Annotated in this window: 55 protein-coding genes (1 of these 55 cut by a window edge); 34 read left to right on the top strand and 21 right to left on the bottom strand. The window is 53.9% G+C overall.

The genetic code is table 11. The features are described from left to right. A protein-coding gene (gene pckA, locus ACH0VJ_RS12205; RefSeq protein WP_001265685.1) for a phosphoenolpyruvate carboxykinase (ATP) crosses the window boundary here: on the bottom strand, positions 1–391 show its start. 1229 nt of this gene lie to the left of the window's left edge; only the first 391 of its 1620 coding nucleotides appear in the window; its start codon is at positions 389–391; its stop codon lies off the left edge, out of view. A 379-nt stretch (positions 392–770) separates the two neighbouring features. On the opposite strand from pckA, the gene ACH0VJ_RS12200 reads away from it, so the two are divergent. Next, on the top strand, positions 771–2480 hold the full coding sequence (locus ACH0VJ_RS12200; protein ID WP_000446449.1) for a DUF4153 domain-containing protein: 1710 nt from the start codon (positions 771–773) through the stop codon (positions 2478–2480). A gap of 110 nt (positions 2481–2590) precedes the next feature. Here ACH0VJ_RS12200 and hslO read toward each other — a convergent pair whose 3' ends face one another. From hslO to igaA, 4 genes are all read right to left on the bottom strand, one after another. Further along, a complete protein-coding gene (hslO, locus tag ACH0VJ_RS12195; protein ID WP_001135571.1) occupies positions 2591–3469 on the bottom strand; it encodes an Hsp33 family molecular chaperone HslO in 879 nt (292 codons plus the stop codon). 24 nt (positions 3470–3493) lie between these two features. After that, positions 3494–3895 (bottom strand): ribosome-associated heat shock protein Hsp15, encoded by a 402-nt coding sequence (gene hslR, locus ACH0VJ_RS12190; protein WP_000660721.1) that lies wholly within the window; start codon positions 3893–3895, stop codon positions 3494–3496. Between the two features lie 10 nt (positions 3896–3905). Further along, the gene (gene yrfG / locus ACH0VJ_RS12185; RefSeq protein ID WP_001520508.1) at positions 3906–4574 is read right to left on the bottom strand and encodes a GMP/IMP nucleotidase; all 669 of its coding nucleotides are present in this window, start codon (positions 4572–4574) and stop codon (positions 3906–3908) included. A 64-nt stretch (positions 4575–4638) separates the two neighbouring features. Next, entirely contained in the window at positions 4639–6771 is a 2133-nt protein-coding gene (gene igaA / locus ACH0VJ_RS12180; RefSeq protein ID WP_000104092.1) for an intracellular growth attenuator protein IgaA, read from the bottom strand. A gap of 322 nt (positions 6772–7093) precedes the next feature. On the opposite strand from igaA, the gene nudE reads away from it, so the two are divergent. Beyond that, a complete protein-coding gene (gene nudE / locus ACH0VJ_RS12175) occupies positions 7094–7657 on the top strand; it encodes an ADP compounds hydrolase NudE (protein WP_000045725.1) in 564 nt (187 codons plus the stop codon). Between the two features lie 95 nt (positions 7658–7752). Here nudE and mrcA read toward each other — a convergent pair whose 3' ends face one another. Beyond that, complete coding sequence (gene mrcA / locus ACH0VJ_RS12170) at positions 7753–10305, bottom strand: peptidoglycan glycosyltransferase/peptidoglycan DD-transpeptidase MrcA (protein ID WP_000673819.1); 2553 nt, start codon at positions 10303–10305, stop codon at positions 7753–7755. Positions 10306–10425: 120 nt separating this feature from the next. Between mrcA and ACH0VJ_RS12165 the strand changes: the two genes are divergently transcribed. The 12 genes from ACH0VJ_RS12165 to trpS all read left to right on the top strand — a co-directional run bounded on the left by ACH0VJ_RS12165 (position 10426) and on the right by trpS (position 20711). Further along, positions 10426–11205 (top strand): hypothetical protein, encoded by a 780-nt coding sequence (locus ACH0VJ_RS12165; protein ID WP_000874738.1) that lies wholly within the window; start codon positions 10426–10428, stop codon positions 11203–11205. Further along, on the top strand, positions 11205–11744 hold the full coding sequence (locus tag ACH0VJ_RS12160; RefSeq protein WP_000951389.1) for a PilN domain-containing protein: 540 nt from the start codon (positions 11205–11207) through the stop codon (positions 11742–11744). Before ACH0VJ_RS12165 ends, ACH0VJ_RS12160 begins: the two co-directional genes overlap by 1 nt. Beyond that, the gene (locus ACH0VJ_RS12155) at positions 11728–12201 is read left to right on the top strand and encodes a hypothetical protein (RefSeq protein WP_000992491.1); all 474 of its coding nucleotides are present in this window, start codon (positions 11728–11730) and stop codon (positions 12199–12201) included. The genes ACH0VJ_RS12160 and ACH0VJ_RS12155 overlap by 17 nt, the downstream gene beginning before the upstream one ends. Further along, the gene (locus ACH0VJ_RS12150; RefSeq protein WP_000868832.1) at positions 12191–12592 is read left to right on the top strand and encodes a HofP DNA utilization family protein; all 402 of its coding nucleotides are present in this window, start codon (positions 12191–12193) and stop codon (positions 12590–12592) included. The genes ACH0VJ_RS12155 and ACH0VJ_RS12150 overlap by 11 nt, the downstream gene beginning before the upstream one ends. Next, positions 12507–13745, top strand: a complete 1239-nt coding sequence (hofQ, locus tag ACH0VJ_RS12145; RefSeq protein ID WP_000832804.1) for a DNA uptake porin HofQ — start codon at positions 12507–12509, stop codon at positions 13743–13745. The genes ACH0VJ_RS12150 and hofQ overlap by 86 nt, the downstream gene beginning before the upstream one ends. 464 nt (positions 13746–14209) lie before the next feature. Further along, on the top strand, positions 14210–14731 hold the full coding sequence (gene aroK, locus ACH0VJ_RS12140) for a shikimate kinase AroK (RefSeq protein WP_000818621.1): 522 nt from the start codon (positions 14210–14212) through the stop codon (positions 14729–14731). A 56-nt stretch (positions 14732–14787) separates the two neighbouring features. Then, positions 14788–15876, top strand: a complete 1089-nt coding sequence (gene aroB / locus ACH0VJ_RS12135) for a 3-dehydroquinate synthase (RefSeq protein ID WP_000439820.1) — start codon at positions 14788–14790, stop codon at positions 15874–15876. Positions 15877–15973: 97 nt separating this feature from the next. Further along, complete coding sequence (gene damX, locus ACH0VJ_RS12130; protein WP_000343142.1) at positions 15974–17251, top strand: cell division protein DamX; 1278 nt, start codon at positions 15974–15976, stop codon at positions 17249–17251. A 180-nt stretch (positions 17252–17431) separates the two neighbouring features. Continuing rightward, positions 17432–18268 (top strand): adenine-specific DNA-methyltransferase, encoded by an 837-nt coding sequence (gene dam, locus ACH0VJ_RS12125; RefSeq protein WP_000742132.1) that lies wholly within the window; start codon positions 17432–17434, stop codon positions 18266–18268. Between the two features lie 17 nt (positions 18269–18285). Next, entirely contained in the window at positions 18286–18963 is a 678-nt protein-coding gene (gene rpe / locus ACH0VJ_RS12120; RefSeq protein WP_000816283.1) for a ribulose-phosphate 3-epimerase, read from the top strand. Then, a complete protein-coding gene (gene gph, locus ACH0VJ_RS12115; protein ID WP_000359652.1) occupies positions 18956–19714 on the top strand; it encodes a phosphoglycolate phosphatase in 759 nt (252 codons plus the stop codon). Before rpe ends, gph begins: the two co-directional genes overlap by 8 nt. After that, complete coding sequence (trpS, locus tag ACH0VJ_RS12110) at positions 19707–20711, top strand: tryptophan--tRNA ligase (protein WP_000165562.1); 1005 nt, start codon at positions 19707–19709, stop codon at positions 20709–20711. The genes gph and trpS overlap by 8 nt, the downstream gene beginning before the upstream one ends. A gap of 144 nt (positions 20712–20855) precedes the next feature. Here trpS and ACH0VJ_RS12105 read toward each other — a convergent pair whose 3' ends face one another. From ACH0VJ_RS12105 to tsgA, 7 genes are all read right to left on the bottom strand, one after another. Then, positions 20856–21026, bottom strand: coding sequence for a YhfL family protein (locus tag ACH0VJ_RS12105; RefSeq protein ID WP_000472323.1), 171 nt, complete (start codon positions 21024–21026; stop codon positions 20856–20858). Positions 21027–21218: 192 nt separating this feature from the next. Further along, positions 21219–27179 carry an autotransporter domain-containing protein gene (locus tag ACH0VJ_RS12100; protein ID WP_086048286.1) on the bottom strand — a complete coding sequence of 1987 codons (5961 nt, stop codon included), beginning with the start codon at positions 27177–27179 and terminating at the stop codon, positions 21219–21221. Positions 27180–27507: 328 nt separating this feature from the next. Next, positions 27508–28881 carry a siroheme synthase CysG gene (gene cysG / locus ACH0VJ_RS12095; RefSeq protein WP_000349897.1) on the bottom strand — a complete coding sequence of 458 codons (1374 nt, stop codon included), beginning with the start codon at positions 28879–28881 and terminating at the stop codon, positions 27508–27510. A gap of 11 nt (positions 28882–28892) precedes the next feature. Further along, on the bottom strand, positions 28893–29702 hold the full coding sequence (nirC, locus tag ACH0VJ_RS12090; protein WP_000493576.1) for a nitrite transporter NirC: 810 nt from the start codon (positions 29700–29702) through the stop codon (positions 28893–28895). Positions 29703–29967: 265 nt separating this feature from the next. After that, complete coding sequence (gene nirD, locus ACH0VJ_RS12085; RefSeq protein ID WP_000084814.1) at positions 29968–30294, bottom strand: nitrite reductase small subunit NirD; 327 nt, start codon at positions 30292–30294, stop codon at positions 29968–29970. Beyond that, complete coding sequence (gene nirB / locus ACH0VJ_RS12080) at positions 30291–32834, bottom strand: NADPH-nitrite reductase large subunit (protein ID WP_086048287.1); 2544 nt, start codon at positions 32832–32834, stop codon at positions 30291–30293. The genes nirD and nirB overlap by 4 nt, the downstream gene beginning before the upstream one ends. Before the next feature lie 262 nt (positions 32835–33096). After that, positions 33097–34278 (bottom strand): MFS transporter TsgA, encoded by a 1182-nt coding sequence (gene tsgA / locus ACH0VJ_RS12075; protein WP_000185267.1) that lies wholly within the window; start codon positions 34276–34278, stop codon positions 33097–33099. Between the two features lie 276 nt (positions 34279–34554). Here tsgA and ppiA point away from each other — a divergent pair, with 276 nt between their 5' ends. The 5 genes from ppiA (at position 34555) to ACH0VJ_RS12050 (ending at position 37893) form a co-directional block, all read left to right on the top strand. Continuing rightward, positions 34555–35127, top strand: a complete 573-nt coding sequence (gene ppiA, locus ACH0VJ_RS12070) for a peptidylprolyl isomerase A (RefSeq protein WP_000920478.1) — start codon at positions 34555–34557, stop codon at positions 35125–35127. A gap of 108 nt (positions 35128–35235) precedes the next feature. Beyond that, positions 35236–35403: a YhfG family protein gene (locus tag ACH0VJ_RS12065; protein WP_001521109.1), complete on the top strand. Its 168-nt coding sequence runs from the start codon at positions 35236–35238 to the stop codon at positions 35401–35403. Beyond that, a complete protein-coding gene (locus tag ACH0VJ_RS12060; RefSeq protein ID WP_001280680.1) occupies positions 35393–35995 on the top strand; it encodes a putative adenosine monophosphate-protein transferase Fic in 603 nt (200 codons plus the stop codon). The genes ACH0VJ_RS12065 and ACH0VJ_RS12060 overlap by 11 nt, the downstream gene beginning before the upstream one ends. A 31-nt stretch (positions 35996–36026) precedes the next feature. Beyond that, the gene (gene pabA / locus ACH0VJ_RS12055; RefSeq protein ID WP_000601878.1) at positions 36027–36590 is read left to right on the top strand and encodes an aminodeoxychorismate synthase component 2; all 564 of its coding nucleotides are present in this window, start codon (positions 36027–36029) and stop codon (positions 36588–36590) included. Between the two features lie 85 nt (positions 36591–36675). Next, positions 36676–37893 (top strand): aspartate aminotransferase family protein, encoded by a 1218-nt coding sequence (locus ACH0VJ_RS12050; protein WP_000190023.1) that lies wholly within the window; start codon positions 36676–36678, stop codon positions 37891–37893. Between the two features lie 42 nt (positions 37894–37935). On the opposite strand, the gene ACH0VJ_RS12045 is transcribed toward ACH0VJ_RS12050, so the two are convergent. Next, positions 37936–40023: a YccS/YhfK family putative transporter gene (locus ACH0VJ_RS12045; protein WP_000269311.1), complete on the bottom strand. Its 2088-nt coding sequence runs from the start codon at positions 40021–40023 to the stop codon at positions 37936–37938. 48 nt (positions 40024–40071) lie between these two features. After that, positions 40072–40704: a cAMP-activated global transcriptional regulator CRP gene (gene crp / locus ACH0VJ_RS12040; RefSeq protein WP_000242758.1), complete on the bottom strand. Its 633-nt coding sequence runs from the start codon at positions 40702–40704 to the stop codon at positions 40072–40074. A gap of 307 nt (positions 40705–41011) precedes the next feature. On the opposite strand from crp, the gene ACH0VJ_RS12035 reads away from it, so the two are divergent. Next, on the top strand, positions 41012–41416 hold the full coding sequence (locus ACH0VJ_RS12035; protein ID WP_001148919.1) for an OsmC family protein: 405 nt from the start codon (positions 41012–41014) through the stop codon (positions 41414–41416). 95 nt (positions 41417–41511) lie between these two features. Here the strand turns inward: ACH0VJ_RS12035 and ACH0VJ_RS12030 are convergent, their stop codons facing one another. The 3 genes from ACH0VJ_RS12030 to ACH0VJ_RS12020 are packed head-to-tail and all read right to left on the bottom strand — an operon-like array spanning position 41512 to position 43715. Beyond that, positions 41512–42381: a phosphoribulokinase gene (locus ACH0VJ_RS12030; RefSeq protein ID WP_001274690.1), complete on the bottom strand. Its 870-nt coding sequence runs from the start codon at positions 42379–42381 to the stop codon at positions 41512–41514. 51 nt (positions 42382–42432) lie between these two features. Continuing rightward, positions 42433–42651 (bottom strand): YheU family protein, encoded by a 219-nt coding sequence (locus ACH0VJ_RS12025; RefSeq protein WP_000586568.1) that lies wholly within the window; start codon positions 42649–42651, stop codon positions 42433–42435. Then, entirely contained in the window at positions 42648–43715 is a 1068-nt protein-coding gene (locus ACH0VJ_RS12020; RefSeq protein WP_001214115.1) for a hydrolase, read from the bottom strand. The genes ACH0VJ_RS12025 and ACH0VJ_RS12020 overlap by 4 nt, the downstream gene beginning before the upstream one ends. 197 nt (positions 43716–43912) lie before the next feature. Between ACH0VJ_RS12020 and ACH0VJ_RS12015 the strand changes: the two genes are divergently transcribed. After that, positions 43913–44224 (top strand): monooxygenase, encoded by a 312-nt coding sequence (locus ACH0VJ_RS12015; RefSeq protein WP_000047689.1) that lies wholly within the window; start codon positions 43913–43915, stop codon positions 44222–44224. Between the two features lies 1 nt (position 44225). Here ACH0VJ_RS12015 and ACH0VJ_RS12010 read toward each other — a convergent pair whose 3' ends face one another. Both ACH0VJ_RS12010 and ACH0VJ_RS12005 read right to left on the bottom strand, forming a co-directional pair. Beyond that, positions 44226–44447, bottom strand: a complete 222-nt coding sequence (locus tag ACH0VJ_RS12010) for a LysR family transcriptional regulator (RefSeq protein ID WP_001054034.1) — start codon at positions 44445–44447, stop codon at positions 44226–44228. A 38-nt stretch (positions 44448–44485) separates the two neighbouring features. Then, complete coding sequence (locus ACH0VJ_RS12005; RefSeq protein ID WP_000634764.1) at positions 44486–46393, bottom strand: ABC transporter ATP-binding protein; 1908 nt, start codon at positions 46391–46393, stop codon at positions 44486–44488. Positions 46394–46658: 265 nt separating this feature from the next. Here ACH0VJ_RS12005 and kefG point away from each other — a divergent pair, with 265 nt between their 5' ends. From kefG to slyD, 4 genes are all read left to right on the top strand, one after another. Continuing rightward, the gene (gene kefG / locus ACH0VJ_RS12000) at positions 46659–47210 is read left to right on the top strand and encodes a glutathione-regulated potassium-efflux system ancillary protein KefG (protein ID WP_000081820.1); all 552 of its coding nucleotides are present in this window, start codon (positions 46659–46661) and stop codon (positions 47208–47210) included. Then, the gene (kefB, locus tag ACH0VJ_RS11995) at positions 47210–49015 is read left to right on the top strand and encodes a glutathione-regulated potassium-efflux system protein KefB (RefSeq protein ID WP_000398133.1); all 1806 of its coding nucleotides are present in this window, start codon (positions 47210–47212) and stop codon (positions 49013–49015) included. Before kefG ends, kefB begins: the two co-directional genes overlap by 1 nt. Before the next feature lie 9 nt (positions 49016–49024). Next, positions 49025–49225, top strand: coding sequence for a YheV family putative zinc ribbon protein (locus tag ACH0VJ_RS11990; protein WP_001007735.1), 201 nt, complete (start codon positions 49025–49027; stop codon positions 49223–49225). Positions 49226–49319: 94 nt separating this feature from the next. Next, a complete protein-coding gene (gene slyD, locus ACH0VJ_RS11985; protein ID WP_000861341.1) occupies positions 49320–49910 on the top strand; it encodes a peptidylprolyl isomerase in 591 nt (196 codons plus the stop codon). A gap of 188 nt (positions 49911–50098) precedes the next feature. Here the strand turns inward: slyD and ACH0VJ_RS11980 are convergent, their stop codons facing one another. Beyond that, the gene (locus tag ACH0VJ_RS11980; RefSeq protein WP_001152701.1) at positions 50099–50317 is read right to left on the bottom strand and encodes a protein SlyX; all 219 of its coding nucleotides are present in this window, start codon (positions 50315–50317) and stop codon (positions 50099–50101) included. 219 nt (positions 50318–50536) lie between these two features. On the opposite strand from ACH0VJ_RS11980, the gene fkpA reads away from it, so the two are divergent. The 9 genes from fkpA to ACH0VJ_RS11935 form a co-directional block, all read left to right on the top strand. Next, the gene (gene fkpA, locus ACH0VJ_RS11975; RefSeq protein WP_000838227.1) at positions 50537–51355 is read left to right on the top strand and encodes an FKBP-type peptidyl-prolyl cis-trans isomerase; all 819 of its coding nucleotides are present in this window, start codon (positions 50537–50539) and stop codon (positions 51353–51355) included. A 276-nt stretch (positions 51356–51631) separates the two neighbouring features. Beyond that, entirely contained in the window at positions 51632–52354 is a 723-nt protein-coding gene (locus tag ACH0VJ_RS11970) for a transcriptional regulator (RefSeq protein ID WP_000091471.1), read from the top strand. Beyond that, a complete protein-coding gene (gene tusD, locus ACH0VJ_RS11965) occupies positions 52354–52740 on the top strand; it encodes a sulfurtransferase complex subunit TusD (RefSeq protein ID WP_001268010.1) in 387 nt (128 codons plus the stop codon). The genes ACH0VJ_RS11970 and tusD overlap by 1 nt, the downstream gene beginning before the upstream one ends. Further along, the gene (tusC, locus tag ACH0VJ_RS11960; protein ID WP_000820704.1) at positions 52740–53096 is read left to right on the top strand and encodes a sulfurtransferase complex subunit TusC; all 357 of its coding nucleotides are present in this window, start codon (positions 52740–52742) and stop codon (positions 53094–53096) included. Before tusD ends, tusC begins: the two co-directional genes overlap by 1 nt. 7 nt (positions 53097–53103) lie before the next feature. Continuing rightward, positions 53104–53391 carry a sulfurtransferase complex subunit TusB gene (gene tusB / locus ACH0VJ_RS11955; RefSeq protein ID WP_000903400.1) on the top strand — a complete coding sequence of 96 codons (288 nt, stop codon included), beginning with the start codon at positions 53104–53106 and terminating at the stop codon, positions 53389–53391. 125 nt (positions 53392–53516) lie between these two features. Next, complete coding sequence (rpsL, locus tag ACH0VJ_RS11950; RefSeq protein WP_000246815.1) at positions 53517–53891, top strand: 30S ribosomal protein S12; 375 nt, start codon at positions 53517–53519, stop codon at positions 53889–53891. A 95-nt stretch (positions 53892–53986) separates the two neighbouring features. After that, entirely contained in the window at positions 53987–54457 is a 471-nt protein-coding gene (gene rpsG, locus ACH0VJ_RS11945) for a 30S ribosomal protein S7 (protein WP_001138042.1), read from the top strand. A gap of 96 nt (positions 54458–54553) precedes the next feature. Next, entirely contained in the window at positions 54554–56668 is a 2115-nt protein-coding gene (fusA, locus tag ACH0VJ_RS11940; protein ID WP_000124693.1) for an elongation factor G, read from the top strand. A gap of 71 nt (positions 56669–56739) precedes the next feature. Beyond that, positions 56740–57025: GTP-binding protein (locus ACH0VJ_RS11935; RefSeq protein WP_000031682.1), on the top strand; the 286-nt coding region annotated here is incomplete at its 3' end.

Here is a 57025-nt window from a genome sequence, read left to right as displayed (position 1 = left end):
GCGTATCGGCATTTGCGCCGCAGAACGCATCAACAATGAATAAGCGTTTACCGGAAAGCTGATGCGTCACCAGATCTTTCAGGTGTTGCCAGGTTTCCTGGGAAAGCGGCTTATTATCGTTTTTACCTTTACCCTTATCGGACCACCACAGCGTATCACGCGTGGTGTCGTCGCGAACAATATACTTATCCTTAGGCGAACGACCGGTAAAAATACCGGTATCAACGGCAACAGCGCCCAGGTTAGTTAACACGCCACGCTCATAGCCTTCCAGACCAGGATTAAGTTCTTCCTGATAAAGGGTGTCGTAGCTGGGATTGTAAACGATATCCTGGACGTCGTTGATACCATAAGCCTTGAGATCTTGCGGGGTTAAATTGTTAACGCGCATATCACTGCTCCTTAGCCAATATATATTACCGAAAATAGTAAGGTTTTTTGAGGTTGGTTAACCGCGACAAGGCTCATAGATTTACGTATCTGGACAAAATCACGATTGACGAAAAACACTGTGACTCCTGTCACGCAGCGGCGGTTATTATGGCAGGAAACCTACTTTTGTTGTGGAAAATGTTCTGAAAACGTTAAAAGGAAGTGTTTTTGACCGACATAATGTGACTGTAATCGCATTCATGTAAGAAAGTTACGTAACACCAACATTAACAATATCGATTCACCTCTCTGCGTTTTTTTCTGAATTATGCATGACGACGCCTGGCGGTGAACAGATGATGCAATAATGCGACTTTCTCATCATTCTGGATAACGACATGGAAAGTGTAGCGCTTTCACGTACTACTCGCTGGGGTATGTTGCTCACCGGTTTGCTGCAGGGCGTTTTGTGCTACCTGCTGATGGCCTGGCTGGTACCACAAAATAGCGACTGGCTGTTCTATGGTATGCCTGCGACGATAGCGTTGTCGTCAATGCTATTGCTTACCGTGGTCTCTTTTAAACAGCGCGCGCTGTGGGGCTGGCTGGGGCTGACCTTTGTGGTCGTGCTGGCAATGAGCGGCTGGCTGAAATGGCAGGTTGAGGCGGTGGAGAAATGGCGCCTGGCCGAGCTCCTCTGGCTGTATGGTCTCCGGCTTGTGTTGATGGCGATGCTGGTATTACCCTGGATGCAATATCAGCTACATTCGCAAACCGGTTCGGCGCGTTATCCCCAGTTTTATCTGCGGTTATGGCATAACGTACTGACATTGTTTATCGTCCTGGTCGCTAACGGACTGTTCTGGCTGGTGCTTCTGCTCTGGAGCGCGCTATTCAGGCTGGTGGGCATCCGCTTTTTCAGCATCCTTTTCTTTGAAACTGAAGCCTTTATTTATGTGACCATCGGCCTGATTACGGCGCTGGCGGTCATTCTCGCCCGCACGCAGTCGCGCCTTGTAGCGGCGGTGCAAAAGCTGCTGACGCTGATCGCGACGGGTTTACTGCCAGTGGTGTCGCTGCTGGCATTGCTGTTTATTGTGACGTTACCCTTTACCGGACTGGAGGCGATTTCTGCGCGTGTTTCCGCTGCGGGGCTGCTATCCACGCTGACGCTGATGCTGCTGCTCCTCGTGGCGATTGTCAACGAACCGCAAAAGCGCGTATTACCCTATCCGCGCGTACTACGCGGCATGATTAGCGCCTCGCTGTGCGTTGCCCCGATATATATGCTGCTGGCGGGCTGGGCGTTATGGGTACGTATTCAGCAATACGGCTGGACGCCGGATCGCCTGTATGGCGCGCTGACGGCGTCTGTCTTGCTGGTATGGTCCTTCGGTTATCTGATCGGTCTGTTACGCCGCGGACGCGACCCTGGTGAGTGGCAAGGCAAGGTGATACTGAGCGTCTCTTTGTTGACGCTGGTGATATTGCTGTTGCTGGCCTCGCCTGTACTTGATGTCTGGCGTATTAGCGTCAACAGCCATATGGCGCGTTACCATAGCGGTAAAATTACTGCGGATCAGATCAGCCTGTATATGCTGGATCACAGCGGCAAACCTGGCCAGGAAGCGCTGAAATCGTTGCGGGATGACGAGGCGTTTACGCAGAACAGAAAGCGCAATCGTAAACTGATGACGTTTTTGCAGAGAAATAAGGTCTCTCCGACGGCGGACGATTTAGCGCGGGTGGTGATGATTGCGCCCGGTAGCCAGAAGCCGGATGCCGCATTTTGGGCGTTTGTCAAAGAGCAGAGTTATTCGGACGATTCCTGCCTTGAACCGGATGCCTGCGTGCTGGTGAGTCAGGATCTTAACGGCGACGGTCAGCCTGAGCAGGTGCTGTATAACTTTATTGTTGCCGAGAGCCAGGTCTACGGCTTAAAAGAGGGGAAATGGACGCAGAAAGCGTTCGCCCGATTGCCGGACGGGTTTTCTAAGACGCAACTGTTGCACGCGATTGCCGGGCATCGGTTAGACTCAGCCCCCAAAGCCTGGCGCGATATCATTGTTGATGGTCAGCGGTTGGATGTGGATTACTACAACGAGTAAGCTTTTTGCCGGATGGCGGCATAAATGCCTTATCCGGCCTACGGAGCGGGATGCTGTAGGCCAGATAAGCGCAGCGCCATCAGGCAATGACGTTGCCGACTACGAGGCGATTAGTGAACCTGTGGATCGGCAGGAGAGGCGTTGTTACGGATCTCCGCGATATCCATCGCATTGAACAGGTAATGATTGCCGCAGTAATCGCAGTGCATATCGATTTCGCCTTCTTCCGCCAGAATGCTGTCCACTTCTTCATCCGGCAATGTTTTCAGCGCGCCCGCGCAACGTTCGCGTGAACAGGTGCATTTGAATTCAACATCTTGCGGATCGTAGAGCGTGACTTCTTCTTCGTGATACAAACGCCACAGCACGTCATTTGCCGGTAACGTCAGCAGCTCTTCGCTTTTAATGGTTTCCGTCAACATAGCCAGATGGTCGAAATCCTCCGCCTGCGCGTTCTGTGCCGGCATCACCTGAAGCAACATTCCACCTGCCGCCGGTTTACCGTCGACATCGCCGGTACGGATAAACAGGCGCGTCGGCAACTGCTCGGAGCGCAGGAAGTAATCTTCCAGGCACGCCGCCAGAGTATCGCCTTCCAGACCCACCACGCCCTGATAGCGTTCACCCTCTTCCGGCGTAATGGTGATCACCAGATAGCCGTTGCCAACCAGCGTTTTGAGATCCGCATTGTCAGGGATATCGCCCTGAACGCGAGCCACGCCGCGCATCTGCTGCTGATTATTGCCATTGATCACCGCCAGGCTTAACGGCCCGTCGCCCTGGAGCTGTACCGTAATGTCACCGGCAAACTTCAGCGTCGCGGTCAGCAGGCTAGTGGCGACCAGCAGTTCGGCCAGTACGGTTTTCACCGGCTGCGGGTAGGTATGATTGTCGAGGATCTGTTGCAAGGTTTCCGAAACGGTCACCAGCTCGCCGCGAACGGCAAAGTTTTCAAACAGATAACGATGTAATTGGTCATGTTGCGGCATAATCATCTCTCTTGCGGGTGACAGTTATTCGCTGTCGCCGTGTTTAAATCGTAACAGGTCGCGGCGCTCTTTCTTGTCCGGTCGCCTGTCCGGATGCGGCATGGTCAGGGCGTTAAGCTTGCGCGCCTGCGCCATTTTTTCGCGTTTTTCCACGCTTTCCGCCGTCTCTTCATACAGAGCGACGGCTTCGCTGGCCGGACGGCGCTGTTCGGTGATGGCTTTAACGATCACCGTCCGTTCGTCATTTCCCTGACGCAGGGTAAGGGTTGCGTTCAGCTCGACGATTTTGCTCGGCTTACTGCGCTGGCCGTTGTAATGCACCTTACCGCCTTCAATCATCTCGCGGGCCAGCGCGCGGGTTTTATAAAAACGCGCGGCCCACAGCCATTTATCCAGTCTGACCTCAACGGAGGACTTTTCTTTCATGGCGTCTCCTTCACATCAGCGAGGGGATCAGACGGCGGTAGTCGTTCAGGGACGGATGGCGCGTATAGTGCTTTTCCGCCAGGCCGGAATCGGGATTCGTCACGCCAAGACAGTAGCGAATACCAAACCGGGCGGCGGCGTCGAGAATCGGTTCGCTGTCATCGATAAACAGCGTTTTCTCTGCGCTTATTCCCGTTTCCTCAGTGACAGCGCGCCATAACCGCTGATCCTCTTTGGGATAACCAAATGTGTGGGTGGAAAGTAATAAATCAAGGTGTGAGGCCAGACCGGTATGCTCCAGCTTCACCGCCAGGTTATGTGGATGCGCATTGGTGAGCAGAATCCGACGTTTTCCGCTGGCTTTTAACGCATTCAGAAACGGTACGGTATCGTCGCGCAAAACGGCGCGCGGCCCTTGCGCCGTCGTCATGGCGCAAATATCCAGACCCAGACGCTCGCTCCAGTAATCCAGACAGTACCAGTTTAGCGTATGCTGTACGGCATGATACTGCTGGCGAATATATTCCTGCGCGTCCTGCGGCGAAATACCCTGCTGCGCGCCGTAGGTTTCCGGTACCAGCTTTTGCCAGAAATAGTTATCGAACGCGAGATCGAGCAGCGTGCCGTCCATATCCAGCAAAACGGTATCCACGTTTTGCCAGTCAATATCAATATGCATGGGGAACTCCAGGGTAACGCAATTTGCGCGACAGGGTAGCATACCCTGTCGCACGGCGGCGCTATCAGATGAGATTTTCCGGAGAGACGGTTAACCTGGGATTGAGACAGCTTTCATAGTATTCCTGGATGTCCGCCATACGGGTACGGTGGCGTTGATAACGTCTGAACGCCTGAATGCCGTTGTAGACCGCGCTCACTATCATTGCCAGCATCAGCAGCGTGGTGCCGAGGTAACGCCACCAGCCGGATTTATCGGGGATACGATGCAGGCTGATATGCTGCGTGCCGTTGGCATCGGTATACACGCTGGTGACAATGCCCTCGGCGCTAAATGGCGTCTGCATAAGCGTTTGCGCCAGACGCTGGAAGGCGCTCCACTGTTCCTGCGCGGGATAGTCATACAGCGGCGTTGACGGCCAGGCCTGATCAACCAGTTCGCTGCCTTCATCGCTGGCGATCAGGAATCCGCCGGGAGCGGGGCTATTTAGCGACTGGGCGGCACGCGCGGTCTCGCGAGAAATAAACGGCGCCGTTGAGGTCGTGACCAGATTTTCCAGCGACTCTGCGCTTACGGGGCGTAGCAGCACGTTGACGCCGTCCAGTTTGCCGGCGTTCGCGCGTTTCACCAGCGCGTTCCAGTCCTTACTGTTACCGAGATTAACCAGCGCATTTTTCAGACGCACGCACTCGTCTTCCGCCGCGCACAAATCAGCGGTTTTCAGAACAATATCGCCAAAGTCATCTAATAATACCATGCCCGATTTTTGGATCGCGGAGCGTAAAGATGCGCTGACGCGCGAGTCGTCTTCGGGTTTTGGATGGAGCTGACGATTTACCGCCTGGCTTAGCGCCATCGCTTTATTCACCAGGTCTGATTCCGGCAGCGGTAGCGCAGGCGCGTCATTCCAGATGATTTGCGAGCAATCGAACGGCATAAACGGTGAGTTAGACTGGCCGCTCCAGGTCGCGCCGGAATGAATATTACACATTCCTTTACCGCTCAGGTGCAGCGTATCGCCCACCCGCACGCCAGCTTTTTCAAGTTGTTTTACCGTTGTCGCTTCAATGGTTTGCGCGCCTTTCATCCACGATAGCGTGAACTTGATTGGCATATCCAGCGGGATCCAGAACAGCAGCATAAACAACACCAGCAGCGAACCGATAGCAATAACAGTGCTGCGTAACCAGTGCTGCAACGGGAAGTTTTTCACTTCATCATGCAGGGATAAAAACCGGCCCTGGCGCGCGACATGGCGATCAAGGTAAATATCAATATCCGTTTGTTGCCCAAGATCCTGCGTAATGTAGGGTTGCCAGTGGGCAGGGTAAATAAGGTCGATGATGCCCAGCGAAATATTGTTAATCTGCTCCTGATTATTCTCCCCAAACAGTCCCCAGCGGCGGGGCGTTCCCCGCAGACAGTGAATTTCCCGCAGCGCGCTTTTCGACGGCGGCGCAAAAAGCCCCCAAAGTCCGGCTGCCAGCAGCAGGATCGCGCCGCCTATCATCCACGGTACAAAAACGTCTGGCGTTATCAGGCAGAAAAAGAATAACAAAAAGGAGGCGACGATTAACAACGCTTCGCGCAAGCCAGCCGGGCGGCTGAGCGCATATTCTTCGTGGGTCTCCTGACGGATATTCAACAGCTCAATCTGCTCGCTCTCTTCGCCGCGAATCGACGCCTGCGTAGAGGCCGTATTCTGTAGCGCGTAGCCGCGCGACTCCTGCATATACTCTTGCAGCGTATGGCCGTTTAAAGAGATCACCAGCGGCAGCGTATCCGTGAGGATCAGCTCAACGTTGTTTTCATCATTGATGTACTGTTCCCAGAAAGGCGGCAGATGGACTTCGACGGAGTCGAGGTAGTAGCGCCATTTATTAGGATCGTCAGTGGTAATGCCGTAGCGGGTGATGGAGTGGGTCAGTATCACGACACTGTTGCTTTCCGCGTTCAGCGTCAGCGAGATGGGCGCAGCACTGGCGCCTGTCGGCCCCGGAACTTGCTGGATCTGGCTAAGGTTATCGAGATAATTTTCTACCGCGCTGCGCTCTTCGGGCAACAGTTTACGCGTTTGCGCGTCCTGAAAGGCGCTGATCCACGGTAAGCTTCCTCGTCTGGACTTTACCCGGAACCGCCATATTGCCAGTAGAGAGCAGGCCAGCAAAGCAGCTATAAAAATCAGAATGGTGCTCATGCTTTCCCCATCTTACTAAGTCTGTCAGGCGTGGTCAGTCGCACCCTGTCCAATAAACATTTTTCTGTGGTTGGCTATCGGCAAGCGTGGAGTTGAACTTGAGCATTGTAAAGCGCATCCCAGTGAAGGCAAATCATAGCAATACCACCAAAAACGGAATATCAGCAAATTCCTGGAGTTATTTCAACCTATTGACTTTTAATTTGAAATAAGAATTAATTTTTATTACGTTACATAAATGTAAATAAACGGCAATTCGCATTGCCGAAACCGTGCGGTATGTCGCACAATGACCACAGATTACACTGCAAAGATTCTCACAATGAGCAAATCATTACAAAAACCCACCATTCTGAAAGTGGAAACCGTCGCACAATCCCGACTGTTTAACGTAGAAAGCGTGGATCTGGAGTTCAGCAACGGCGTGCGTCGCGTGTATGAACGTATGCGACCATCAACCCGTGAGGCGGTAATGATTGTGCCGATCGTTGATGAGCATCTGATTCTTATTCGTGAGTATGCGGTGGGAACCGAATCCTATGAGCTGGGCTTCTCGAAAGGATTGATCGACCCGGGCGAGACCGTTTTTGAAGCGGCGAACCGGGAGCTCAAAGAAGAGGTCGGGTTTGGCGCGCATAACCTGACCTTCTTAAAAAAACTCAGCATGGCGCCCTCTTATTTTTCCAGCAAAATGAATATCGTGGTGGCGGAAGATCTCTATCCGGAGTCGCTGGAAGGCGACGAGCCTGAGCCATTGCCGCAGGTACGCTGGCCGCTGGCGCATTTAATGGATCTGCTGGAAGACCCCGATTTTAACGAGGCCCGCAACGTCAGCGCGCTGTTTCTGGTACGCGAGTGGTTGAAAGCGCAGGGCCGAATTGCCTGATGGCGCGGCGTTGATCAAGCCAACGGAAAGTTTGTCTCCCCGTTCGCCGTCATCCGCTAAACACAATAAAAAAGGCGCCGGAGCGCCTTTTTTGATCAGAACAGTTCGTGTGTTTCACCATTATCAATAATGGTGGTTCCCACCTCGTGTACCGCCTGTTGTGTCGGCTGCGTGCCTTCGATGAAATACTCTTCACGGCTGTTACCGCCGCTCGCCAGTTGTCCGGTACTGCGGTCGATATTCACCGTGACGATGCCCGGCGGCGGCGTTAGCGGCTGTTCCGGCACGCCTTCCAGCACGGCTTTCATATAGGCGTCCCATGCAGGTTGCGCGCTCTTCGCGCCGCCCTCATAGCCGGAGATTTGATCTTTGATCGCGCCGGAAGCGGTGGTGCGGCCTAAATCACGGCGGTGATCGTCAAAGCCGATCCATACGGAAGTGACGACGCCAGGACCATAGCCGGAGAACCATGCGTCTTTCGAGCTGTTGGTCGTACCGGTTTTGCCGCCGATATCGCGACGTTTAAGGTCGCGCGCCGCACGCCAGCCGGTACCCATCCAGCCGGGTTCGCCGAAGATATTGGTGTTCAGCGCGCTTTTGATCAGAAACGCCAGCGGCGTATTGATCACATGCGGCGCGTACTCCTGCGTGCCGTTTTGCGCGACCAGCGCCTGGTTTGCCTGTTCCAGCTCAGGCATCGGTACGGCGCTGTTTTGCTGCTCTTGCGAAACCGCGACCTCTTCCACATTGGTGTTTTCCAGCACGTCGGATTTCTGCGTATTGCCGTAAATGACCGGGATATCGCACTCCGGGCAGGCGATTTTCGGTTTCGCTTCGAAGATCACGCCGCCCTGATCGTTCTCAATCTTGCTGATGAAATACGGGTCGATCAGGAAACCGCCGTTCGCCATCACCGCATAACCGCGCGCAACCTGCATCGGCGTGAAGGAGGCGGAGCCCAGCGCCAGCGATTCGGTATGCACGATATTCTGCGCCGGGAAGCCGAAGCGTTGCAGATACTCCGCCGCATAGTCGACGCCCATGGCGCGCATGGCGCGTACCATCACCACGTTTTTCGACTGCCCCAGCCCCTGGCGTAAACGAATCGGTCCGGCGTACTGCGGCGGGGAGTTTTTCGGACGCCAGTCTGAACCTGCCCCGGCGTCCCAGCGGGAAATCGGCACATCGTTGAGCATACTGGCGAGCGTCAGCCCTTTATCCATTGCGGCGGTGTAGAGGAACGGTTTGATGTTCGACCCCACCTGACGCAAAGCTTGCGTCGCGCGGTTAAATTTACTCTGATTAAAATCGAAACCGCCGACCAGCGCCAGTACCGCGCCTGTTTGCGGGTTAAGCGAAACCAGCGCGGAGTTCACTTCCGGTACCTGCGCTAGCCACCAGTCGTTATCCACCTGACGAACCCAGATTTGCTGACCTGTCTGGACGACATCGGTAACTTTACGCGGCGTCGGCCCCTGCTGTGTATCCGAGCGGTAAGGCCGCGCCCAACGCATTCCTTCCATATGTAGCGAAACGGACGTGCCGTCGGCAAGCGCAGCGGTCGCCTCTTGCGGATTAGCGCTGGTGACCACGGCGGGAAGCAGCGGTCCGTAGGTCGGCAACGCTTTCAACGTATCGGTAATTTTTTTACTGTCCCACGCCGTTTCGCCCACTTTCCATAGCACATTCGCCGGGCCGCGATAACCGTGGCGCATGTCATAGTCCAGCACGTTATTACGCACCGCCTGTTGCGCGGCCTGCTGCACTTTGCGGGTGATGGTCGTATAAATACGATAACCATCTTCGTAGGCGCTTTCGCCATAACGGTTATACATTTCCTGGCGCACCATTTCCGACAGATAAGGCGCGGAGAAGGCGATTTCCGGCGCGTGATAATTTGCGTCGATAGGTTCGCTACGTGCCTGATCGTACTGCGCCTGAGTGATATATCCCTCGCTTAACATTCGCGAAAGCACTACGTTACGGCGCGCCACCGCCCGATCCATCGAGTAGAGCGGGTTAAAGGTAGAAGGCGCTTTAGGTAGCCCGGCGATAACCGCCATTTCGCTTAGACTAAGCTGGTCGACCGTCTTACCAAAGTAGACCTGTGCCGCCGCGCCAACGCCATAGGCGCGGTAGCCGAGATAGATCTTGTTCAGATAGAGTTCGAGGATCTCATTTTTATTCAGCAACTGCTCAATACGAATCGCCAGAAACGCTTCCTTGATCTTGCGCATCAGCGTGCGTTCGGGGCTAAGGAAGAAGTTTCGCGCCAGTTGCTGGGTAATGGTACTTGCTCCCTGCGATGCGTGACCGGAGAAGAGCGCGACGCTGGCCGCACGGAAAATACCTACCGGGTCAATGCCGTGATGCTCATAAAAGCGGCTATCTTCGGTGGCGATAAAGGCGTTGATCATTTCCGGCGGAATTTGATCGAGCGTAACGGGAATACGGCGTTTTTCGCCATATTGCGCGATAAGTTCGCCATCCGCGCTGTAAACCTGCATCGGAATTTGCAAACGCACATCTTTCAATGTCGCGACGTCAGGTAGCTGCGGCTCAATATAGCGATAAAGGCCATAAATCGAGCCTGCTCCCAGCAGGATGCAACATACTGCAAGGATCAATAAATACTTTACGAACTTCACTGGAGATTTCCCATTTAGTGTCATTTGGGCAGTTTATAAACAAACGCGCGGTAGTATAAAGGCAAGCCAGACGCATTGATATACCCGTTAACGCGACGGGTGATAAGGAGATCGACCGTTATGGCTTTTAAAACCTGGCAAATAGGATTGCATATTCAGCAGCATGAAGCGCTGGCCATCGCCGTTATTCGCGGCGCATCGGGCTGGTCTCTGCAACGTTGGTGGCGACTGCCGCTGATGAACGCCTCCACGGCAGAGGGTACGATTCCTGACCCGCAATCGCTGGCTCACGTACTGCGACCCTGGAGCCGCGAGCTGCCGCTACGTCACCGTATTTATCTCTCTTTTCCCGCAAATCGGACATTGCAACGCGCTTTTCCACATCCGCCGATGCGTCTGCGGGAACGTGAGCAAGTCGCATGGCTTTCACAAACGATGGCGCGTGAGCTGGATATGGATCCGGACTTATTGCGTTTCGACTTTCAGGACGATGCGCTAAGCCCTGCGTTCAACGTTACCGCCGTGCAAAGCAAAGAAATTTCAGCGCTGTTAACGCTGGCGCAAACGCTCAATGTGCGCATCGCTGCTGTAACGCCCGATGCCTGCGCGCTACAGCGCTTGCTGCCGTTTATACCTTCGGGGCGGCAATGTCTGGTCTGGCGCGATGAGAGCCAGTGGCTGTGGGCGACGCGCTATGCGTGGGGACGTAAATCGGCGCGAGAGGCGATGACGCTGCATGACCTTGCCGCGACGTTATCCGTCGTGCCGGAACATATTTCGTTATGCGCCGAAGGCGAATTCGACCCCTGGCGCGCCGTTACCGTCCGCCAACCGCCGGTTCCGCCGGACGGTTATCGCTTTGCGATTGCGCTGGGTTTAGCCATGGGGGAGATACGCTGATGGCGCATTCTGTCAATTTGCTCCCCTGGCGGCGCCAACATTACGTAGCGCGTCTGCGGCTGTGGTGCGTGGTATGGGGCGCATCCCTGCTGCTGATAGCAAGCCTCGCGACGATCGCCCGGTTGGTTTTTTGGCAGGAGGGGAGGATTAATGAACTGCTACTGACGGCGGAAAACGGACGCACGACGGCGCTTGCGGCGAACATACCGCAGTTGCAGCAGCGTCAGCGACAGCAACAGGCGCGATTACAACGTCAGGCGCAGCGTGAACTGACGCAAGCCTGGCAATCTATCTTGACTGACCTTGCCAATCTGTTGCCAGAGCAGGCATGGCTGACAAGCCTCAATTATCAGCAAGAGACGCTAGAGCTGGAAGGGCTGGCGAGAACGTTTGACGCCCTGCTCACGCTTGAGACATCGCTTCGTCACTATGTCAGTTTTCCGCTAAACCGCACGGGCGCCACGCAGCAGGATGCGCAAGGGCGCTGGCAGTTCCATTATCAGTTAACGAGGAGCGCCGCCCGTGAACGCGCTCTTTGATATCTGGTACGGGATGTCGCGCCGTGGTCGGGTTTTTGGTTGGTGTGCAGGCGTGCTGTGCCTGACGCTGACGGTTGCGTTATCTGTGGGCTATCCCGGCTGGAAAACGCTGGATACGCAACAAATGCGGTTAAGCCAGCAGCGCGAGGCCGCCCGGCAACAGTGGCGTCATCTGCGCCGTCTGAGCGTCGCGGCTGAACCGCTTTTCGGGCGCACCGTGGAAAATCCGCGTCCTTTTTCGCCGTTAGATTTCCAGGCGCCTCCCCTGCGTTTGCTGCACTGGCAGCCATCGGCGCAGGGGGGAGAATTGGCGCTGAAAACGTCCTGGGATGCGGTGCCGTCGCTGTTTGTCCGGTTGGCCGAAAGCGAGATGAGCGTAAGTCGGTTTTCATTGCGTAAAGAGGGGGCGGAATTATTGATGATGCTGCAACTGGAGCGCCTGGCGAATGAAGGTTAGCCGCGGTGTATTGCTCTGTTTTTGTTTGCTGACGTTGACGGGAATGCGCGATCCCTTCCGCCCGCCGGAAGATCGCTGCCGGATAGCCGAACTCTCGCAGTGGCGGTATCAGGGCGCGGTGCGTAAAGGCGAGCGATGGACAGGCATTCTTAAAGACAGCCAGCAAAAATGGCGGCGAGTGGAAGAAGGGCAGACGCTGGAAAACGGTTGGACGATTGTCCGCCTGACGGCGGAAGCCTTAACGTTAACGACCGGTAAAAATTGTGCGCCGCCGCAGTGGCGGTGGCTACGTCAGGGAGCGGACAATGAAGCGATGGATAGCCATAATACTGATAGCCTTGATGCCCGCCGCGCAGGCGGGAAAAGCGGCGAAAGTGACGCTGGTGGTTGATGACGTCCCTGTGGTGCAGGTTTTGCAGACTTTAGCCGAACAGGAGCGGCAGAATCTGGTGGTGTCTCCGGACGTCAGCGGGACATTATCGCTACATCTGACGGATGTGCCGTGGAAACAGGCGCTACAGACGGTGGTCAATAGCGCGGGGCTGGTGCTGCGTCAGGAGGGGAATATTCTCCATGTTCATTCACAGGCCTGGCAGAAAGAGCACAGTGCGCGGCAGGATGCCGAGCGGTTAAGGCTTCAGGCTAATTTACCGCTGGAAAATCGCAGCATTAGCCTGCAATACGCCGATGCCGCCGAACTGGCGAAAGCGGGCGAGAAACTCCTGAGCGCGAAGGGAACCATCATGGTAGATAAGCGCACCAACCGCCTGCTGTTACGCGATAACCGCGCGGCCCTGGCGGAGCTGGAAAAATGGGTATCGCAAATGGATCTGCCGGTGGCGCAGGTGGAGCTGGCGGCGCATATCGTTACCATTAACGAAAAGAGTCTACGGGAACTGGGCGTAAAGTGGACGCTGGCTGACGCGACGCAAGCGGGCTCGGTGGGTGACGTGACGACGCTTTCCAGTGATTTATCTGTCGCCGCCGCCACCTCACGCGTCGGGTTTAACATCGGGCGCATTAACGGACGCTTGCTGGATCTGGAGCTGTCAGCGCTGGAGCAAAAGCAGCAGTTGGATATTATCGCCAGCCCCCGGCTGCTGGCTTCCCATCTGCAGCCAGCCAGTATCAAGCAAGGCAGCGAAATTCCTTATCAGGTTTCCAGCGGCGAAAGCGGCGCGACCTCCGTGGAATTTAAAGAAGCGGTGCTGGGAATGGAGGTGACGCCCACCGTTTTGCAAAAAGGGCGCATCCGCCTGAAGTTACATATCAGCCAGAATGTTCCCGGTCAGGTACTACAACAGGCTGACGGCGAAGTGCTGGCGATAGATAAACAGGAAATTGAAACGCAGGTAGAGGTAAAAAGCGGCGAGACGCTGGCGCTGGGCGGTATTTTTTCGCGAAAAAATAAATCGGGTAGCGATAGCGTGCCGCTGTTGGGGGATATTCCCTGGCTTGGTCAGCTCTTCCGCCATGACGGCAAAGAGGACGAGCGACGCGAATTAGTGGTGTTTATCACCCCCAGACTGGTGGCGACAGAATAATTTATGCATAAAAAAGCGCTGTTTTTGCACTGAACGCATCTGCGGGATTTGACGTGCGGATGTATTTAGCATACAAGGAGTACCGATTTGAGAGTCGTGCTTTTCGTTGCTTACGCATTGATTAATGCGCTTTGCCTTGCCGAAGGTGTGCATAAGACCGATGATAAACGGCTGAATGTCCGCTGATGCAGACGTATTGGTTCTGCGGATTGCGCACAATTGTTTGAAAGTAGAACAATTTGTAGGCCGGATATGTTGTTCTGGCCGCCATCCGGCAACGCTAACTCGGGTTTTGCAACAATCAGGCTTGGTGATTTATTCAGTTGCCAAACCCGCTTGAGTATTGAGATAATTTTCAGTCTGACTCTCGCAATATCTTATGAGGTTTCAGTTCATGTCCTGCTGCGCTGGGTGTCTGTGAAGCGGGTTTACCATTAACGAATAGTCTTAGTAGTACCGAAAAAATGGCAGAGAAACGCAATATCTTTCTGGTTGGGCCTATGGGTGCCGGAAAAAGCACTATTGGGCGCCAGTTAGCTCAACAACTCAATATGGAATTTTACGATTCTGATCAAGAGATTGAGAAACGAACCGGAGCTGATGTGGGCTGGGTCTTCGATGTTGAAGGTGAAGACGGCTTCCGTAATCGTGAAGAAAAAGTTATCAACGAATTGACGGAAAAACAGGGTATTGTGCTGGCAACCGGCGGTGGCTCTGTAAAATCGCGTGAAACGCGTAACCGTCTCTCCGCGCGTGGCGTCGTGGTCTACCTTGAAACGACCATCGAAAAACAACTGGCGCGCACGCAGCGTGATAAAAAACGCCCGCTGTTGCAGGTTGAAGCACCGCCTCGCGAAGTTCTGGAAGCGCTGGCTAACGAACGCAATCCGCTGTACGAAGAGATTGCCGACGTCACCATTCGCACCGACGATCAAAGCGCTAAGGTTGTGGCAAACCAGATTATTCATATGCTGGAAAGCAACTAATTCAAGCAGAATACGCTGGGTAAGCGGGCACAAGTAACTAAGGTGGATGTCGCGTCATGGAGAGGATTACAGTCACTCTCGGGGAACGTAGTTACCCGATCACCATCGCGGCTGGTTTGTTTAACGAACCAGCTTCATTCTTGCCGCTGAAATCAGGCGATCAGGTCATGTTAGTGACCAACGAAACCCTGGCGCCGCTTTATCTGGACAAGGTTCGCGGCGTACTCGAACGGGCGGGCGTTAACGTAGACAGCGTGATTCTTCCTGACGGCGAGCAGTATAAGAGCCTGACGGTGCTGGATACGGTGTTTACGGCGTTACTGAAAAAACCGCATGGTCGTGATACCACGCTGGTCGCGCTTGGCGGCGGCGTGATTGGCGATCTTACCGGTTTTGCGGCGGCCAGCTACCAGCGAGGCGTTCGTTTCATCCAGGTGCCAACTACCTTACTGTCGCAGGTTGATTCTTCCGTGGGCGGGAAGACCGCCGTCAACCATCCCCTTGGCAAAAACATGATTGGCGCGTTTTACCAACCCGCTTCTGTGGTTGTCGATCTTGATTGCCTGAAAACGCTTCCCGCACGCGAACTGGCATCGGGACTGGCAGAGGTGATCAAATACGGCATTATACTCGACGCGGACTTCTTCACCTGGCTTGAGGATAATCTGGATGCGCTGTTGCGTCTGGACGGCCCGGCGATGGCGTACTGTATTCGTCGTTGTTGCGAGCTGAAAGCCGAAGTTGTTGCCGCCGACGAGCGTGAAGCGGGCTTACGTGCTTTACTGAATCTTGGACATACCTTTGGCCACGCCATTGAAGCGGAAATGGGATATGGCAATTGGTTACATGGTGAAGCCGTTGCCGCAGGTATAGTGATGGCTGCGCGCGCATCCGAGCGTTTGGGGCAGTTCAGTTCTGCTGATACGCAGCGCATCATCGCTCTACTCGAGCGGGCCGGGCTGCCAGTCAATGGCCCTTGCGAGATGTCCGCGCAGGACTATTTGCCGCACATGCTGCGAGATAAAAAAGTGTTAGCGGGGGAGCTGCGTTTAGTGCTTCCGCTGGCCATAGGGAAAAGTGAAGTGCGCGGCGGAGTGTCGCACGAAGTCGTTCTTAGCGCGATTGCTGACTGTCAGCAGGCGTAACAACAAGAAAGGTCAGACTGATATTGCGTAGATGTCAGTCTTTTAGCTTCAGGTTATGTGCAATGTCGTAAGCATTAACCTTTGAGTGGGGTGTTAAATGGATGAATTCAAACCAGAAGACGAGCTGAAACCCGATCCCAGCGATCGTCGTACTGGTCGTTCTCGTCAATCTTCAGAACGCGATAATGAGCCGCAGATCAACTTTGATGACGTTGATCTGGACGCCGACGATCGCCGTCCGACGCGTACGCGTAAAGCGCGTAGTGAAGAACCTGAAGTTGAAGAAGAGTACGAATCCGATGAAGACGATACGGTGGACGAAGAGCGTGTTGAACGCCGCCCACGTAAGCGTAAAAAAGCGGCCCATAAGCCAGCCTCTCGTCAGTACATGATGATGGGCGTTGGCGTACTGGTGCTGCTGCTGTTGATTATCGGTATCGGCTCCGCGCTGAAAGCCCCCTCAACGTCTTCCAGCGAGCCGTCGGCCTCTGGCGAAAAGAGTATCGATCTTTCCGGTAACGCCGCCGATCAGGCGAATGCGACCCAGCCTGCGCCGGGCGCCACCTCCGCAGAACAAACCGCGGGCAATACGTCGCAGGATATTTCGTTGCCGCCGATTTCTTCAACGCCGACGCAGGGACAGTCGCCTGTGGTCGCTGACGGTCAGCAGCGCGTGGAAGTGCAGGGCGATCTGAATAATGCGCTGACGCAGAATCCAGAGCAGATGAACAATGTTGCGGTGAACTCTACGTTGCCGACAGAGCCTGCAACCGTCGCGCCAGTTCGCAATGGCAGCACGACGCGTCAGGCGGCGGTTAGCGAACCTGCTGAGCGTCATACCACGCGTCCGGAACGTAAACAGGCCGTCATTGAACCTAAGAAACCGCAGACCACGGCGAAAACCACCACTGCGGAACCGAAGAAACCGGTCGCGCCAGTGAAACGCACGGAACCGGCAGCGCCAGCCGCGACGCCGAAAGCGACCACCACGACGGCTGCGCCGACAGCGACGGCAAGCGCTGCGCCGGTACAAACCGCGAAGCCAGCGCAAGCCTCGACGACGCCTGTCGCAGGCGGCGGGAAAAGCGCCGGCAACGTTGGCGCATTAAAGAGTGCGCCATCCAGCCACTACACATTGCAGCTCAGTAGTTCTTCAAATTACGACAACCTGAACGGTTGGGCGAAGAAAGAGAACCTGAAAAATTATGTGGTATACGAGACGACGCGTAATGGACAACCGTGGTATGTGCTGGTAACGGGGATGTATGCTTCGAAAGAAGATGCTAAACGTGCGGTGTCCACCTTACCTGCCGATGTGCAGGCGAAAAACCCGTGGGCAAAACCGTTGCATCAGGTTCAGGCCGATCTGAAATAATCCAGGCTGTGTCCTGCAATTGCCTGTGAGTGTCGCTGACAGCTATTTTTGTTCAGGACAGGCGCGAGGGGCGCATTTGCTACCGTCAAATGCGCCGTAAAGCAACGCGGCACAGCCTAAAGCGCAGGATGCTGTCGGAGCTTTCTCCACAGCCGGAGAAGGTGTAATTAGTTAGTCAGCATGAAAAAAAATCGCGCTTTTTTGAAGTGGGCAGGGGGAAAATACCCTCTGCTTGATGATATCAAACGACATTTGCCAAAAGGCGAGTGCCTTGTCGAACCTTTTGTGGGTGCCGGATCGGTGTTTCTTAACACCGACTTTTCTCGTTATATCCTCGCCGATATCAACAGCGACCTTATTAGCCTCTATAACATCGTGAAGTTACGTACTGACGAGTATGTACAGGCTTCGCGCGAGCTGTTTATGCCTGAAACTAACCAGGCTGAGGTCTATTACCAACTCCGTGAGGAGTTCAACACCTGCCAGGACCCCTTTCGTCGGGCGGTACTGTTTTTATATCTGAACCGCTACGGTTATAACGGACTCTGTCGCTATAACTTACGCGGGGAATTTAATGTACCGTTTGGTCGTTATAAAAGACCTTACTTCCCGGAAGCGGAGTTGTACCACTTTGCAGAAAAAGCGCAGAATGCGTTCTTTTACTGTGAGTCATACGCAGACAGTATGGCGCGTGCGGACAAGTCGTCGGTGGTCTATTGCGATCCGCCTTATGCGCCGCTATCCGCCACGGCTAACTTCACAGCGTATCACACCAATAGTTTTAGCCTGACGCAACAAGCGCATCTGGCGGAAATCGCTGAGAATCTGGTCAGTAACCGGATACCGGTGCTCATTTCCAACCATGATACGGCGCTCACACGCGAGTGGTATCAACTCGCAAAATTGCATGTCGTCAAAGTTAGACGCAGTATAAGCAGCAACGGCGGCACACGTAAAAAGGTGGACGAACTGCTGGCTCTGTACCAACCAGGAGTCGCAACGCCTGCAAGAAAATAATTCTCAAGGAGAAGCGGATGAAACAGTATTTGATTGCCCCCTCAATTCTGTCGGCTGATTTTGCTCGCCTGGGTGAAGACACCGCCAAAGCGCTGGCTGCCGGTGCTGATGTTGTACACTTTGACGTCATGGATAATCACTATGTGCCGAACCTGACTATCGGCCCGATGGTGCTGAAATCCCTGCGTCAGTACGGTATTACCGCGCCTATTGATGTCCACCTGATGGTCAAGCCAGTCGACCGTATCGTGCCCGACTTTGCCGCCGCTGGCGCGAGCATCATTACCTTTCACCCGGAAGCCTCCGAACATGTTGACCGCACGCTACAGCTGATTAAAGAACACGGCTGTAAAGCGGGGCTGGTATTCAACCCGGCAACGCCGCTCAGTTATCTCGATTACGTCATGGACAAACTGGATGTGATCCTGCTGATGTCCGTGAACCCAGGCTTCGGCGGCCAGTCTTTTATTCCGCAGACGCTGGATAAACTGCGCGAAGTGCGTCGCCGCATTGATGCGTCCGGTTACGACATTCGCCTGGAAGTGGACGGCGGCGTGAAGGTGAACAATATCGGCGAGATCGCCGCAGCTGGTGCGGACATGTTTGTTGCGGGGTCGGCAATTTTCGATAAACCCGACTACAAAAAAGTGATTGATGAAATGCGCAGTGAGCTGGCAAAGGTAAGTCATGGATAAGTTGCAGAATATTCGGGGCGTCGCCTTTGATCTTGACGGTACGCTGGTGGATAGCGCGCCGGGTCTTGCCGCGGCGGTAGATATGGCGCTGTATGCGCTGGAACTGCCGGTTGCGGGCGAGGAGCGCGTGATTACCTGGATTGGTAACGGCGCAGACGTATTGATGGAACGCGCGCTGACCTGGGCTCGCGAGGAGCGCGCCACGCTGCGTAAGACGATGGGGAAACCGCCCGTTGATGAAGATATTCCTGCCGAGGAACAGGTACGCATTCTGCGTAAACTGTTCGACAGGTATTATGGCGAAGTGGCGGAAGAAGGCACCTTTTTATTTCCGCATGTCGCCGACACGCTGGGCGCGCTGCACGCCAGCGGATTGTCATTAGGTCTGGTGACGAATAAGCCGACGCCGTTCGTCGCGCCGTTGCTGGAATCGCTTGATATCGCCAAATACTTTAGTGTGGTTATCGGCGGCGATGATGTGCAAAATAAGAAGCCGCATCCGGAGCCGCTGTTGCTGGTGGCAAGCCGGCTGGGCATGATGCCGGAGCAGATGCTTTTTGTCGGCGATTCGCGTAATGATATTCAGGCTGCAAAAGCGGCGGGCTGCCCTTCGGTTGGCCTGACATACGGCTACAATTATGGCGAAGCGATCGCTCTTAGCGAGCCGGACGTCATTTATGACAGTTTTAACGATCTTTTGCCCGCACTTGGGCTTCCGCATAGCGATAACCAGGAAATAAAAAATGACTAAGCCCATCGTTTTTAGTGGCGCACAGCCCTCAGGTGAATTGACCATTGGCAACTATATGGGGGCATTGCGTCAGTGGGTAAACATGCAGGATGACTATCATTGCATCTACTGCATCGTAGACCAACATGCTATTACCGTGCGTCAGGACGCGCAGCAGCTACGTAAAGCGACGCTGGATACGCTGGCGCTGTACCTGGCATGTGGTATTGATCCTGAAAAGAGCACTATTTTCGTTCAGTCCCATGTGCCGGAACATGCGCAGCTTGGCTGGGCGCTGAACTGCTATACCTATTTCGGCGAGCTGAGCCGTATGACGCAGTTTAAAGATAAATCTGCGCGCTATGCGGAAAACATTAACGCCGGCCTGTTTGATTACCCGGTGCTGATGGCGGCAGACATCCTGTTGTACCAAACCAATCTGGTGCCGGTAGGCGAAGATCAGAAGCAGCATCTGGAACTGAGCCGCGATATCGCCCAGCGTTTCAACGGGCTGTATGGCGATATTTTCAAAGTACCGGAACCGTTTATTCCAAAATCCGGCGCGCGCGTGATGTCGCTGCTGGAGCCGACAAAGAAAATGTCCAAATCGGACGATAACCGTAATAACGTGATCGGCCTGCTGGAAGATCCGAAATCGGTAGTGAAGAAAATCAAACGTGCGGTCACTGACTCCGACGAGCCGCCGGTAGTGCGTTATGATGTGAAAGAGAAAGCGGGTGTCTCTAACCTGCTGGATATTCTTTCCGCCGTGACCGGTCAGAGCATTCCTGAACTGGAAAAACAGTTTGAAGGTAAAATGTATGGCCATTTGAAAGGCGAAGTGGCGGAGGCGGTTTCCGGAATGTTGTCTGAGTTGCAGGAGCGCTATCACCGTTTCCGCAACGACGAAGCGTTCTTGCAGAAGGTGATGAAAGACGGGGCGGAAAAAGCCAGCGCACGTGCGGCCGAAACGCTGAAAGCCGTTTACGAAGCCATTGGCTTTGTGGCGAAACCGTAAGGGTTATTGCTTGCCCGATGGCGCTAGCTTATCGGGCCTACAAACGAGCGTAAGTTGGACAAGGCATCTGCGCCGTACCGTTTATCAGACCTGTAAAAAAACCGGGAAAATCCCGGTTTTTTTGTATCTGCGCAGTCGTTTCTATTATTGATCGGCAGCCGGGCCGCAACCGCCAATAATTTTAGAAATAGAAATTGCAGGGTGCAGCAAATAATCGTAGCTGCAGTTATTTTTTTTGTTTTCGATATGACCAGTACAAGCAGTGAGCGTCGCCAGAACCCCTGCCACAACGGCAATTTTTACAAATTTAAACATTTCAAAATCCTTGTTGATAAAACGAGCACTACTGGTGGAATAAATATAAGATCTATTTAGCGTATAGTACGATAGCAATTAATGAATCATCCAGGTAGTCCAAATAAGGACTTTATCTTTACCAGGGGATATGATTTAAAAAGGCCGCTTAATAATAAGCGGCCTTTATTAGTGTTATATAATGTCGTTTATTTAACGAAATGTTTTCTTAACGTTAAGCATAAAGCCTTTATCGCTGATACCGTCTTCTTTCCACTGGTAGGCATCCAGATGTAGCGCGGTATCATTGCTGCTGTATTTCACGCCGATGGTTGCCAGACCATTAACGCCGCCGCCTTTTTGACCGTCATCCACGCCGAACGATTGACCCGCCGCACCCTGTAATGACGCTGTACGCTGGCTCTTGCTGTAGCTCAGGTTCGGGCCGCCTTCCAGGGTAGCGGTGGCGCTCCAGCCGTCTTTCCCGGCGTAATCCAGCTTCAGGCCGACAATAGAGTCTACCGCCGTTTCGTTGCCAGAGTTCATCGACAGGTTAAAATCTCCGGCGCTGCGCTCTTTGTAGCCATCTTCCATGGTGTGACGGAATTTCACTCCGGCATACGGCGTGACTTTCAGCGTATCACTCATCATGGTGAAAGTTTTCGCCCCTTCACTGCGAAACTCAAGGTACTGCTGACGCATGTCGGAATCGGCAATTTTGTTGACATCGCCATAAGCGACAGAACGGCTGCTGTCGAGGTTGTGCACGTCATAACGCAGGCTGTTGTTCCACGCCAGACCTTCATCAAACGCCATGCTGTGCTTCAGGCCAAAGAACTGGCTGTAGCCGCCGGTCAGGCCGTTATCGCCTGCGGTTTTCGAACCGTCACCATCCAGACGCGCAATACCGTACTCCAGCGTCAGATTCTGGCTGGCGGTGAGATCCAACGTCTGGCGTAATGCCAGCATGTCGTACTGGGTGTCGTTGCCCAGCTCCGCACGTGGGTCGCCTTTCGCCACCACGTTGAACGCCAGACCATCTTTAATTTGCGGCGCGGCGTCGGCCAGCATGGTAAAGCGGTTGCTGAGTACTCGCGCTTCACGGAATACCGTGGTGGCTTGAGCACCGCTCACCTGCTTGAGTGCGCTGTTCAGCTCGGCGGTAGTCCCCACATTAAGGCTGGTGTACAGCTCGTTGTTGGTGTAACCGGCGTCCAGCGCCTGCGCCACGTCGCTTACCGAGCTGTCGGTCGCCACATCGGCATAGGCGTTTTTGGTCATGGTGACGTCAACGTTGCCGTCGGCATCCTGGCTTCCCTGGGCGTTCCAGACGACGGAAGTGGACTGAATCGCGCCCGCGTCAGACAGGTTGCTGCCCTCAACCACGTTGTCAAAGCTGACGGTGGTGTCGGCGGTGCCTGCAGTGAACCCGGTGTTAATTTCCACACCGTTCATGCTGGCATTGCTGACCATCAATTTACCGGCGCTGCCATCAGCGCTGGTGCCGACCACGTAGCCCGACAGGTTGTTGGTGGCAGATGAATCTGCACTGTCGCTGGTGGTAACGGTCGTCGTGCCATCGGTAATGGTGGGTTCCGTGGGGGCAGTGAAGTCAACATAATGCACTTCCGTACCGTCGCCGTTTTCGCCGCTGCCTTCAATGGTTTTACCGTCCTGCTTGATAAAGCCGGAACCGGTCACGCTGTCATCAATGTAGACCGTGCCGTTGTTGACGATATGGCCGTTGCTGCCCAACTGGCTGAAGGCGTAGGAGTTGCTGGCGTAAATATTGATGGTGCCATTGTTCTCGATCACTGCATCGGATTTTGCATCTGATTCCAACTGCATCCCGACCATTCCGGTTTGCGTGGTGCCGACTGTACCCACATTGATAGTGCCGTTATTGACCATCTTCGCGCTGCCATGCGCCGACATCGCCACATTGCCGGTTTTATCAATGTTGATGGTGCCGTCGTTAATCGCCTTGCTGCCGCCGTTATTTTTCGCCGTGGTGATCTGCCCGTTAATAACACCGGTGCTGCCGTTATACAGGGTGTGCCCGCTCCCGCCGGTGGCGATATCGGCATCGCTATTCACCGTTCCCCAGTTATTGAAGGCGCCAGCCCACAGGCCGTCGTTTATTAGCGTTACAACGCCGCCTTCGAGGTTATTAAACGTACCGCCTTTATCAACAGAACCATTGTTGATGATCCCTGCGTTATTAACGGTTGCGGCACCGGTAAAGTTCAGCTTATCGATTTCGCCGCCTGAGTAGTTATTCAGTACCGTACTGCCCGATGCGCCGACCCAGGCCGACACTGTGCCTATGTTATTCATGGTGCTGGCCCACTGCTCAACCGCGTTCATGGAGCCGCTGTTGTTGATAATGGAACCCGCTACCGTGGTCCCCGTTTTCCCGGTCACGGTGCCGGTATTGTTGAACACGCCGCCGTCTACGGAAACGGCAGCCGTTGTTCCCTCGTTGGTATAGACGCCGCCTTTGTCGATGCCGACGCTGCTGATGCTGCCGGTGGACTCGTTGGTGACATCACCGTAATTTCTGACGGTGACCTTGCCGCCGCTGACGATGCCTGCGTTGGTGACGTGTACGGTCTGCGTTGCGATCGGATTGGTGATGATGGTTTCACCGGTCAGCGTTTCACCCTCGGCGGTAATCTCATCACCATCGCTAAAGGAAAGGGATACATTGCTATCGGTTGGGTTGTACTCGTCACTGTTCTGGCAAGCGCTGTCATAGCAAACGGTGCCGTAGTTAACTACGGTGCTACTGCTGTCGGTCAGGAAGGGCTGGCCGTAATCGGCATCAATATTGATGATGCCGCTGGTGTCGTTGATGACGACGCCGCCGCTGAGCGCCGCCATCCCGACCAGCTCGTTTGCCTGGCCGGTAACGCCGTCATCGGCGGTCAGGGTGATCACGCCCTGGTTAATGGCGGTGCCGCCGTTAAGCGCCATCATGCCGAACCCGGCGTTGTTGACGGTAATATTGCCGGTGTTGATAGCGGTGGCGTCGCCATTACCACTGCTGGTGGAACCTGCCACCATCCCCGAACTGGTGAGATAAAGCTGCGACGGTTTCCAGTAATTTGTGCCGGTGATGTTGTTTTCATCATCCAGCGTCGGGACAAAGCCGTCCAGATAGATATCGCCTGCGTTTGACGCTGTTCCTTTGCTGGCAGCGACGCCATATACGCCCGCGCCCTGCAAATGGATAGTGGCGCCCTCATCGTTAACGACATCGCCATAATCCGAAGCCATCATGGCGTAAAAGGTGTGGGTGTACCATTCCAGTGGGTATGTGCCAATACCGCCATTGCCCTGCGGCGTCTGGTTAGAAATGATGGTGATATCGCCGCCGGCTTTGTTATGAACAGCCGCTCCCTCGCCACTAGCCCTTGTGATGGCTGCACGATCCTCACTGCTGTTGCTACTGGTCGCGTAGACAAGAATATCTCCGCTGTTGCTGACTTCCGCGCCGTTATCTGCGCGAATGACGGAATACACGCCATGGCTTGTAATATCGCCTTTATTTTCAATTGATGTGCCTTCGCCATCAGCCATCAGCAACGCGTTGTAGGTGTAATAGCCTGTGGGTATATAACTGACATTAACGTCAACAACTGAGTCATCACCCAGAATCAGGGAGCCGCCGTTGTTGACCCGCGCCAGTACAACGTGACCCCCCACTACCGTGTTGGTATCAATGGTAGAATGACCGTTTAGCGTAACGGTACTGTTACCGCTGACGCTGATGCCGGTAATGTCTGCAGAGGTTCCATCAAATGGATCCTCGCTGTGGGTGATATTAATACCGCCGTCAATCTCAACGTCGTTATCATCACCTGTTACGCTCAGGCCAACAACGTCCAGGTATTGTCCGCCGGTGGCGGACAGATCGTTGTCATCAATATTCAGCGCGCCATTAAGGGTAACGGTATTGCCGTTACCGCCGACGACAACGCCGGTTAACGGGGGAGCCCCGGCAGCCAGATCATCCTGCCCGTAGTCGGCGCTGATATTTACGTTGCCGGTGATATCAACGGTGTTGCTGTCGCCGCTCACGTTCACGCCTGTCGCTGAGCTAAACACGCCTTCGCTGTCCTGGACTGAGACAACGTTAATATCGCCATCCAGCGTAACCTGCGACATATCGCCGCTCACCAGCGCGCCGGTGCCGTTAAGGCTGACGTCAATATCCCCTTTGTTTTTGAAGGTGTTTTTTTCGCCTGCAACCACAAAACCTATGGAGTCTGCATCACGTACGGTGGCGTTGCCGGTATTTTTTGCTTCATTTCCGGTACCGTAGGTGATGATGCCCATCGCGCCGTCGGTGACCAGCAGATCGCCCGCCTGGGTCAGGCTGCCGTTGTCGCCGTTGATAATCACGGCGGCAGAGCCCGCGCCATCCACCGCGATATCACCGGTATTGGTGGTATGGGCGTCGTCGCCGTCAATGCGCGTACCGACGGCGCCGCCGGAGATAGTCTGATTACCTTCGTTGATAACGAGCGCGTTGTCGCCATCGATATACAGCGCCGTGGAGTCCGCGCCGCTGACGGTAGTGCTCCCGGCGTTATCGATCACCACGTTATCGCCGGTAATGTGGCCGCCGGTGCCGCCGTCGGTGATGGTCATATCACCGTCATTGTTGACGCGGGCGTTATTGCCGTCAATGACGGTGCCGGTGGAGCCTGCGCCGCTGATGTCAGAGGTACCGGTATTCTTAATCGTGGCGTTGTCGCCGTCGATGATGATGGCGGTACCGCCGCCGCTCACGGCAATGTCACCAGCGAAATTGGTGGTGGTGCCGTTGCCGGAAATCAGCGCGCCGGTGGCGTTGTCCACCGTTGAGTGGCCCGAAATGGTATTGGTAGTGCCGTCACCGGAGATAACCATGCCGGTGGCACCGTCGGTCACACTGGAGTCTCCGGTGAGCGTGTTGACGGTTCGATCGCCGGAAATAATCACGCCGGTGCGATCCTGGCCGCTGATATCCATGCCGCGATCGGAATTATGCGCCTGGTCATCGCCGCTGATAACGGTGGTGTTATCGTCGGCAATAATCAGATAGCCACGGCTGTCGTACTTCCAGTAGAGACCATTTTCCTGGGTGCCTTCAATCACGGCGGCATTGGCGTCGGTCACGTCCCAGCCGGTGACGTTCAGCGTTTTGCCGTCCGCGGTGGTGAGCTGCCACTGGTTGTCCTGTTCTGAATAATTCCACACGGCACCCTCGAGAACGCTGCCGTTATCCAGTTTGAAGCTATCGAAGGTCAGGGTGTCTTTGCCTTTATCTATGGTGACGCCGTTGCTGAAGGTAATAACAGAGTCATCTGGGGGCGTGTCGTCGTCGTCGCCGCTATCATCGGGCGGGGTCACATCGTCATCGCCGCTGTCATCGGGCGGGGTCACATCGTCATCGCCGCTATCGTCGGGCGGGGTTACATCGTCATCGCCGCTATCGTCAGGCGGGGTTACATCGTCATCGCCGCTATCGTCAGGCGGGGTTACATCGTCATCGCCGCTATCGTCGGGCGGGGTTACATCGTCATCGCCGCTATCATCAGGCGGGGTTACATCGTCATCGCCGCTATCGTCGGGCGGGGTTACATCGTCATCGCCGCTATCGTCGGGTGGGGTTACATCGTCATCGCCGCTATCATCGGGTGGGGTTACATCGTCATCGCCGCTATCGTCGGGTGGGGTCACATCGTCATCGCCGCTATCGTCGGGTGGGGTCACATCGTCATCGCCGCTATCATCGGGTGGGATCACATTGTCATCGCCGCCATCGTCAGGCGGGGTGACGTTGCCGCCATCGTCGGGCGGGGTAACGTCGCCGCCATTATCGGGCGTAGGGGGGGTATAAGAATGATTAGAATCTCCGCCACCGTTATTTTCAACGCCAATAGCCACACCTGCGACCAGTGCAGCAACGCCGCCAGCAACCCAGCCCCAGTGATTATCATTTTCAGGTGTAGCAAGGCAGGTCGGTGAGAGTTTTGCGCGTTTTTCTTTAGGCAGGGAGGAGATATTACTGGGACATTCTTTTTCATCATCGTTATTTTCTGCGGCGATGGCCGGAATGTAATAACTTTGTAGCGTTAAAGCGATAGCGATAGAAATAAGTTTTTTCTTTTGCATAGGGTTCATCCTTAATTAATATTTTCCTTGCGTACTAAACATATGCAGAGAGCGATACAGGCAATGATGAAATGGCCAGAAGAAAAATTATGCTTTAGTGTTTATTTTATCACCCGATAACCAGGTCAGGTCAAATTGAGTGCTTAACGGTGTTATTTATTGTATGAATGAATAATAGGTGAATTTGACGAGTAAAAGGGTTTTTAGGCAAGATTATTACTATTTAAATTTTCCTGGTGTATTTAAGGTTGATTTCTTAATTCACTTTTAAGTAAAAATAATTTGAGATTACGAGTAGTTGTAAAATAAAGCCCTGTTATTCAGGGCTTTATTTTAATTAATAATTAGAGAACCAATTTAATTTATCGCGTAAGCCAACGACCCGGCCAACGATAATCAGCGCCGGGCTTTCAACCTGTTGCGCTAATTCACCGAGCTGCGTCAGCACACCGTGGACGACGCGTTGCTTCACGGAGGTACCGTTTTCTACCAGCGCAACCGGCATATCGGCCTGCATACCGAATGCGATCAGTTTTTCCTGGATAGTCGCTGCCTGATTCAGCCCCATGTAGAACACCAGCGTCTGTTTTTCTGCCGCCAGGTTTTCCCAGTCCAGCTCGCCGCCGGTTTTCAGGTGACCGGTGACCAGACGTACGCTCTGGGCGTAATCGCGATGGGTTAGCGGAATACCGGAGTAGGCGGAACAGCCGGAAGCCGCGGTAATCCCCGGCACTACCGAGAAAGGAATACCGGCATGACACAGCGTTTCCAGCTCTTCGCCGCCGCGACCAAAGATAAAGGGATCGCCGCCTTTCAGGCGTACCACGCGTTTACCTTTTTGCGCTTCACGCAGCAGGATCTGGTTGATTTCCTCCTGTGGGACGCAGTGGTAACCTGCGCGTTTCCCCACAAAGACCCGATCGGCATCGCGGCGTACCAGGTTCATAATGTCGTCGGAGACGAGGCGATCGTAAACCACGATATCCGCCTGTTGGATTTGTTGTAACCCTTTCAGCGTCAGCAGTCCGGCATCGCCCGGCCCGGCGCCGACCAGCACGACTTCGCCACGGTGATCCAGCGGTTCGCTAAACAGGCGTTCGGTTGTCGCGTTAACCGCTTTCTCGTCGGCATTCGCCAGCGACTGCGCCAGCCGGTCATTGACGAAAAATTTTTCCCAGAAGCGACGACGCTCGCCCATCGTGGCAAACTGCTTTTTCACCCGGGCGCGGAGTTGCCCGGCATAGCGCGCGACCTGCCCCAGATGCTGCGGCAGCAGCGATTCCAGTTTCTCGCGCAGCAGACGCGCCAGCACCGGGGAAGTGCCGCCCGAGGAGACGGCGACCATCAGCGGCGAGCGGTCAATAATTGAGGGCATGATAAAGCTGGCGGCTTTCGGCGCATCCACCACGTTGCAGAAGATACGGCGTGACTCCGCCGCGTCGCTGACGCGCTGGTTGACGGTATCGTCGTCAGTGGCCGCGATCGCCAGCCAACACGAGTCGAGAAGCGTTTCGTCGAACGGTCCCTCAACCAGAGTCAACATGCCTTCATTTGCCCATACGGTGAACTGTGGAATAAAGGTTAGCGCATTGACCGTTAAACGTGCGCCTGCTTCCAGCAATAACCGTGCTTTGCGTTCTGCGACATCGCCACCGCCGACGATCAGACAGTCGCGGTCGCGTAATTGACAAAATATAGGCAAATGGTCCACGACATTACCCCTTAATGGTTGGCTGTAACCTTAATTTGGTTGGTTTTTTGCGGAACAGGACGCTCCGATTTCGGCGTAGCATACCAATAACCCAATCCCATGAACACGACGCCGGACAAAGTATTACCCAGAGTGACCCATAACAGGTTGTGTCCGATTCCGGACAGGGTATAGGCGTCGCTGTGATGACCAAACCAGGAGAGGGCGAACAGCGTCATATTCGCGACGGAGTGCTCGTAGCCGGAAGCGATAAACGCCAGCAGACACCACCAGATAGCAAGAAATTTTGCCGTGCCTTCGGTGCGGATTGCCATCCAGATTGCCAGACAAACCAGCCAGTTACACAGCGCGCCTTTGAAGAACAGTACCGTGGCGGGCGCGGTGGTTTTCGCCAGCGCGACTGAGTGAACGATGCTGGTATCGACCGGCAATAAACTGCCGCCGCCCCAGCTGTAAAGCAGGGCGACAAACACGGAACCGACCAGGTTGCCGAGCCAGGTTTGCGGCAGGATAGCCCACATTTGACCGTGGCTGATGGTGCCTGCTTTGACGCCCAGCGTCAGGAACATGGTGTGGCCGGTAAACAGTTCGGAACCGGCGATGATGACCAGCGTTAAGGCGATACCGAAGGTCGCTCCCATCACCAAAGGACGCACGGACGGGTCGAGCAGATTGCCGAGGGTGAAAATAAGAATGATGCCGAGACCGACATAAGCCCCGGCCATTGCCGAACTGACCCAGAAGCCGAGCGGATTATTCGCCGACAGGCGTGCGATGCGCGCAGCGTTAGCCGCACACTTATTGATAGTGTCTGTAAACATTTGATTATCCTTTTCTCACTTCATCCTTTGCACTGCCTCTTTGTTGGCTGCCCTCGCTCACCCCAGTCACATAGTGAACTATGTTCCTGGGGATTAATGAGGGACATCCTTGTCCCTCACCGAAGGCAGCCAGCGGCTGTTCAAATTCGTTCCTGACGAATTTGTTGCTCAGTTGCCGCCGCGATGCAGTACAAATGATTTTGTGATAACAATTAAAATGAAAAAAAATACAAAAAAGGGGAGGCGTTGCGCCTCCCAAAAATAATTAACCGCGCAACTGCACCACGCCGTCTTTCACCCGCGCGTCGTAATGTTTCACAGAAAACTGCTCATCTTCCATGCATAAACCATCGCTCAGGCGGAAGCGCTGCTTTTTCAACGGGCTGGCGACCCACAGTTCGCCCTGGTGTTCCGCAATCAGCCCACGAGACAGCACGCTGGCCTCAAAGAACGGGTCGATGTTGCTGATCGCGAACACCTGATCGCTATGGTAAGGACGGAAAATTGCCACCTGCTCGCCGCCTGACAGCGCGCAGACGCCGGTTCCCGGCAGGATGTCATCGATTTTGCAGATGTTTTGCCACTGGCTCATGCGTTTTCCCCCACCAGAGTGACCGGGATACGTTCATACGGCGTGGCCGGACGATGCTGTTCGCGTTCAGGCACAACCTGGACATTTGGGTCGCGTTTGTCGCTGTTGATGAAGTGTTTGAAACGAACCTGCGCCGCTGGCGTGTTGACGGTCTCCGTCCACTCGCAGACCACCGCTTCACGCAGACGGGCCATCTCTTCTTCCAGATGTTCGTTCAGGCCCAGCTTGTCGTCGATGATGACCGATTTCAGATACTCGATGCCGCCTTCCAGGTTATCCAGCCATGGCGCGGTACGGGTCAGCTTATCGGCGGTACGGATGTAGAACATCATAAAGCGGTCGAGGTACTTGAGCAGCGTGTCGCGATCGAGATCGGCTGCCAGCAGATCCGCATGACGCGGTTTCATCCCGCCGTTACCGCAGACGTACAGGTTCCAGCCTTTCTCAGTGGCGATAATGCCGACATCTTTACCCTGCGCTTCCGCACATTCACGGGTACAGCCGGAGACGCCGAACTTCATTTTGTGCGGGGTGCGAATGCCTTTGTAGCGGTTTTCCAGCTCCACGCCGAAACCGACGCTGTCGCCCACGCCGTAGCGGCACCAGGTGCTGCCGACGCAGGTTTTCGCCATCCGCAGCGCTTTGGCGTACGCGTGACCGGTTTCGAAACCGGCTTCAATCAGTTGACGCCAGATTTCCGGCAGATCGTCTTTTTGCGCGCCAAACAGACCGATACGCTGAGAACCGGTGATTTTGGTATAGAGGTTAAACTCGCGGGCGATACGCCCCACGGCCACCAGACCTTCCGGGGTGATTTCACCGCCCGCCGAGCGCGGGATCACCGAGTAGGTGCCGTCTTTCTGAATATTCGCCAGGAAGTTATCGTTAGTATCCTGTAGCGGCGTGTGCTGCGGTTTGAGGATGTATTCGTTCCAGCACGACGCCAGCAGCGAACCGACGGTCGGCTTACACACTTCGCAGCCGTAGCCTTTACCGTGTTTCGCCAGCAGTTCTTCAAAGGTTTTGATACCTTCCACGCGGATTAAGTGGAACAGTTCCTGACGAGAATAAGCAAAGTGCTCGCACAGGTTGTTGTTGACTTCAATACCCTGTTTCGCCAGTTCGGCGTTCAGTACCTGCGTCACCAGCGGGATGCAGCCGCCGCAGCCGGTTCCGGCTTTGGTTTCCGCTTTCAGCGCCGCCACGGTATGGCAGCCTTTATTGATAGCGGCGATCAGATCGCCTTTAGTCACATCGAAGCAGGAGCAGATCTGCGCGCTGTCCGGCAGTTTATCCACGCCGATAGCGGGTTTACCACTGCCCGCGTGCGACGGCAGGATCAGCGAATCCGGGTTTTCCGGCAGTTCGATGGCGTTCAGTACCAGTTGCAGCAAATTGCCGTAATCGCTGGTGTCGCCGACCAGTACTGCGCCGAGCAGAGTTTTGTTATCTTCGCTGACAATAAGACGTTTGTAGACTTCTTTGCTTTCATCGAGGTAAACGTAGCTACGCGCGCCCGGCGTGCGGCCATGCGCGTCGCCGATGCCGCCGACGTCCACGCCCAGCAGCTTCAGTTTGGCGCTGAGATCCGCGCCTTCAAAGGCGTTTGCACTGCCGAGGATATGGTCAACGGCAACCTGGGCCATTTTATAGCCTGGTGCGACCAGACCGTAAACGCGGTTGTTCCAACTGGCGCACTCGCCGATAGCGTAGATATCCGGGTCAGACGTCTGGCAGGTGTCGTTAATCACGATCCCGCCGCGCTGCGCGACGGCCAGACCGCACTGGGTAGCCAGCTTGTCGCGGGGGCGAATACCGGTAGAGAAGACGATAAAATCGACTTCCAGCTCGCTGCCGTCGGCAAAACGCATAGTCTTACGCGCTTCGTTACCCTGCTGAACAATCTCTTGCGTGTTTTTACTGGTGTGTACACGCACGCCCATGCTTTCGATCTTGCGACGTAGCTGCTCGCCGCCCATCTGATCGAGCTGTTCTGCCATCAGCATTGGCGCAAATTCAATGACGTGCGTTTCCACGCCGAGGTTTTTCAGCGCGCCAGCGGCTTCCAGCCCCAGCAGACCGCCGCCGACCACCGCCCCGCGCTTGCTGCGACGGGCGCAGGCTTCGATAGCGTTGAGGTCTTCAATGGTACGGTAAACGAAGCAATCCTGGGTTTCGGAGCCTTTAATCGGCGGAATCCACGGATATGAACCGGTCGCCATGATCAGCTTGTCATAATAAACGGTACGACCCGCGCTGGAGTGAATCACTTTCTCCTGACGGTTAATGGTAATTGCGCGTTCGCCAACCAGTACCTTTACGCCGTGCTTCTCGTAAAATCCTTCACGCACCAGAGAGAGCTCTTCCGCGGTGTGGTGAGAGAAGTAGGATGACAGGTGGACACGGTCATAGGCTTTACGGGGTTCTTCACAGAACACGGTAATGTCGAACAGGCTAGCGTCGGATTTATCAAGGAGATCCTCAATAAAGCGGTGGCCGACCATACCATTACCGATAATAGCGAGTCTGACTTTGCTCATTTTTGCCTCGATTTCTTTTTTATTACCGCCTACCTTAACGATTCAGCAACCCCGCTTATTGATGTAAATCAAATTCACCTTTATATACCTCTTAATGGGTATATGGCTGATTTGTCAGGATTTTTATAAGTGGCGGAATTGTCAGGCTTTTCAGGTTTGTACAAATAACATACAAAATGAGGGGTTTTTAGGCCAACAGGCCTACCCCGTCAGGAGGGGGGATAGAGTGCCGGAGGGCGACGTCGCCATCCGGCAAGGATTATCAATGCGTAGCCGGCGCGCTATGCTGACGATGACGGGAGACAAAGCCGAGCGCAAAGCACATCACAAAGACCACCGCATACAGACCATTCGCGGTGAGTAACGCCGCCTGTGGGCCGCTGTGCGCTACAATCGGGCCGGTGACGACGAAGGTCAGCATCGTTCCGATAGTGCCGCAGGTCAGAATAAAGTTAACCAGCTTAGGCGAGGCCACTTTCGTTTGCTGCGATCCCAGCGTAATGATGGAGGTATAAATGGCGCTGGAGAAGAAGCCCAGCGTCAGAATAAACCACGGCATATGCGCCTGCGTGCCGGTAATAAACAGATACATCAGTACCGCCGCCATACCCGCCAGTACGGTCAGAATGCGTTGCAGATCGAAAAAGCGCAGGATAAAGCTGAACGCCCACATGCCAAACATATAGGACATCCAGAAATCACTCACCAGCGCCCCGGCGTCATTCAGGCTCATGCCGAGGCCTTTGGCGTATTCCGGCACCCAGGAGATAAAGCCTAATTGACCGAGGATATAGCACAGCGCGGCGACGGCCAGAAACAGTACGCCAATGCCCCATTTTTCTTTGACGACAGGCGCCTGAGAGTGCTGCGCATGTTTACCCAGCGCCGGAAATTCACAGCCGAAGGTCAGGATGAAAATCGCCAGGTAGACCAGGCCGATGCAGGCGTAGACCCAGTACCACTCAATACTACGCGCCAGCAGGAAGGCGGCGACCATAGGAAAAATCATCCCCGCCATGCTGAAGAAGGAGTCGGTAAACAGCAGTCGGGAACCGCGCTGACGCCCTTCATACAGTTGCGTAATCAGGAAGGTGCCAATCGACATGGTGATCCCGCTGACCAGCCCCAGCACAAACATCGCCGCTGAGAACAACGCCAGGCTATGGCTGAACATCAGCCCGGCCACCGCCAGCACCATCAGGATAAAACCAAAGCGTAGCTGTGTTTTCAGCGGGATGATTTCCATCAGCCACGCATTGAGGAAGATCGAGATCAAAATCCCGGCATTCAGGAAAGTAAAGGTGTTACTCATGCTGGAAACGGGCAGCTGAAAATAGTCTGCGATATTTCCCATCACCATCCCGGTGACAATCACCAGCGCCCCGGTCAGGGCGTAGGAAAGAAAGCTGATCCATGTGAGCTTGATGCGGTTGCTGTTAGTCATGTCTGGCCTTGAAGAGAAGTGAAGCGCGTGGAGGGCGCGTTAAGCGGGCAGATTTTAGGCGCTTTTGTGATGCATTTAAATAATTATTAGTGATAGTAATGTTCATTGCATTTTTTAATGTGATGTTTGTCACATCATATTGCAAGAATACGGCGTTGCGTCGTAACGTTACATTTGTTTCATATACGTAAAATTAGGTAAAGGGCTGGCCTGGCCCAGGAAGGCTCTTTAAAATCATTCCACTTGCTTTATTTCTGCTCTCTTTAAGGAAATCTCATGCTCAAATCGACTCTGGCGGCTGTCGCAGCTGTTTTCGCTCTTTCTGCTCTTTCTCCCGCAGCGTTGGCAGCAAAAGGCGATCCTCATGTGCTGTTAACCACCTCCGCCGGGAATATTGAGCTGGAGCTGAACAGCCAGAAAGCGCCGGTTTCTGTGAAAAACTTTGTCGATTACGTCAACAGTGGTTTCTATAACAACACTACGTTTCACCGCGTTATTCCTGGCTTTATGATTCAGGGTGGTGGTTTTAACGAGCAGATGCAGCAGAAGAAACCGAATCCGCCGATTAAGAATGAAGCCGACAACGGTCTGCGTAATACTCGCGGCACGATCGCGATGGCGCGCACCGCAGATAAAGACAGCGCCACCAGCCAGTTCTTTATTAACGTCGCGGATAACGCTTTTCTCGACCACGGCCAGCGCGACTTTGGCTATGCGGTATTTGGTAAAGTGGTAAAAGGTATGGATGTCGCCGATAAAATCTCACAGGTACCGACGCACGATGTCGGGCCTTATCAGAATGTGCCGACAAAACCAGTCGTTATCCTTTCCGCGAAAGTCCTGCCATAAAACATGCCTGCGCGGGTGCGAGCCGCCCGCGTTTTCTCCCTGTCTCAGCGTAACCTGAAATTGCTGCTTATACTTGTGGTCAAGCACAGGCATATTCAGGGAGGCCAGGTGAAGAAACTTACCGATAAACAAAAGTCACGCTTTTGGGAGCAACGGCGCAACGTTAACTTCCAGCAAAGCCGCCGTCTCGAAGGTATTGAGATCCCCTTAGTAACCCTGACTGCCGACGAAGCGCTGGTACGTCTTGACGAGCTTCGGAGGCACTATGAGCGATAAATTTGGCGAAGGACGCGATCCGTACCTCTATCCGGGGCTGAATGTGATGCGTAATCGGCTGGGGATTCATCAGGCCCAGCGACTGGCGCAAGCGGCATACGAAATGACCGCGCTCCGCGCCGCTACGATTGAACTGGGGCCGCTGGTACGCGGCTTGCCTCATCTGTGCGCGATTCATCGCCAGCTCTATCAGGATATTTTCGACTGGGCAGGGCAACTGCGGAAGGTCGATATTTACCAGGGCGATACCCGTTTTTGCCACTTTGCCTATATCGAAAAAGAGGGCAACGCTCTGATGCAGGATCTGGAAGAAGAGGGCTACCTGGTTGGTCTGGCGCACGAGAAGTTTGTCGAGCGGCTGGCGCATTACTACTGTGAAATTAATGTGCTTCATCCGTTTCGTTTGGGGAGCGGGCTGGCGCAGCGCATCTTCTTTGAACAACTGGCGCTACATGCAGGCTACGCGCTGAGTTGGCAAGGTATTGCGGTTGAAACATGGAAGCAGGCGAACCAGAGCGGCGCGATGGGCGATCTCTCCGCTTTGCGGGCGATTTTTCAGAAAGCGATAAGCGAAGCTCGCGAAACTGAGTAAAATAGGGCGGTTCTACTGACCCGGAGCCGCCATGATCCTGCTTATCGATAACTATGATTCCTTTACCTGGAACCTCTACCAGTATTTTTGTGAACTGGGCGCGGAAGTGCAGGTTCGGCGCAATGATGCGCTGACGCTGGCGCACATTGACGCTTTGAACCCGCAAAAAATCGTTATCTCTCCTGGCCCCTGTACGCCAAATGACGCTGGCATTTCACTGGCGGTCATCCGCCATTATGCCGGACGTATTCCGATGCTGGGCGTTTGCCTGGGTCATCAGGCGATGGCGCAGGCCTTTGGCGCGTCGGTGGTGCGGGCAGCGAAAGTGATGCACGGTAAAACGTCACCTGTTACGCATAATGGACAGGGCGTGTTTCGGGGATTGCCCAGCCCGTTAACCGTGACACGTTACCACTCGCTGATTGTCGACCCTGCCACGTTGCCAGAGTGTTTTGAGATCACCGCCTGGAGCGAAACGCAGGAGATTATGGGCATTCGCCACCGCGAGTGGGATCTGGAAGGCGTGCAGTTCCACCCGGAAAGTATTCTTAGCGAACAGGGACACGCGCTACTGGAAAATTTTCTTCAACGTTGATTAATGGTTGTCATTGAGTGATTTTTTATTCATATTTTGTGAGTATAATTTCACTGAATTTTCTGCTTAACCGGGTGGTAATGATATGGCAACTGAACAAACGGCTATTACGCGCGCAACTTTTGATGAGGTGATTCTGCCTGTTTATGCACCGGCGGACTTTATTCCGGTCAAAGGTAAAGGCAGCCGCGTATGGGATCAGCAGGGCAAAGAGTATATCGATTTCGCCGGCGGGATTGCAGTGACTGCGCTGGGCCATTGCCATCCGGCACTGGTCGAGGCGCTGAAATCCCAGGGGGAAACCTTGTGGCATACCAGTAACGTTTTTACCAATGAACCGGCGTTGCGTCTGGGACGTAAACTGATCGACGCCACGTTTGCCGAGCGCGTGCTGTTTATGAATTCCGGCACCGAAGCGAACGAAACCGCTTTTAAACTGGCGCGTCATTATGCCTGCGTGCGCCATAGCCCGTTCAAAACGAAAATCATTGCCTTCCATAACGCCTTTCATGGCCGTTCCTTGTTTACTGTCTCTGTCGGCGGGCAGCCAAAATATTCCGACGGCTTTGGGCCGAAACCCGCCGATATTATTCACGTTCCCTTCAACGATCTTCATGCGGTAAAAGCGGTAATGGATGACCACACCTGCGCGGTGGTGGTCGAGCCGATTCAGGGTGAAGGCGGCGTGCAGGCGGCTACACCGGAATTCCTCAAAGGGTTACGCGACCTGTGTGACGAGCATCAGGCGTTGCTGGTATTTGATGAAGTGCAGTGCGGGATGGGGCGCACCGGAGACCTGTTTGCCTATATGCACTACGGCGTCACGCCGGATATCCTCACCAGCGCCAAAGCGTTAGGCGGCGGTTTTCCGGTGAGCGCCATGCTGACCACGCAGGAGATCGCCTCGGCCTTCCATGTTGGTTCGCATGGTTCAACCTATGGCGGCAATCCGCTGGCCTGTGCGGTGGCTGGCGCGGCATTCGATATTATTAATACGCCAGAAGTACTACAAGGCATTCACACTAAGCGGCAACAGTTTGTGCAACATTTGCAGGCGATTGACGAGCAATTTGACATTTTCAGCGATATTCGCGGCATGGGGCTGCTGATTGGCGCGGAACTGAAGCCGAAGTACAAAGGTCGGGCGCGCGATTTTCTGTACGCAGGCGCGGAGGCCGGCGTGATGGTGCTCAATGCCGGAGCCGACGTGATGCGTTTTGCCCCGTCGCTGGTGGTGGAAGAGGCGGATATCCATGAAGGAATGCAGCGCTTTGCGCAGGCGGTAGGGAAGGTGGTGGCCTGATGGCGGATTGCCGGATAAGCGTAGCGCATCCGGCAGTCGGTCTTAACCTTTTGTATCCCGTAGCCGCTTACTCAGCCAGATACCGTGATGCGGACGCTGACGCCAGGCCATCGACGAAATGGTGTGCATGGTGTTCAGATGGCCAATGATGCGCTGTAAATGTTGTTCCAGAGTGCTCAATAAGCCATGTGACGGCATGTCCGGCGACTCCAGAATATTGACATCGCCGGAGCCGCCTGGCCTGTCGTACTCCAGGCGCTGCTGGCAGCGCTGAATTGCAATCTCGCAAGATTCCAGATAGCGCTGCGCCAGATCCGGCGTCAGCATGGTGTGCTCCCGCGCCAGCGTCGTCATGGCGTTGATATGCTCGACAATAAACTGGCTGTGCGTGACCCATAGTTTCATATCCGACAGATAGTGGGTATTGAATCCGGGTTCCTGCATTGCCTGATTTAACGAGTTGAATAACGTGTTATGCGCCTGGTTGACCCGCATTCTTTGATAAGCGAGCGGGGTGGCCTGCGGATCGTTACTGAGGATCAGTCGGATAGCTTCTTGATCGGCTTCCAGCGCATCATGGGCGTTTTTACGTAATAGCCCGCTTTGCCATTGCGGCCACAGCCAGACCATGCCGCCAAAGGCAATTAAACAGCCAATCAGCGTATCGATCAGCCTCGGCACAATAAACTGCTCTCCGTTTAGCGTCAGTAACTGGATGGTGTATACCGCCGTCACCGTAAAGCCGACCGTCGCCCAGCCGTAGTTTTTACGAATAATCAGATAACTTGCCAGCGTGAGTACCAGCATGACCGCCAGCGTAATGCTTTCGGGAATATGTAAGTGCAGCGTGACGCCGGCAATCACCAGGCCGACCAGCGTTCCGACCGAACGGTGCAGAATACGTACGCGCGTCGCGCCATAGCCGTTTTGGGTGACAAACAGCACCGTCATGAGTATCCAGTACGGTTTAGGCAGGTGCAACGCACTGCCCATCAGACTGGCGATGCTCATCATCACGCTGATGCGTCCGGCGTTGCGTAGCGCCGGCGATTTAAGAGACATATAATTTTTCAGCGCCGGAAGTAGCGGCAAACGACGCTGTTTATCGGCCATCAGGTCGCGGGCGTACAGCGGTCGCTGAGTACGCAGCACACGGGCGATTCGACTGAAGTGCCAATAGCAGAACTGGCCTACCGGATTTTCAGGATGCTGATTGGCGATCTTCTCCAGAGCGCCAATCTGTTTTTCCATGGAGAAGCGCGTCGGCAGACGATGATAAAGAATGTCATCCGCCAGCACGCGCAGACGGGCGGCGACCGTTTGCGCATTCCAGCGAATCACCTCTTCCGCATGGCTGCGTTCTACCAGTTTCTGTACCTCTTCCGGCTGATGCAAGCTGACGGAGATGTGCTCCTGCAAATCCATCGCTTCCTGAAAAGCCCGCAACAGGCGCTTGTAATCATTATTGTTGTGCGCCGAAAGCATATGCATCTGTTGGTAACACTGGGTAATGAGATCGACCGCTTTTTGCTGGCGTATCAGCAGGGGAGGCAGCGCTTTTTCCGGATCGATATGTTGGGTGAGCAGGCTGTATTTCGCTTCACAATAATCGGCCAGTTCACGGTATAACAAACTCAATGACTCGCGCAGCGGCTGTTCGCGCCATAGCCAGAACCAAAACCAGTTAAACACGCCGTACCATAGCGTGCCCAGCGCATAAATGAGCAGCGGCTCCCAGACGGGCATGTATCCCGCAAGACTCAGGGTAAAGATGGCGGCAATCAGCGACGCTGGCAGTAGCCGCGCGTGAAGCGGGCTAATTTCCGCCGTCACGCCAAGCACCAGCGTCAGCCCGGTCAGGATCAACGGCAGGGGGATGGATTCCGCCAGCAGAAGTTGCGTTACCAGACTGCATCCGGCGAACAGCGACGCGCCGATGATCAGGCGTTTAAAAAAGCGTTTGTGCGGGGTATCCAGACCTGCAATGTTGCAGCAGGCGGGAACGAGAGAGAAAAGCAAGCCCAGGTGTAGCTGGCCTATCAATAAACCAACAGCCACAGGCAGGCACAGCACCAGCGTTTGCCGTAGTGCGTAATTAATCTCTGGGTGATAAATCAGTCTTCGCCACATCGATGCAAACAAAAATGGCGCATGATAAAACGCGCCATTCTGACGGGATTAACGGGTGCCGTAGACGACGATGGTCTTGCCATGCGCGGAGATCAGGTTTTGATCTTCCAGCATTTTCAAAATACGACCAACGGTTTCGCGGGAGCAGCCGACGATCTGGCCGATTTCCTGACGGGTGATTTTGATCTGCATCCCATCCGGGTGCGTCATGGCATCGGGCTGTTTCGCCAGATTCAGCAGCGTCTGAGCGATACGCCCGGTGACGTCAAGGAAGGCGAGGTTACCTACTTTTTCAGAGGTGACTTGTAAGCGACGAGCCATCTGGGAAGAGAGGCGCATCAGAATATCCGGGTTGACCTGGATTAATTGGCGAAATTTTTTGTAGGAAATTTCAGCGACCTCACATGCGGTTTTCGCACGTACCCAGGCGCTGCGTTCCTGGCCTTCTTCAAACAGGCCCAGTTCACCAATAAAATCACCCTGATTCAGATAAGAAAGGATCATTTCTTTCCCTTCTTCATCTTTGATCAGCACTGCCACGGAGCCTTTAACGATGTAGTACAGCGTTTCTGCTTTTTCACCCTGGTGAATCAGCGTGCTCTTTGACGGGTACTTATGAATGTGGCAATGAGACAAGAACCATTCAAGAGTCGGGTCTGTTTGCGGTTTGCCAAGCACCATGCGCGGTTATCCTCTGTTATAAGCTGTCTCCAGAGCCAGAAAACGGCACTGTCTCTGGGGTTGCAAAAATATACTTCCCGCTACCTGGGAAGGGGGCTACGAAAATAGATTGTAGCCTGTAATGTGATGTCCTCTGCATACATGCAGTACGTCAATGTATTACTGTAGCATCTTGTCTGTTTTAGCATAGCTTTCGCCGTGTGTCTCCTGGTGTCTCGCTTCAGCATGACCCAGGTCGCCTTCCATTGCGACTTTTGTTGTATGCGCGTAATCTTTCAGGAAAATTGAAACATTGGAGTTACGAAATATGCAAGCGCGTGTAAAGTGGGTTGAAGGGCTCACGTTCCTCGGAGAGTCCTCCTCCGGCCACCAGATTTTAATGGATGGCAACTCCGGTGACAAAGCGCCGAGTCCGATGGAGATGGTATTAATGGCGGCTGGCGGATGTAGCGCTATTGATGTGGTATCAATCCTGCAAAAGGGCCGTCAGAATGTCACCAACTGCGAAGTGAAGCTGACATCCGAGCGCCGGGAAGACGCGCCGCGCCTGTTTACGCACATTAATCTGCATTTTATCGTTACCGGCAGCGATCTGAAAGAGGCTGCCGTCGCGCGCGCTGTCGATCTCTCCGCGGAAAAATATTGCTCGGTAGCGCTAATGCTGGAAAAAGCGGTCAATATTACCCATTCGTATGAAGTGATTGCGGCGTAACATGTGATGCCGGATGGCGGCGTGGCTTTATCCGGCCTACCCGTTTTTATCTCGTAGGCCCGATAAGCGTAGCGCCATCGGGCATTTCACCGCGGTTATTCGATTTTTTTGCCTTCCATTAATCGCTGCACCAGCGGCAACATAATCAGCTCCATCGCCAGCCCCATTTTGCCGCCCGGCACCACTAATGTATTAATGTGAGAAATGAACGAGCCCTGGAGCATCGCCAGGAGCCAGGGAAAATCGATCCCTTCCAGGTTGCGGAAATGGATCACCACAAAACTTTCATCCAGCGAGGGAATACCCTTTGCGGCGAACGGATTGGACGTGTCGACGGTCGGTACGCGCTGGAAGTTGATATGGGTACGCGAGAACTGCGGCGTAATGTAATTGATGTAGTCGTCCATGGAACGCACCACGGAATCCATCACCGCTTCACGGGAGTGTCCGCGCTCGCTGGTGTCGCGGATTAGTTTCTGAATCCACTCGAGGTTGACGATAGGCACCACGCCAACCAACAGATCAACATGACGCGCGACATCATGTTGCGGGGTGACGACGCCGCCGTGCAGTCCTTCATAAAACAGCACATCGGTCGGTTCGGGTAGCGGCTGCCAGGGCGTAAACGTGCCGGGAACCTGATTCCACGGTACGGCTTCATCATAGGTATGCAGATATTTACGCGACTGGCCTTTACCCGTCTGCCCGTACTCAATAAAGGTATGTTCCAGTAGGCTGAAGTCATTGGCTTCAGGCCCGAAATAGCTGATATGCCGCCCGGCGTCACGCGCTTTGCGGATCGCCATGTCCATTTCCGGGCGGGTGTAACGATGAAAACTGTCGCCTTCCACCTCGGCGGCGTGCAGATTTAACTGCGCGAAAATTTTACGAAACGCGAGGCTGGTGGTGGTGGTCCCCGCGCCGCTTGACCCTGTTACTGCTATCACCGGATGTTTGGCTGACATGGCAACTCCATGATTGAGCTTTAGTAATAATGTATTGTCGGCAAAGGCGTTTTATTCGCGAAACTGCTTTTTCGGCATAATATTGACCGTTTCATGTAATTCAGACCATACCAGCACGGCCTCGCCGGATTGCAGTTGGCGTTTTACGTCAGCGACTTTTTGTTCAAGCGAACGTTCATGTTCACCATAATCGGTGCCTTCGCGCAACACAAAGCTTTCGATCAGGTTGTCCAGCGTGTCGGGGGCGAGCCCCTGCCAGGGAATGATCATGATGACGCCTCCAGGTACGTTGTCAGCCAGTCAGGAATTCGGCGTTCCAGCCACATTTCAGGGCGCAGCGGCGTACCGCCGATAAATCCTACGTGTCCGCCATGCTCAGTCAGCTGATACTCCACCTGCGGGGGCAGATCTTCCGCTTTAGGGATCACGTGATGATCCATAAACGGATCGTCTTTAGCGTGAATAATCAGCGTCGGTTTAGCAATCTGGTTAAGCAACGGCATGGCGCTACACTGACGATAGTAGTCGATGGCGTCGGCAAAGCCGTGAATTTTCGCGGTGATCAGGTCGTCAAACTCGCGAATTCGGCGCATTGATTTCAGTTGCGCCAGATTCACCGGCAGCGACCCGGGATACGCCGCCAGCTTGCGTGACGCATTCGCTTTTAACAGATTAAGCAAATAACGCTGATAGACGCGGGAAAACCCTTTGTCCATGTGGTAGCTACAGGCTTCGAGAACAAAGGGCGCAGAAACAATCACCGCCGCCTCGATGGGAATATCGCGGCCTTCTTTCGCCAGCAGGCACGCCAGCATATTACCGCCGAGCGAATAGCCCACGGCGGCTGTCGGAACGGCGCCGAACTCCCGCTGTAGCCAGCGTAAAAACCAGGCTCCGTCCTCCGTTTCACCGGAGTGGTAAATACGATTCAGACGGTTGGGTTCGCCGCTACAGCCGCGAAAGTGCATCACCACGCCCAGCCAGCCGCGCTTTTGCGCCGCCTCAATCAGCCCGTGGGCATAGGGGCTGTTCAGGCTGCCTTCCAGACCGTGAAAGACCACCAGCCGCGGTTTATGCTTTGCCTGTTGCGGTTCTTCGCTCCATGCCAGATCGACAAAATCGCCGTCCGGTAGCTCCAGCCGCTGCCAGTGGGCGTTGAACTTCACTTTGCGGCGGATTAAGCGCGGCAGCATAGTTTGTAAATGGCGATTACGAATGCCACGCATGGGAATAAATTCATGCGAGTCATTGACAGGCGGGGTCATTTCTGTGGACGTGATCTCAACCATAGCACCAGAACAATTGATAATTGGAAACAATACTATACCGCGCATAAGGTTCACAGATTAGTCAATATGTGATTTTACGTTCAATTGGTCGTCTGGCGAAATAAAATTGCGCCTCATTTCACCAGAGGGGGCGGTATGCAAGGCGCGCGCAATACCCCACAGAAATCGCGTGAACCCCTGCATCAGCCGAATTAATCGTGGTAGTGTGGCAACACGATAGTTATGTGACTCAAGGAGAAGGCATGTCGAAGACACTTTTACAGATCCATTTTAACTTTAGCGGCCCTTTTGGCGAGGAGATGACTCAGCAACTGGTCGGGCTGGCGGAGTCTATCAATGAGGAGCCGGGCTTCATCTGGAAAATCTGGACAGAAAGCGAGAAAAACCAGCAAGCTGGCGGCATTTACTTGTTTGAATCCGAAGAAACGGCGCAGGCTTATATTAAAAAACACACTGCGCGTCTGAAAAATCTTGGCGTTGATGAGGTGACGTTTAAATTATTTGGCGTGAACGACGCGCTGACGAAAATAAATCACGGCAACCTTTGCCGCTAAATCACATAACGCAGGCTTCTGTTCCGGTGCTGCCGACCGCAACGGTAATCTTTATACCGGGGCGAGTACCTAAGAGGCCTTTATGGACGAACAGCGGACCACGAACGTTCTCTTCCAGCGTGTGCAGCGCCTCGGCGGTGCGGGCGATGTTACCCTTCTCCACAAGCATCATGAAGATGGTGAGCTTGCGGAAGGTAATGTCATCGGTGATAGACAGGTTCATCGTCCGCCCCGTGCGTTAGAGCCTAATGGGATAGGCTCTTAGTCGTTCTGCATCATCTGCTCAAGCTGCTCCTGCGCCTCAAGCCATGCCATTTCACACGCTTCCAGCCCGGATTTGGCGCTGGCCTGCAGCTGCAGACACTCGGTCATCTCCGCTTTACGGCTGGGGTCATACAGGCTGCTGTCGCCGAGCTTCTCTTCCGCCTGCGCTAACTGGGCGTTGAGCTTTTCCATCTCTTTTTCCAGACGGGTAATCTCTTTACGCAGCGGCTGCGTCAGAGTGCGTAGCTCGGCTTCGCGACGCTTCTGATCTTTGCGTGACTGGGCGCTGTTGGCGTTGTTTTCCTTCGGCGCGTCGTCGGCCTGGTTTTCCTGCTTCTGCACGTCGCTCAGCCACTGCTGATAATCTTCCAGGTCGCCGTCGAACGGTTCGACCTTTTTGTCGTGAACCAGATAGAGGTCGTCAGTGGTGGAGCGAATCAGGTGGCGGTCGTGCGACACGACGACCAATGCACCTTCGAAATCAATCAGCGCTTCGGTGAGCGCCTGACGCATGTCGAGATCCAGGTGGTTGGTCGGTTCATCGAGCAACAGCAGATTTGGACGCTGCCAGACGATCAGCGCCAGTACCAGGCGCGCTTTCTCGCCGCCGGAGAAACGTTGCGTCTCTTCCGTTACTTTGTCGCCCTGGAAACCGAAGCCGCCGAGATAGTCGCGCAGCTTCTGCTCCAGTTCCTGCGGCGCCAGACGCGCCATATGTTGCAGCGGGGATTCATCGGCGCGCAGGAACTCCAGTTGGTGCTGGGCGAAGTAGCCGAGCTTAATGCCTTTGGCGAGGCCGATTTCACCGTGCAACGGTTCCAGTTCGCCCGCCAGCAGCTTGATCAGCGTCGATTTCCCCGCGCCGTTGCGGCCCAGCAGGCCGATACGCGAGCCGGGCACCAGGTTCAGCTTGATGGATTCCAGAATGATGCGATCGCCATAACCTGCGCTGACTTTTTCCATCTTCAGCAGCGGGTTCGGCAGGCTTTCCGGCGCGCGGAAGCTGAAATGGAACGGGTTGTCGACATGAGCCGGCGCAATCAACTCCATACGCTCCAGCATCTTGATACGGCTTTGCGCCTGCTTGGCCTTGGTGGCCTTGGCGCGGAAACGGTCGATGTAGCTTTGCAGATGCGCCACACGCTCCTGCTGACTCTCATACATCGCCTGCTGCTGCGCCAGGCGCGTGGCGCGCTGAACTTCAAACGCGCTGTAGTTGCCGGTGTACTCGAACAGAGTCTGCTGTTCGATATGGATAATTTTATCCACTATCGGGTCAAGAAAATCGCGATCGTGGGAGATCAGAATCAGGGTGCCCGGATAGCTCTTCAGCCATTTTTCCAGCCAGATGACGGCATCCAGATCGAGGTGGTTGGTCGGTTCGTCGAGCAGCAGTAAATCGGAGCGGCAAATCAGCGCCTGGGCCAGGTTAAGGCGCATCCGCCAGCCGCCGGAAAAGTCGCTGACCGGACGTTCCAGCTGATCGTTAGAGAAGCCGAGACCGTGTAGCAGGCTGGCGGCGCGCGAACGAACGGTCCATGCGTCGATGGCGTCCAGCTTGCCATGTATGGAGGCGATAGCATGTCCGTCGTTACGTTCGTTGGCGTCGTTAAGCTGCGCCTCCAGCTGCCGGTATTCACGGTCGCCGTCAATGACATACTCAATCGCTGGCTGAGGCAACGCAGGTGTTTCCTGATTCACCCACGCTAATTGCCAGGTTCCGGGCAGGGTAAAACTCCCGGCATCGGCGCTGATTTCATTTTTTAGCAATGCCAGCAGGGTAGATTTACCGCAGCCGTTTTTACCCACCAGGCCGACTTTCTGGCCTGGATTAATGGTAGCCGAGGCATTGTCCAGTAGGACGCGCACGCCGCGACGAATTTGTAACGAGGAGAAAACAATCATAAGGCGCCGTATGTTCAGACTATGTTAATTTATCATTATGATAATGTAATATTCGGGCGTACCGCCGCGCTGGAGCGCAATGGTAGCTCAAAACAACAACGATACACAAAATCATTCAGGCCGCCTTTGGTGAGGGACAAGAATATCTCTCATTAATCCCCAGCGGCGGACATGGAGTACGTTTCTGAGTTGAACAAACTCTGTCAACGTAGAAGCGGCCTGAAGAATGGCATGTATCGACCCAAAACAACCGGGAGGGGGATTGATGTCTCAGCCAGCGAAAGTCTTGCTGTTGTATGCCCATCCGGAATCTCAGGACTCGGTTGCTAACCGGGTACTGCTTAAACCGGCCATACAGCACAATAACGTAACCGTGCACGATCTTTATGCGCGCTATCCTGATTTTTTTATCGACACGCCCTATGAACAAGCCCTGTTACGTGAGCACGACGTCATTGTTTTTCAGCATCCCCTTTACACCTATAGCTGTCCGGCTTTACTGAAAGAATGGCTTGATCGCGTTTTGAGTCGGGGGTTCGCCAGCGGACCAGGGGGAAACCAACTGGTGGGAAAGTACTGGCGTAGCGTGATTACGACCGGCGAGCCGGAGAGCGCTTACCGGTATGACGCGCTAAACCGCTATCCAATGAGCGATGTACTCCGCCCTTTTGAACTGACCGCGGCCATGTGCCGGATGCACTGGATGCCGCCCATTATTGTGTACTGGGCGCGCCGCCAGTCGCCGCAGACGCTGGCCAGTCATGCGAAAGCCTATGGCGAGTGGCTGGCGAATCCTGTGAGCGCGGGAGGCTATTGATGGAAGGTGCTGATTTATTGACCGCGGGAGTGTTGTTCCTCTTCGCGGCGGTAGCGGCGGTGCCGCTGGCCGCGAGGCTGGGCATCGGCGCGGTGCTAGGGTATTTGCTGGCGGGAATCGCCATCGGTCCGTGGGGGCTGGGATTTATCAGCGATGTTGACGAGATCCTGCACTTTTCCGAACTGGGCGTCGTGTTTCTGATGTTTATCATTGGTCTCGAACTCAATCCGTCACGGCTTTGGCAACTGCGGCGCTCTATCTTCGGCGTCGGCGCTGCTCAGGTGCTGTTAAGCGCGGCGGTGCTGGCGGGATTATTGATGCTTGCTGATTTCTTATGGCAGGCGGCGGTCGTCGGCGGGATTGGCCTGGCGATGTCTTCGACGGCGATGGCGCTACAACTGATGCGCGAGAAAGGCATGAATCGTAGCGAGTCCGGGCAGTTAGGGTTTTCCGTCTTACTGTTTCAGGATTTAGCGGTGATCCCCGCGCTGGCGTTGGTGCCTTTATTGGCGGGATCGGCCGACGAGCATTTCGACTGGTTTAAAGTGGCAATGAAGGTACTGGCTTTCGCGGTAATGCTGATTGGCGGTCGTTACCTGCTGCGCCCGGTATTTCGTTTTATTGCTGCGTCCGGCGTGCGGGAGGTTTTCACTGCCGCGACGCTGTTGCTGGTGTTGAGCGCCGCCTTATTTATGGACGCGCTGGGACTGTCGATGGCCCTGGGAACCTTCATTGCCGGCGTTTTACTGGCAGAGAGCGAATACCGGCATGAGCTGGAAAACGCTATCGATCCCTTTAAAGGTTTACTGCTTGGGCTGTTCTTTATCTCCGTCGGTATGTCGCTAAATCTCGGCGTACTTTATACCCATTTACTGTGGGTGGCGGCGAGCGTTGTTATTCTGGTCGTCATAAAAATGCTGACGCTGTATCTGCTGGCGCGGTTATATGGAATAAGAAGTTCTGAACGGATGCAGTTTGCCAGCGTGCTGAGTCAGGGGGGCGAGTTCGCTTTTGTGCTCTTTTCTACCGCCTCTTCTCAGCGCCTGTTTCAGGGCGATCAGATGGCGTTATTATTGGTGACTGTCACGTTATCAATGATGACCACGCCGCTACTGATGAAAGGGATTGATAAGTGGTTATCGCGCCGCCTTAATGGCCCGGAAGAGAATGATGAAAAGCCGTGGGTTGAGGATGATAAGCCCCAGGTAATTGTCGTCGGCTTTGGCCGTTTTGGTCAGGTGATCGCTCGCTTATTGATGGCGAATAAGATGCGTATCACCGTGCTGGAACGCGATATCGGCGCCGTTAATCTGATGCGCAAATATGGTTATAAAGTGTATTACGGCGACGCTACACAAGTCGAGCTGCTGCGTTCTGCGGGCGCGGAAGCGGCGGAGTCGATAGTCATCACGTGTAATGAACCGGAAGACACGATGAAGCTGGTGGCGCTGTGTCAGCAGCATTTTCCTCATCTGCATATTCTTGCGCGAGCGCGTGGACGTGTGGAGGCCCATGAGTTATTACAGGCTGGCGTCACGCAGTTTTCCCGTGAAACGTTTTCCAGCGCGCTGGAATTGGGACGTAAAACTCTGGTGTCGTTAGGTATGCATCCGCATCAGGCGCAACGCGCGCAGTTGCATTTTCGCCGGCTGGATATGCGAATGTTGCGGGAGCTGATCCCGGAGCATAGCGACATGGTACAGATTTCGCGCGCCAGAGAGGCCCGACGCGAACTGGAGGAGATTTTTCAGCGCGAAATGCAACAGGAACGGCGCCAGTTGGATGGCTGGGATGAATTTGAGTAGAGGTGAACAATGGCAATCCGTAAACGTTTTATTGCAGGCGCGAAATGTCCGGCCTGTCAGGCGCAGGATACAATGGCGATGTGGCGTGAAAATAATGTCGATATTGTTGAATGCGTTAAGTGCGGGCATCAAATGCGGGAAGCGGATAAAGACGTTCGCGAGCATGTTCGCAAAGAAGAGCAAGTGATCGGGATTTTTCATCCGGACTAGCGATATGCCGCAGGTTTTTTTAAGCTAAGGGGTACACGGCTGCAGAATTCCGCTACAATCTGCGCCACTATTCTTCCCATGCTCAGGAGATATCATGAAAGTAGCAAAAGACCTGGTGGTCAGCCTGGCCTATCAGGTACGTACAGAAGACGGTGTGTTGGTTGATGAGTCTCCGGTGAGTGCGCCGCTGGATTACCTGCACGGTCACGGCTCCCTGATCTCTGGTCTGGAAACAGCGCTGGAAGGCCATGAAGTTGGCGACAAATTTGATGTCGCTGTTGGCGCGAACGACGCTTACGGCCAGTATGACGAAAATCTGGTGCAGCGTGTGCCTAAAGACGTCTTTATGGGCGTTGATGAACTGCAGGTAGGGATGCGTTTCCTGGCGGAAACCGACCAGGGCCCGGTACCGGTAGAGATTACCGAAGTGGAAGACGATCACGTTGTGGTTGATGGTAACCACATGCTGGCGGGCCAGAATCTGAAATTTAACGTAGAAGTTGTTGCGATTCGTGAAGCGACTGAAGAAGAACTGGCTCACGGTCATGTTCACGGCGCGCACGATCACCACCACGATCACGGTGAAGATGGCTGCTGTGGCGGTCATGGTCATGACCATGGTCACGAGCACGGCGGCGAAGGCTGCTGCGGCGGCGGTGGTAAAGGCGGCTGCGGTTGCCATTAATCCCCGTCGTCTTTCAAGCCACCGCGGTGTTGGCTACGCTTTCAAACCCCGGTCACATAGTTATCTATGCTCCCGGGGAATTTTCAAGCTTGCCGCCTTGCTGTGACTCGAAATCCTTAGGGTATTATCATTGGTTCGATAAATCATCGGGCACAAAAAAAGCGGGTTATCCCCGCTTTTTTTTCGTCTCAATAATGCGGCGGCGGCGTTTCTTCTGCCTGAGAGGCGATATTTGACGGCTGACTGGCTTTTAACTTTTCCGTGAGCAAACGCAGATGATCGCGCAGCTTCGCCATCTCCATTTCATGTGCGGTTACCGTCAGGTTTAGTTCTTCTATGGTAATCTCCTGGAACGCCAGACGGCTTTCCAGTTCAGCCAGACGAGCTTCCATCGTGATATCCTGCATGATGTACCTCTTTATGTTGTCTCCGTCGGCGGATTCTACTTAACTTTACCGGCTTTCACAGCAACCATTACGCGCCCTACGAAACTAATTTAAACAAAAAGAGTCTGAAAAGAAGTGATAATAGGGCGTGTTCGTATGTTGATTTGTTCTGCAACGATTTATAGTACGCTTCTTACGTAAGTTAACATGGGGCGAGATGCCCCGGCCCTGGAGATATGGATGAAATCACTGTTTAAAGCCACGCTGCTGGCAACTACGATGGCCGTTGCTATGCACGCACCGATCACTTTTGCTGCTGATGCGGCGAAACCGGCAGCTACCGCTGATAGCAAAGCAGCATTTAAAAACGACGATCAAAAAGCGGCTTATGCGCTGGGCGCCTCGCTGGGTCGTTACATGGAAAATTCGCTTAAAGAGCAGGAAAAGTTAGGCATCAAACTGGATAAAGATCAGTTGATTGCCGGCGTTCAGGATGCCTTTGCCGATAAGAGCAAACTGTCCGATCAGGAAATTGAGCAAACGCTGCAGACGTTTGAAGCACGCGTGAAGAGCGCTGCTCAGGCGAAGATGGAAAAAGACGCTGCCGATAACGAAGCAAAAGGTAAAACGTTCCGCGACGCTTTTGCTAAAGAGAAAGGTGTGAAAACCTCCTCTACCGGCCTGCTTTACAAAGTAGAGAAAGAAGGCACAGGCGAGGCGCCGAAAGATAGCGATACCGTTGTGGTGAACTACAAAGGTACTCTGATCGACGGTAAAGAGTTTGATAACTCTTACACGCGCGGCGAACCGCTCTCCTTCCGTCTGGACGGCGTTATCCCTGGCTGGACTGAAGGTCTGAAAAATATTAAGAAAGGCGGCAAGATCAAGCTGGTTATCCCACCTGAGCTGGCCTACGGTAAAACGGGCGTTCCGGGGATCCCGGCAAACTCAACCCTGGTATTCGACGTAGAGCTGCTGGATATCAAACCAGCGCCGAAAGCGGATGCTAAACCTGCCGATGCGGCTGACGCTAAAGCCGCAGATGCTGCTAAAAAATAAAAACTGAGAGCCGCCGCTTGTAATAGCGGCGGTTTTTTTTATTCAGGCCGGATATATTACTCACCATAATTTGATTTGCGGATAACGGCGCTTGCGCTGGTCGTTAAGGGCGAGACCGTAGGCTGAATGACCGCCAACGCACACGTAGTCTGAAATAGACGAGCAAATTAGTACTGGAAAGATGAACCCTCACTGTATTAATTTAATCATCCGCGTAAATAATGAGCCTGCCCTGAAAACATAACGACAGGCTCCTGAAAAGGAGTGTTTTTTTTCATGTCCAGGTCGCTTTTAACCAACGAAACCAGTGAACTTGATTTGCTGGATCAGCGTCCCTTCGAGCAAACCGACTTCGATATTCTGAAATCCTACGAAGCGGTAGTGGACGGGTTAGCGATGCTTATAGGTTCCCATTGTGAAATCGTATTGCACTCTTTGCAGGATCTAAAATGTTCAGCCATTCGTATTGCCAATGGCGAACATACGGGCCGTAAAATTGGCTCGCCGATTACCGACCTGGCGTTGCGTATGTTGCACGACATGACAGGGGCGGACAGTAGCGTGTCGAAATGCTATTTCACGCGCGCGAAAAGCGGTGTCTTGATGAAGTCGTTGACGATTGCCATTCGCAACCGCGAGCAGCGCGTCATTGGTCTACTGTGCATCAACATGAATCTCGATGTGCCATTTTCACAGATTATGAATACCTTTATTCCGCCGGAAACGCCGGAAGTCGGCTCAGCGGTTAATTTTGCCTCCTCAGTCGAAGATTTAGTCACCCAGACGCTGGAGTTCACGATCGAAGAAGTGAATGCCGATCGTAATGTTTCTAACAATGCGAAAAATCGTCAGATCGTCCTTAACCTGTACGAAAAAGGCATTTTCGATATTAAAGACGCCATTAACCAGGTAGCCGATCGTCTGAATATCTCAAAACACACGGTTTACCTCTATATTCGCCAGTTCAAAAGCGGCGATTTTCAGGGGCAGGATAAATAATGCGTTATGCCATTATGGTCACCGGGCCGGCATATGGCACCCAGCAGGCCAGCAGCGCACTGCAGTTCGCCCACGCGCTGCTCAATGAGGGGCATGAGTTAGCCAGCGTCTTTTTCTATCGGGAAGGTGTCTATAACGCCAATCTCCTGACCTCGCCGGCGAGCGATGAATATGATCTGGTACGCGCCTGGCAGAAATTGAATACGCAGCATGGCGTAGCGCTGAACATCTGTGTCGCGGCGGCGCTTCGTCGCGGTATTATTGATGAAACTGAAGCCGGCAGACTGGCGTTGCCGTCCGCCAATCTTCAGCCGGGCTTTACGCTAAGCGGCCTGGGCGCGCTGGCGGAGGCTTCTCTCACCTGCGATCGGGTGGTGCAGTTTTAATGAAACGTATTGCATTTGTCTTTTCCACCGCGCCGCACGGTAGCGCCTCAGGTCGTGAAGGGCTGGATGCGCTGCTGGCGACGTCAGCGCTAACGGAAGCGCTGGGCGTCTTTTTTATCAGCGACGGCGTCTTTCAGTTATTACCAGGACAAAAACCAGACGCTGTGCTGGCGCGTGACTATATTGCTACTTTCAAGCTCTTTGATTTGTACGATATTGATCAATGCTGGATCTGCGCGGCATCGCTGCGCGAGCGTGGTCTGGAGAACATTAATTTTGTGGTAGACGCCACGCCGCTGGAACCCGTGGCGTTACGCCGCGAGCTTGGCAACTATGATGTCATCCTGAGATTCTGAGGCGTTTATGCTGCATACCTTACCTCATTGCGCTTCGAGCGTTGATTTTCCCGCTTTGCTGCGCCTGCTAAAAGAGGGCGATGCGCTTTTGCTGCTCCAGGATGGCGTTACCGTCGCGATTGAAGGTAACCGCTTCCTTGAAAGTCTGCGCGATGCCCCCATAACGGTCTATGCCTTGAAAGAAGACATTGACGCCCGCGGCCTGGGGGGTCAAATTTCAGACAGTGTCGTCAGGGTTGACTATACTGAGTTTGTCAGACTCACGGTTAAGTATGCCAACCAGATGGCCTGGTGATGGCGGGATCGTTGTATATTTCTTGACACCTTTTCGACACCGCCCTAAAATTCGGCGTCCTCATATTGTGTGAGGGCGTTTTATTACGTGTTTACGAAGCAAAAGCTAAAACCAGGAGCTATTTAATGGCAACAGTTAACCAGCTGGTACGCAAACCACGTGCTCGCAAAGTTGCGAAAAGCAACGTGCCTGCGCTGGAAGCATGCCCGCAAAAACGTGGCGTATGTACTCGTGTATATACTACCACTCCTAAAAAACCGAACTCCGCACTGCGTAAAGTTTGCCGTGTTCGTCTGACTAACGGTTTTGAAGTGACTTCCTACATCGGTGGTGAAGGTCACAACCTGCAGGAGCACTCCGTGATCCTGATCCGTGGCGGTCGTGTTAAAGACCTCCCGGGTGTTCGTTACCACACCGTTCGTGGCGCGCTTGACTGCTCCGGCGTTAAAGACCGTAAGCAAGCTCGTTCTAAGTACGGCGTGAAGCGTCCTAAGGCTTAATGGTTCTCCGTTAAGTAAGGCCAAACGTTTTAAATTAATGTCAAACTAAACTCGTAGAGTTTTGGACAATCCTGAATTAACAACGGAGTATTTCCATGCCACGTCGTCGCGTCATTGGTCAGCGTAAAATTCTGCCGGATCCGAAGTTCGGATCAGAACTGCTGGCTAAATTTGTCAATATCCTGATGGTAGATGGTAAAAAATCTACTGCAGAATCAATCGTATACAGCGCGCTGGAGACCCTGGCTCAGCGTTCTGGTAAATCTGAACTGGAAGCTTTCGAAGTCGCTCTCGAAAACGTTCGCCCGACTGTAGAAGTTAAATCCCGCCGTGTAGGTGGTTCTACTTATCAGGTACCAGTTGAAGTCCGTCCGGTCCGTCGTAATGCTCTGGCAATGCGTTGGATCGTAGAAGCTGCTCGTAAACGCGGTGATAAATCCATGGCTCTGCGCCTGGCGAACGAACTTTCTGACGCTGCAGACAACAAAGGTACTGCAGTTAAGAAACGTGAAGACGTTCACCGTATGGCAGAAGCCAACAAGGCGTTCGCACACTACCGTTGGTAATCCCTTCGGAGTCATAGTCACCAGGCGGGCGCTTCAGGTAAGTCGCCCGTTTTGGATAACTTAACTGAACGCCTAAAGATATCAACGAGGAATCAAATGGCTCGTACAACACCCATCGCACGCTACCGTAATATCGGTATCAGTGCGCACATCGACGCCGGTAAAACCACTACTACCGAACGTATTCTGTTCTACACCGGTGTAAACCACAAAATCGGTGAAGTTCATGACGGCGCAGCTACCATGGACTGGATGGAGCAGGAGCAGGAGCGTGGTATTACTATCACCTCCGCAGCGACTACTGCATTCTGGTCTGGTATGGCTAAGCAGTATGAACCGCATCGCATCAACATCATCGACACCCCGGGGCACGTTGACTTCACTATCGAAGTAGAACGTTCCATGCGTGTTCTCGATGGTGCGGTAATGGTTTACTGCGCAGTTGGTGGTGTTCAGCCGCAGTCTGAAACCGTATGGCGTCAGGCAAACAAATACAAAGTTCCGCGCATTGCGTTCGTTAACAAAATGGACCGCATGGGCGCGAACTTCCTGAAAGTTGTTGGTCAGATCAAAACCCGTCTGGGCGCGAACCCGGTTCCGCTGCAGCTGGCAATTGGTGCTGAAGAAGGTTTCACCGGCGTTGTTGACCTGGTGAAAATGAAAGCCATCAACTGGAACGATGCCGACCAGGGCGTTACCTTCGAATACGAAGATATCCCGGCTGACATGCAGGACCTGGCTAACGAATGGCACCAGAACCTGATCGAGTCCGCCGCAGAAGCTTCTGAAGAGCTGATGGAAAAATACCTGGGTGGTGAAGAACTGACTGAAGAAGAGATCAAACAAGCTCTGCGTCAGCGCGTTCTGAACAACGAAATCATCCTGGTAACCTGTGGTTCTGCATTCAAGAACAAAGGTGTTCAGGCGATGCTGGATGCGGTAATTGATTACCTGCCATCCCCGGTAGACGTACCTGCGATCAACGGTATTCTGGACGACGGTAAAGATACTCCGGCTGAGCGTCACGCAAGCGACGACGAGCCGTTCTCTGCGCTGGCGTTCAAAATCGCTACCGACCCGTTTGTGGGTAACCTGACCTTCTTCCGTGTGTACTCCGGTGTGGTTAACTCTGGTGATACCGTACTGAACTCCGTGAAAACCGCACGTGAGCGTTTCGGTCGTATCGTTCAGATGCACGCCAACAAACGTGAAGAGATCAAAGAAGTTCGCGCGGGCGACATCGCGGCTGCTATCGGCCTGAAAGACGTGACTACCGGTGACACCCTGTGTGATCCGGAAAACCCGATCATTCTGGAACGTATGGAATTCCCTGAGCCGGTAATCTCCATCGCGGTAGAACCGAAAACCAAAGCTGACCAGGAAAAAATGGGTCTGGCTCTGGGCCGTCTGGCGAAAGAAGACCCGTCATTCCGCGTATGGACTGATGAAGAATCTAACCAGACCATCATCGCTGGTATGGGTGAACTTCACCTGGATATCATCGTTGACCGTATGAAGCGTGAATTCAACGTTGAAGCTAACGTGGGTAAACCTCAGGTTGCTTACCGCGAAGCGATTCGCGCGAAAGTTACCGACATCGAAGGTAAACACGCGAAACAGTCTGGTGGTCGCGGTCAGTATGGTCATGTTGTTATCGACATGTACCCGCTGGAGCCGGGCTCTAACCCGAAAGGTTACGAGTTCATCAACGACATCAAAGGTGGTGTAATTCCTGGCGAATACATCCCGGCCGTTGATAAAGGCATCCAGGAGCAGCTGAAATCTGGCCCGCTGGCGGGTTATCCGGTAGTTGATCTCGGTGTGCGTCTGCACTTCGGTTCTTACCATGACGTTGACTCCTCTGAGCTGGCGTTTAAACTGGCTGCGTCTATCGCCTTTAAAGAAGGCTTTAAGAAAGCAAAACCAGTTCTGCTTGAGCCGATCATGAAGGTTGAAGTAGAAACACCTGAAGAGAATACCGGTGACGTTATCGGCGACCTTAGCCGCCGTCGTGGTATGCTCAAAGGTCAGGAATCTGAAGTTACAGGCGTTAAGATCCACGCTGAAGTACCGCTGTCTGAAATGTTCGGATATGCAACTCAGCTGCGTTCTCTGACCAAAGGTCGCGCATCGTACACTATGGAATTCCTGAAGTATGATGATGCGCCGAACAACGTTGCTCAGGCCGTAATCGAAGCCCGTGGTAAATAAGCCGCAGGGTTAAAAACCAAAATCCCGTGCTCTCTCCTGAAGGGGAGAGCGCTATAGTAAGGAATATAGCCGTGTCTAAAGAAAAATTTGAACGTACAAAACCGCACGTTAACGTCGGCACCATCGGCCACGTTGACCACGGTAAAACTACCCTGACCGCTGCAATCACCACCGTACTGGCTAAAACCTACGGCGGTGCTGCTCGTGCATTCGACCAGATCGATAACGCTCCGGAAGAAAAAGCGCGTGGTATCACCATCAACACTTCTCACGTTGAATACGATACCCCGACCCGCCACTACGCACACGTAGACTGCCCGGGGCACGCCGACTATGTTAAAAACATGATCACCGGTG

This window comes from Salmonella sp. 2020_1459, from assembly GCF_043847915.1.
GTDB lineage: Bacteria > Pseudomonadota > Gammaproteobacteria > Enterobacterales > Enterobacteriaceae > Salmonella > Salmonella enterica.
Note: the sequence above shows the minus strand (reverse complement) of the source record. Positions and strands in the feature narration are given on the sequence as shown.

Coding starts and splice junctions, on each gene's coding strand:
- ACH0VJ_RS12035 (WP_001148919.1), top strand. CDS start 41,012: ATGCAAGCGCGTGTAAAGTGGGTTGAAGGGCTCACGTTCCTCGGAGAG.
- aroK (WP_000818621.1), top strand. CDS start 14,210: ATGGCAGAGAAACGCAATATCTTTCTGGTTGGGCCTATGGGTGCCGGA.
- ACH0VJ_RS12025 (WP_000586568.1), bottom strand. CDS start 42,651: ATGATCATTCCCTGGCAGGGGCTCGCCCCCGACACGCTGGACAACCTG.
- pabA (WP_000601878.1), top strand. CDS start 36,027: ATGATCCTGCTTATCGATAACTATGATTCCTTTACCTGGAACCTCTAC.
- ACH0VJ_RS12200 (WP_000446449.1), top strand. CDS start 771: ATGGAAAGTGTAGCGCTTTCACGTACTACTCGCTGGGGTATGTTGCTC.
- ACH0VJ_RS12030 (WP_001274690.1), bottom strand. CDS start 42,381: ATGTCAGCCAAACATCCGGTGATAGCAGTAACAGGGTCAAGCGGCGCG.
- nirC (WP_000493576.1), bottom strand. CDS start 29,702: ATGTTTACAGACACTATCAATAAGTGTGCGGCTAACGCTGCGCGCATC.
- fkpA (WP_000838227.1), top strand. CDS start 50,537: ATGAAATCACTGTTTAAAGCCACGCTGCTGGCAACTACGATGGCCGTT.
- fusA (WP_000124693.1), top strand. CDS start 54,554: ATGGCTCGTACAACACCCATCGCACGCTACCGTAATATCGGTATCAGT.
- hofQ (WP_000832804.1), top strand. CDS start 12,507: ATGAAGCGATGGATAGCCATAATACTGATAGCCTTGATGCCCGCCGCG.
- ACH0VJ_RS12060 (WP_001280680.1), top strand. CDS start 35,393: ATGAGCGATAAATTTGGCGAAGGACGCGATCCGTACCTCTATCCGGGG.
- tsgA (WP_000185267.1), bottom strand. CDS start 34,278: ATGACTAACAGCAACCGCATCAAGCTCACATGGATCAGCTTTCTTTCC.
- rpsL (WP_000246815.1), top strand. CDS start 53,517: ATGGCAACAGTTAACCAGCTGGTACGCAAACCACGTGCTCGCAAAGTT.
- hslR (WP_000660721.1), bottom strand. CDS start 3,895: ATGAAAGAAAAGTCCTCCGTTGAGGTCAGACTGGATAAATGGCTGTGG.
- igaA (WP_000104092.1), bottom strand. CDS start 6,771: ATGAGCACCATTCTGATTTTTATAGCTGCTTTGCTGGCCTGCTCTCTA.
- nirD (WP_000084814.1), bottom strand. CDS start 30,294: ATGAGCCAGTGGCAAAACATCTGCAAAATCGATGACATCCTGCCGGGA.
- ACH0VJ_RS11990 (WP_001007735.1), top strand. CDS start 49,025: ATGGCAATCCGTAAACGTTTTATTGCAGGCGCGAAATGTCCGGCCTGT.
- ACH0VJ_RS12160 (WP_000951389.1), top strand. CDS start 11,205: ATGGCGCATTCTGTCAATTTGCTCCCCTGGCGGCGCCAACATTACGTA.
- ACH0VJ_RS12010 (WP_001054034.1), bottom strand. CDS start 44,447: ATGAACCTGTCTATCACCGATGACATTACCTTCCGCAAGCTCACCATC.
- kefB (WP_000398133.1), top strand. CDS start 47,210: ATGGAAGGTGCTGATTTATTGACCGCGGGAGTGTTGTTCCTCTTCGCG.
- trpS (WP_000165562.1), top strand. CDS start 19,707: ATGACTAAGCCCATCGTTTTTAGTGGCGCACAGCCCTCAGGTGAATTG.
- ACH0VJ_RS11980 (WP_001152701.1), bottom strand. CDS start 50,317: ATGCAGGATATCACGATGGAAGCTCGTCTGGCTGAACTGGAAAGCCGT.
- ACH0VJ_RS12050 (WP_000190023.1), top strand. CDS start 36,676: ATGGCAACTGAACAAACGGCTATTACGCGCGCAACTTTTGATGAGGTG.
- ACH0VJ_RS12045 (WP_000269311.1), bottom strand. CDS start 40,023: ATGTGGCGAAGACTGATTTATCACCCAGAGATTAATTACGCACTACGG.
- ACH0VJ_RS12005 (WP_000634764.1), bottom strand. CDS start 46,393: ATGATTGTTTTCTCCTCGTTACAAATTCGTCGCGGCGTGCGCGTCCTA.
- nudE (WP_000045725.1), top strand. CDS start 7,094: ATGAGCAAATCATTACAAAAACCCACCATTCTGAAAGTGGAAACCGTC.
- slyD (WP_000861341.1), top strand. CDS start 49,320: ATGAAAGTAGCAAAAGACCTGGTGGTCAGCCTGGCCTATCAGGTACGT.
- ACH0VJ_RS12015 (WP_000047689.1), top strand. CDS start 43,913: ATGTCGAAGACACTTTTACAGATCCATTTTAACTTTAGCGGCCCTTTT.
- nirB (WP_086048287.1), bottom strand. CDS start 32,834: ATGAGCAAAGTCAGACTCGCTATTATCGGTAATGGTATGGTCGGCCAC.
- yrfG (WP_001520508.1), bottom strand. CDS start 4,574: ATGCATATTGATATTGACTGGCAAAACGTGGATACCGTTTTGCTGGAT.
- ACH0VJ_RS12105 (WP_000472323.1), bottom strand. CDS start 21,026: ATGTTTAAATTTGTAAAAATTGCCGTTGTGGCAGGGGTTCTGGCGACG.
- gph (WP_000359652.1), top strand. CDS start 18,956: ATGGATAAGTTGCAGAATATTCGGGGCGTCGCCTTTGATCTTGACGGT.
- tusC (WP_000820704.1), top strand. CDS start 52,740: ATGAAACGTATTGCATTTGTCTTTTCCACCGCGCCGCACGGTAGCGCC.
- tusD (WP_001268010.1), top strand. CDS start 52,354: ATGCGTTATGCCATTATGGTCACCGGGCCGGCATATGGCACCCAGCAG.
- ACH0VJ_RS12020 (WP_001214115.1), bottom strand. CDS start 43,715: ATGCGCGGTATAGTATTGTTTCCAATTATCAATTGTTCTGGTGCTATG.
- crp (WP_000242758.1), bottom strand. CDS start 40,704: ATGGTGCTTGGCAAACCGCAAACAGACCCGACTCTTGAATGGTTCTTG.
- ACH0VJ_RS12150 (WP_000868832.1), top strand. CDS start 12,191: ATGAAGGTTAGCCGCGGTGTATTGCTCTGTTTTTGTTTGCTGACGTTG.
- ACH0VJ_RS12100 (WP_086048286.1), bottom strand. CDS start 27,179: ATGAACCCTATGCAAAAGAAAAAACTTATTTCTATCGCTATCGCTTTA.
- kefG (WP_000081820.1), top strand. CDS start 46,659: ATGTCTCAGCCAGCGAAAGTCTTGCTGTTGTATGCCCATCCGGAATCT.
- hslO (WP_001135571.1), bottom strand. CDS start 3,469: ATGCCGCAACATGACCAATTACATCGTTATCTGTTTGAAAACTTTGCC.
- ppiA (WP_000920478.1), top strand. CDS start 34,555: ATGCTCAAATCGACTCTGGCGGCTGTCGCAGCTGTTTTCGCTCTTTCT.
- rpsG (WP_001138042.1), top strand. CDS start 53,987: ATGCCACGTCGTCGCGTCATTGGTCAGCGTAAAATTCTGCCGGATCCG.
- tusB (WP_000903400.1), top strand. CDS start 53,104: ATGCTGCATACCTTACCTCATTGCGCTTCGAGCGTTGATTTTCCCGCT.
- ACH0VJ_RS12165 (WP_000874738.1), top strand. CDS start 10,426: ATGGCTTTTAAAACCTGGCAAATAGGATTGCATATTCAGCAGCATGAA.
- dam (WP_000742132.1), top strand. CDS start 17,432: ATGAAAAAAAATCGCGCTTTTTTGAAGTGGGCAGGGGGAAAATACCCT.
- ACH0VJ_RS11970 (WP_000091471.1), top strand. CDS start 51,632: ATGTCCAGGTCGCTTTTAACCAACGAAACCAGTGAACTTGATTTGCTG.
- rpe (WP_000816283.1), top strand. CDS start 18,286: ATGAAACAGTATTTGATTGCCCCCTCAATTCTGTCGGCTGATTTTGCT.
- aroB (WP_000439820.1), top strand. CDS start 14,788: ATGGAGAGGATTACAGTCACTCTCGGGGAACGTAGTTACCCGATCACC.
- damX (WP_000343142.1), top strand. CDS start 15,974: ATGGATGAATTCAAACCAGAAGACGAGCTGAAACCCGATCCCAGCGAT.